The organism is Bdellovibrio sp. ArHS (assembly GCF_000786105.1).
Taxonomy (GTDB): Bacteria; Bdellovibrionota; Bdellovibrionia; order Bdellovibrionales; family Bdellovibrionaceae; genus Bdellovibrio.
The window spans coordinates 57,672-114,383 of record NZ_JTEV01000021.1 but is presented as its reverse complement, the minus strand read 5'-3'; the positions used below and the strand labels follow the sequence as shown (position 1 = coordinate 114,383).

General features: G+C 47.8%; 55 protein-coding genes and 1 tRNA gene (2 of these 56 running past the window's edge). 33 read left to right on the top strand and 23 right to left on the bottom strand.

Features of this window, described 5'->3' with window-relative positions; genetic code table 11:
* The 4 genes in view from lpxB to OM95_RS12485 are tightly spaced (each overlapping or abutting the next) and all read left to right on the top strand, a layout consistent with a single transcriptional unit that may run on beyond the window.
* On the top strand, positions 1-183 hold the end of the coding sequence (gene lpxB / locus OM95_RS12500) for a lipid-A-disaccharide synthase (protein ID WP_291516294.1). It extends 984 nt beyond the left edge of the window; 183 of the gene's 1,167 nt are visible here — the last part of the coding sequence; its start codon lies off the left edge, out of view; it ends in the stop codon at positions 181-183.
* Positions 180-1,199, top strand: a complete 1,020-nt coding sequence (gene lpxK / locus OM95_RS12495; protein ID WP_041874383.1) for a tetraacyldisaccharide 4'-kinase — start codon at positions 180-182, stop codon at positions 1,197-1,199. Before lpxB ends, lpxK begins: the two co-directional genes overlap by 4 nt.
* A complete protein-coding gene (locus tag OM95_RS12490) occupies positions 1,171-2,052 on the top strand; it encodes a lysophospholipid acyltransferase family protein (RefSeq protein WP_041874382.1) in 882 nt (293 codons plus the stop codon). The genes lpxK and OM95_RS12490 overlap by 29 nt, the downstream gene beginning before the upstream one ends.
* Positions 2,052-3,179 carry a DUF3108 domain-containing protein gene (locus OM95_RS12485; RefSeq protein ID WP_291516292.1) on the top strand — a complete coding sequence of 376 codons (1,128 nt, stop codon included), beginning with the start codon at positions 2,052-2,054 and terminating at the stop codon, positions 3,177-3,179. The genes OM95_RS12490 and OM95_RS12485 overlap by 1 nt, the downstream gene beginning before the upstream one ends.
* Positions 3,180-3,190: 11 nt before the next feature.
* Here OM95_RS12485 and OM95_RS12480 read toward each other — a convergent pair whose 3' ends face one another.
* A complete protein-coding gene (locus OM95_RS12480) occupies positions 3,191-4,516 on the bottom strand; it encodes a cyclic nucleotide-binding domain-containing protein (protein ID WP_291516290.1) in 1,326 nt (441 codons plus the stop codon).
* A 67-nt stretch (positions 4,517-4,583) separates the two neighbouring features.
* On the opposite strand from OM95_RS12480, the gene OM95_RS12475 reads away from it, so the two are divergent.
* Both OM95_RS12475 and OM95_RS12470 read left to right on the top strand, forming a co-directional pair.
* Complete coding sequence (locus tag OM95_RS12475) at positions 4,584-5,600, top strand: glycosyltransferase family 9 protein (RefSeq protein ID WP_291516289.1); 1,017 nt, start codon at positions 4,584-4,586, stop codon at positions 5,598-5,600.
* Entirely contained in the window at positions 5,503-6,594 is a 1,092-nt protein-coding gene (locus OM95_RS12470; RefSeq protein ID WP_041874374.1) for a glycosyltransferase family 9 protein, read from the top strand. The genes OM95_RS12475 and OM95_RS12470 overlap by 98 nt, the downstream gene beginning before the upstream one ends.
* On the opposite strand, the gene OM95_RS12465 is transcribed toward OM95_RS12470, so the two are convergent.
* Entirely contained in the window at positions 6,581-7,993 is a 1,413-nt protein-coding gene (locus tag OM95_RS12465) for a sigma-54 dependent transcriptional regulator (RefSeq protein ID WP_041874372.1), read from the bottom strand. The genes OM95_RS12470 and OM95_RS12465 overlap by 14 nt on opposite strands.
* Complete coding sequence (locus OM95_RS12460) at positions 7,990-9,900, bottom strand: CHASE2 and HATPase_c domain-containing protein (RefSeq protein ID WP_291516287.1); 1,911 nt, start codon at positions 9,898-9,900, stop codon at positions 7,990-7,992. The genes OM95_RS12465 and OM95_RS12460 overlap by 4 nt, the downstream gene beginning before the upstream one ends.
* A gap of 72 nt (positions 9,901-9,972) precedes the next feature.
* On the opposite strand from OM95_RS12460, the gene OM95_RS12455 reads away from it, so the two are divergent.
* The 8 genes from OM95_RS12455 to OM95_RS12420 all read left to right on the top strand — a co-directional run bounded on the left by OM95_RS12455 (position 9,973) and on the right by OM95_RS12420 (position 19,378).
* Positions 9,973-10,920 carry a bifunctional riboflavin kinase/FAD synthetase gene (locus OM95_RS12455; protein WP_041874510.1) on the top strand — a complete coding sequence of 316 codons (948 nt, stop codon included), beginning with the start codon at positions 9,973-9,975 and terminating at the stop codon, positions 10,918-10,920.
* The gene (locus tag OM95_RS12450) at positions 10,898-11,731 is read left to right on the top strand and encodes a hypothetical protein (RefSeq protein ID WP_041874369.1); all 834 of its coding nucleotides are present in this window, start codon (positions 10,898-10,900) and stop codon (positions 11,729-11,731) included. Before OM95_RS12455 ends, OM95_RS12450 begins: the two co-directional genes overlap by 23 nt.
* Positions 11,732-11,781: 50 nt before the next feature.
* Positions 11,782-13,485, top strand: coding sequence for a type IV-A pilus assembly ATPase PilB (gene pilB / locus OM95_RS12445; protein ID WP_041874363.1), 1,704 nt, complete (start codon positions 11,782-11,784; stop codon positions 13,483-13,485).
* Complete coding sequence (locus OM95_RS12440) at positions 13,485-14,528, top strand: pilT, twitching motility protein PilT (protein WP_041874361.1); 1,044 nt, start codon at positions 13,485-13,487, stop codon at positions 14,526-14,528. Before pilB ends, OM95_RS12440 begins: the two co-directional genes overlap by 1 nt.
* Before the next feature lies 1 nt (position 14,529).
* The gene (locus tag OM95_RS12435) at positions 14,530-15,747 is read left to right on the top strand and encodes a type II secretion system F family protein (RefSeq protein ID WP_041874358.1); all 1,218 of its coding nucleotides are present in this window, start codon (positions 14,530-14,532) and stop codon (positions 15,745-15,747) included.
* A gap of 1 nt (position 15,748) precedes the next feature.
* On the top strand, positions 15,749-17,326 hold the full coding sequence (locus OM95_RS12430; protein ID WP_041874356.1) for an ATP-binding protein: 1,578 nt from the start codon (positions 15,749-15,751) through the stop codon (positions 17,324-17,326).
* A 35-nt stretch (positions 17,327-17,361) separates the two neighbouring features.
* Positions 17,362-18,768 carry a sigma-54 dependent transcriptional regulator gene (locus tag OM95_RS12425; protein WP_041874354.1) on the top strand — a complete coding sequence of 469 codons (1,407 nt, stop codon included), beginning with the start codon at positions 17,362-17,364 and terminating at the stop codon, positions 18,766-18,768.
* Between the two features lie 181 nt (positions 18,769-18,949).
* The gene (locus OM95_RS12420) at positions 18,950-19,378 is read left to right on the top strand and encodes a ferritin-like domain-containing protein (protein ID WP_041874352.1); all 429 of its coding nucleotides are present in this window, start codon (positions 18,950-18,952) and stop codon (positions 19,376-19,378) included.
* A gap of 62 nt (positions 19,379-19,440) precedes the next feature.
* Here OM95_RS12420 and OM95_RS12415 read toward each other — a convergent pair whose 3' ends face one another.
* Both OM95_RS12415 and OM95_RS12410 read right to left on the bottom strand, forming a co-directional pair.
* The gene (locus tag OM95_RS12415; protein ID WP_291516285.1) at positions 19,441-20,343 is read right to left on the bottom strand and encodes a thiamine pyrophosphate-dependent enzyme; all 903 of its coding nucleotides are present in this window, start codon (positions 20,341-20,343) and stop codon (positions 19,441-19,443) included.
* Positions 20,321-22,114 (bottom strand): 2-oxoacid:acceptor oxidoreductase subunit alpha, encoded by a 1,794-nt coding sequence (locus OM95_RS12410; RefSeq protein WP_041874345.1) that lies wholly within the window; start codon positions 22,112-22,114, stop codon positions 20,321-20,323. Before OM95_RS12410 ends, OM95_RS12415 begins: the two co-directional genes overlap by 23 nt.
* Before the next feature lie 131 nt (positions 22,115-22,245).
* On the opposite strand from OM95_RS12410, the gene OM95_RS12405 reads away from it, so the two are divergent.
* Entirely contained in the window at positions 22,246-23,412 is a 1,167-nt protein-coding gene (locus OM95_RS12405) for an acyl-CoA dehydrogenase family protein (protein WP_041874342.1), read from the top strand.
* Between the two features lie 89 nt (positions 23,413-23,501).
* Here OM95_RS12405 and OM95_RS12400 read toward each other — a convergent pair whose 3' ends face one another.
* From OM95_RS12400 to OM95_RS12380, 5 genes are all read right to left on the bottom strand, one after another.
* Entirely contained in the window at positions 23,502-23,894 is a 393-nt protein-coding gene (locus tag OM95_RS12400; RefSeq protein ID WP_041874340.1) for a hypothetical protein, read from the bottom strand.
* Between the two features lie 161 nt (positions 23,895-24,055).
* Positions 24,056-24,448, bottom strand: coding sequence for a hypothetical protein (locus OM95_RS12395; protein WP_041874338.1), 393 nt, complete (start codon positions 24,446-24,448; stop codon positions 24,056-24,058).
* 403 nt (positions 24,449-24,851) lie between these two features.
* Positions 24,852-26,915: a M1 family aminopeptidase gene (locus tag OM95_RS12390; protein WP_041874335.1), complete on the bottom strand. Its 2,064-nt coding sequence runs from the start codon at positions 26,913-26,915 to the stop codon at positions 24,852-24,854.
* A 48-nt stretch (positions 26,916-26,963) separates the two neighbouring features.
* Entirely contained in the window at positions 26,964-27,686 is a 723-nt protein-coding gene (locus OM95_RS12385; RefSeq protein WP_041874333.1) for a pseudouridine synthase, read from the bottom strand.
* Positions 27,687-27,694: 8 nt separating this feature from the next.
* Positions 27,695-28,306: a murein L,D-transpeptidase catalytic domain family protein gene (locus OM95_RS12380; RefSeq protein ID WP_291516282.1), complete on the bottom strand. Its 612-nt coding sequence runs from the start codon at positions 28,304-28,306 to the stop codon at positions 27,695-27,697.
* A 191-nt stretch (positions 28,307-28,497) separates the two neighbouring features.
* Here OM95_RS12380 and OM95_RS12375 point away from each other — a divergent pair, with 191 nt between their 5' ends.
* A complete protein-coding gene (locus OM95_RS12375; protein WP_041874506.1) occupies positions 28,498-29,229 on the top strand; it encodes a type 1 glutamine amidotransferase domain-containing protein in 732 nt (243 codons plus the stop codon).
* A complete protein-coding gene (locus OM95_RS12370; protein ID WP_291516280.1) occupies positions 29,229-30,194 on the top strand; it encodes a sigma-54 dependent transcriptional regulator in 966 nt (321 codons plus the stop codon). The genes OM95_RS12375 and OM95_RS12370 overlap by 1 nt, the downstream gene beginning before the upstream one ends.
* On the opposite strand, the gene OM95_RS12365 is transcribed toward OM95_RS12370, so the two are convergent.
* Positions 30,191-30,748, bottom strand: coding sequence for a hypothetical protein (locus OM95_RS12365; RefSeq protein WP_041874331.1), 558 nt, complete (start codon positions 30,746-30,748; stop codon positions 30,191-30,193). The genes OM95_RS12370 and OM95_RS12365 overlap by 4 nt on opposite strands.
* A 63-nt stretch (positions 30,749-30,811) precedes the next feature.
* A complete protein-coding gene (locus OM95_RS12360) occupies positions 30,812-31,051 on the bottom strand; it encodes a DUF883 family protein (RefSeq protein ID WP_041874328.1) in 240 nt (79 codons plus the stop codon).
* 174 nt (positions 31,052-31,225) lie between these two features.
* Here OM95_RS12360 and OM95_RS12355 point away from each other — a divergent pair, with 174 nt between their 5' ends.
* Genes OM95_RS12355 through OM95_RS12345 form a run of 3 tightly spaced genes read left to right on the top strand, consistent with a single transcriptional unit; the run spans position 31,226 to position 34,587 of the window.
* Entirely contained in the window at positions 31,226-31,762 is a 537-nt protein-coding gene (locus OM95_RS12355; RefSeq protein WP_041874326.1) for an NAD(P)H-dependent oxidoreductase, read from the top strand.
* Positions 31,763-31,771: 9 nt separating this feature from the next.
* Entirely contained in the window at positions 31,772-33,586 is a 1,815-nt protein-coding gene (gene kefC / locus OM95_RS12350; RefSeq protein WP_041874323.1) for a glutathione-regulated potassium-efflux system protein KefC, read from the top strand.
* On the top strand, positions 33,583-34,587 hold the full coding sequence (locus tag OM95_RS12345) for a hypothetical protein (protein WP_041874321.1): 1,005 nt from the start codon (positions 33,583-33,585) through the stop codon (positions 34,585-34,587). The genes kefC and OM95_RS12345 overlap by 4 nt, the downstream gene beginning before the upstream one ends.
* A gap of 5 nt (positions 34,588-34,592) precedes the next feature.
* Here OM95_RS12345 and OM95_RS12340 read toward each other — a convergent pair whose 3' ends face one another.
* On the bottom strand, positions 34,593-35,726 hold the full coding sequence (locus OM95_RS12340) for a hypothetical protein (protein WP_041874319.1): 1,134 nt from the start codon (positions 35,724-35,726) through the stop codon (positions 34,593-34,595).
* A 136-nt stretch (positions 35,727-35,862) separates the two neighbouring features.
* Here OM95_RS12340 and OM95_RS12335 point away from each other — a divergent pair, with 136 nt between their 5' ends.
* The 3 genes from OM95_RS12335 (at position 35,863) to OM95_RS12325 (ending at position 40,834) form a co-directional block, all read left to right on the top strand.
* On the top strand, positions 35,863-36,324 hold the full coding sequence (locus tag OM95_RS12335; protein WP_041874316.1) for a host attachment family protein: 462 nt from the start codon (positions 35,863-35,865) through the stop codon (positions 36,322-36,324).
* A 118-nt stretch (positions 36,325-36,442) separates the two neighbouring features.
* A complete protein-coding gene (locus OM95_RS12330; protein ID WP_041874314.1) occupies positions 36,443-37,717 on the top strand; it encodes a TolC family protein in 1,275 nt (424 codons plus the stop codon).
* Between the two features lie 3 nt (positions 37,718-37,720).
* Positions 37,721-40,834: an efflux RND transporter permease subunit gene (locus tag OM95_RS12325; RefSeq protein ID WP_041874312.1), complete on the top strand. Its 3,114-nt coding sequence runs from the start codon at positions 37,721-37,723 to the stop codon at positions 40,832-40,834.
* Between the two features lie 99 nt (positions 40,835-40,933).
* Here the strand turns inward: OM95_RS12325 and OM95_RS12320 are convergent, their stop codons facing one another.
* Entirely contained in the window at positions 40,934-41,155 is a 222-nt protein-coding gene (locus tag OM95_RS12320; protein WP_041874310.1) for a hypothetical protein, read from the bottom strand.
* Positions 41,156-41,273: 118 nt separating this feature from the next.
* On the opposite strand from OM95_RS12320, the gene OM95_RS12315 reads away from it, so the two are divergent.
* On the top strand, positions 41,274-41,813 hold the full coding sequence (locus OM95_RS12315) for a DUF4142 domain-containing protein (RefSeq protein WP_041874307.1): 540 nt from the start codon (positions 41,274-41,276) through the stop codon (positions 41,811-41,813).
* Positions 41,814-41,852: 39 nt separating this feature from the next.
* Here the strand turns inward: OM95_RS12315 and OM95_RS17330 are convergent, their stop codons facing one another.
* The 8 genes from OM95_RS17330 to OM95_RS12280 form a co-directional block, all read right to left on the bottom strand.
* Complete coding sequence (locus OM95_RS17330) at positions 41,853-41,987, bottom strand: hypothetical protein (protein WP_291516278.1); 135 nt, start codon at positions 41,985-41,987, stop codon at positions 41,853-41,855.
* 105 nt (positions 41,988-42,092) lie between these two features.
* The gene (locus OM95_RS12310; protein WP_041874305.1) at positions 42,093-42,734 is read right to left on the bottom strand and encodes a carbonic anhydrase; all 642 of its coding nucleotides are present in this window, start codon (positions 42,732-42,734) and stop codon (positions 42,093-42,095) included.
* 165 nt (positions 42,735-42,899) lie between these two features.
* A complete protein-coding gene (locus tag OM95_RS12305; RefSeq protein WP_041874302.1) occupies positions 42,900-43,568 on the bottom strand; it encodes a hypothetical protein in 669 nt (222 codons plus the stop codon).
* Positions 43,569-43,899: 331 nt separating this feature from the next.
* Positions 43,900-44,568 (bottom strand): poly-gamma-glutamate hydrolase family protein, encoded by a 669-nt coding sequence (locus OM95_RS12300; RefSeq protein ID WP_291516326.1) that lies wholly within the window; start codon positions 44,566-44,568, stop codon positions 43,900-43,902.
* A gap of 116 nt (positions 44,569-44,684) precedes the next feature.
* Positions 44,685-44,770, bottom strand: a tRNA-Leu gene (locus tag OM95_RS12295).
* 197 nt (positions 44,771-44,967) lie between these two features.
* Entirely contained in the window at positions 44,968-45,489 is a 522-nt protein-coding gene (locus OM95_RS12290) for a hypothetical protein (RefSeq protein ID WP_041874299.1), read from the bottom strand.
* A gap of 4 nt (positions 45,490-45,493) precedes the next feature.
* Entirely contained in the window at positions 45,494-45,988 is a 495-nt protein-coding gene (locus OM95_RS12285) for a hypothetical protein (protein WP_041874297.1), read from the bottom strand.
* Positions 45,989-46,027: 39 nt separating this feature from the next.
* On the bottom strand, positions 46,028-46,462 hold the full coding sequence (locus OM95_RS12280; protein WP_041874295.1) for a DUF333 domain-containing protein: 435 nt from the start codon (positions 46,460-46,462) through the stop codon (positions 46,028-46,030).
* Positions 46,463-46,572: 110 nt separating this feature from the next.
* Here OM95_RS12280 and OM95_RS12275 point away from each other — a divergent pair, with 110 nt between their 5' ends.
* Positions 46,573-47,385: a TIGR02147 family protein gene (locus OM95_RS12275; protein ID WP_041874292.1), complete on the top strand. Its 813-nt coding sequence runs from the start codon at positions 46,573-46,575 to the stop codon at positions 47,383-47,385.
* Positions 47,386-47,420: 35 nt separating this feature from the next.
* Here the strand turns inward: OM95_RS12275 and OM95_RS12270 are convergent, their stop codons facing one another.
* On the bottom strand, positions 47,421-48,329 hold the full coding sequence (locus tag OM95_RS12270; protein WP_041874290.1) for a trypsin-like serine protease: 909 nt from the start codon (positions 48,327-48,329) through the stop codon (positions 47,421-47,423).
* A gap of 282 nt (positions 48,330-48,611) precedes the next feature.
* Between OM95_RS12270 and OM95_RS12265 the strand changes: the two genes are divergently transcribed.
* The 8 genes from OM95_RS12265 to truB all read left to right on the top strand — a co-directional run.
* Positions 48,612-49,799 (top strand): hypothetical protein, encoded by a 1,188-nt coding sequence (locus OM95_RS12265; protein ID WP_041874287.1) that lies wholly within the window; start codon positions 48,612-48,614, stop codon positions 49,797-49,799.
* 117 nt (positions 49,800-49,916) lie between these two features.
* Positions 49,917-50,543 (top strand): hypothetical protein, encoded by a 627-nt coding sequence (locus tag OM95_RS12260; RefSeq protein ID WP_041874286.1) that lies wholly within the window; start codon positions 49,917-49,919, stop codon positions 50,541-50,543.
* Positions 50,544-50,545: 2 nt separating this feature from the next.
* On the top strand, positions 50,546-50,983 hold the full coding sequence (locus tag OM95_RS12255) for a GNAT family N-acetyltransferase (protein ID WP_041874283.1): 438 nt from the start codon (positions 50,546-50,548) through the stop codon (positions 50,981-50,983).
* 250 nt (positions 50,984-51,233) lie between these two features.
* Positions 51,234-51,755, top strand: a complete 522-nt coding sequence (gene rimP / locus OM95_RS12250) for a ribosome maturation factor RimP (protein ID WP_041874280.1) — start codon at positions 51,234-51,236, stop codon at positions 51,753-51,755.
* A gap of 15 nt (positions 51,756-51,770) precedes the next feature.
* Positions 51,771-53,168: a transcription termination factor NusA gene (gene nusA / locus OM95_RS12245; RefSeq protein WP_041874278.1), complete on the top strand. Its 1,398-nt coding sequence runs from the start codon at positions 51,771-51,773 to the stop codon at positions 53,166-53,168.
* 108 nt (positions 53,169-53,276) lie between these two features.
* Positions 53,277-56,189: a translation initiation factor IF-2 gene (gene infB, locus OM95_RS12240; RefSeq protein WP_041874275.1), complete on the top strand. Its 2,913-nt coding sequence runs from the start codon at positions 53,277-53,279 to the stop codon at positions 56,187-56,189.
* Entirely contained in the window at positions 56,189-56,620 is a 432-nt protein-coding gene (rbfA, locus tag OM95_RS12235; RefSeq protein ID WP_041874273.1) for a 30S ribosome-binding factor RbfA, read from the top strand. Before infB ends, rbfA begins: the two co-directional genes overlap by 1 nt.
* Positions 56,610-56,712, top strand: partial view of a tRNA pseudouridine(55) synthase TruB gene (truB, locus tag OM95_RS12230; RefSeq protein WP_041874271.1) — the 5' portion only. The gene runs 827 nt beyond the window's last position; only the first 103 of its 930 coding nucleotides appear in the window; its start codon is at positions 56,610-56,612; its stop codon lies beyond the right edge, outside the window. Before rbfA ends, truB begins: the two co-directional genes overlap by 11 nt.

The following is a 56,712-nucleotide window of genomic DNA, read 5'->3' as shown; positions in this document are numbered from 1 at the left end:
CCAGAAAGATTTCAGTCGGAGGTGACCCCCGAACATTTGGCTTCTTTACTGGAAAAGTATATCATAGATCCTGCATATAAGGCTCAGGTCGTCCATGATTTGGAAGAACTGCGGAAGTATTTGGGGGATCGTGGCGCCACTCAACGGGTTGTCAAAGCTTTGGATAAATACTTAACAAAATGAAGTACTACTTAAAACCTTTATCTTTTTTGTATACCCAGGTCGTGGGGGTTAAAAACTCTCTCTACAGCCGTGGCATGATACGGGTTTTTAAGGCGCCGGTTCCAGTTGTCAGCATCGGCAATCTGACAGTCGGCGGAACAGGAAAGACGCCCATCACCGACTACTGCTTGAAATCCCTGGTTGCCGAGGGAAAAAAGGTGGCGGTGATCAGTCGCTCTTATCGCGCGGATGTGGCAAGTCCGTCGTTGGTGGATGTCGAACATCCTTTTGCCGCTCGTTACTATGGCGACGAGCCAGTCCTTTTGGCTCAGTCCAATCCTGAAGTGGCTGTTTTTGTCGGACCCAGCAAATGGCAGACGGCGAAATATGCTATCAGCCAAGAGCAATTTGATCTTTTGATTGTCGACGATGGTTTTCAACATCGGAAGTTGCATCGTGATTTGAACATAGTGATCCTGGATGCAACGGAAAGCCTTGAAAATTACGCCGTTTTGCCGGAAGGCCGAGCGCGCGAATCCTGGGATGGCGTGGAAAGAGCCGATGTTCTGGTTCTTTCCAAATGCAATCTGGCGGCAGAGGCTGATATGAAGGCCTTGGAAAGTCGCCTGCCTAAGGATAAAGAAATTCTTTATCTGGGCTATCAAATCAATCACTTGAAAAACAGCGGGACAAAGGCGGTTCTTTCCCGAGAAGAGCTGAAAGAAAAAAATCTATTTCTAGTTTCCGCAATCGCTCGCCCTGATGTCTTTGAAACAATGATGAGAAATATCGGAGAGGTTTCAAAACGAAGCCTGCATTATCGCGATCACCACCAGTACACGGCCGCGGATGTGGCTCATATCGAAGATGAATTCCGCAAATCCAAGGCGGACTATTTAATCACCACCGAAAAAGACGCCGTCAAACTGCGCCAACTTTTCTCAGACTCCTCATTGCTCTGGAGTGCTTCCTTGGAAGTGGTTGAGCAGGGGAAGAAGGGACGTCTTCATGAACTTATTTGTCAGATTCTTCGTTAAAGTGATGAGCTTTTTCAGCTCGCTGTTTCCGCGCTCCTGGCTTCGCAAGTCCGGCTCGTGGGTGGGTTTTCTTTGGTTCGATGTTTTTGGTTTTCGTAAGAAAATTGTTCTTAATAATTTGGATATCGCTTTTCCTGAGTTGAGCGAAGACCAGAAGTATCGCATCGGGCGCGAATCCGTCTATAATCTTGGCTATAACTTCGGAGAATTCTTTTTCATTCCCTCACTCTCCCAGAAATGGATCGCGAAGAATGTCGTTTATGAGGGATGGGAAAACGTAGAAAAAGCCCGGGCGGCGGGAAAGGGCATGTTCTTTCTAACGCTGCACTTGGGTAACGGAGATTTGGCGGCGAACACCTTGGTTATGAAGGGACAGGAAACCTTCATTATTACGAAGAAGTTTAAGACTCAATGGTTCAATGATCTGTGGTTTGCCACACGCGGAGCCAAAGGTGTTCAATACATCGATGCGCACGCTCCCAACAACGCCTTTGAAATTCTCAAAGCCCTAAAAAAGAATGCCGCGATCGTCTTTGTCCTGGATCAATATATGGGAAAACCTTTCGGGGTTGCCACGACCTTCTTTGGTAAAAGAACGGGAACGGCCTATGGTCTAGCTTTATTCGCACAGAAAACCAAAGCTCCCGTCTTACCGATTTACACCTTTGAAGGGTCTGATAAAAAACTGCATGTCGTTGTTGAACCAGCTATAGACACATCCCAAAGTGTGTCCGAAGATAAGGATCAGACTATTTTGAATCTGACACAGTCCTTCAATAACAAGTTGGAAGAGATTGTGCGTAAGCACCCTGAACAATGGATGTGGGTGCATCGTCGATGGAAGGATTTTTAGTGAAATTGCCAAAGCTTCTGGGCTCCATTGTTGCGACTGCTTTTTTGGCGTCATGCTCTTCATCCGTTTTGAAGTATGAGAAATCTGAAAATCTCAAAAAGAACGAAGAGTTCGAAAGTGTCGTAACTATCGTGAAACCCGAAGCGCCCATCGCAACACCGGCGGACGTCACGCAACAGACGAACACCGCAGCGACGCCTGGGAGCAAAACTCCTTCGGTAAAAGCACCCGCAAAGCCCGGCAAAACTCCGAAGAAACCCGTGAAGAAGGCGGAAAGCAAAACTTCTGCAGAAGTGAAAACAGCAGCCCCAAAGCCCACGAAGGGAGCCAAAGTGGAAGAGGTGAAGGCGCCCACAGTGCTTACTCGTCAGCCTGATATTGAAGATACGGCGGGATTTGAGGGGGCTAGTCGTCGCCCGGTGAAAGATCCCTTTCGTGTCGGCGAAGAAGTCATTCATAACGTTCATTACTTCAAAGTGTCTGCCGGCGAACTGCGTTTGAAAGTCGAACCCTTTTCGATGGTGAATAACCGCAAGTCCTATACCTTCGCCATTGAAATCAAAACCAGCAGGCTCTTTAACAGTTTCTATAGTGTCGATGACCGTGTCGAAACCTTCGTGGATTTTGAAGATCTGGTGCCTCGCGTATTTCAATTACATGTGAAGGAATCCAATCAGCTGCGCGAAGCCAAGATGCTCTTTGATACCGAAAAAAATACCGCCACTTTCTGGGAAAAGAAGGTGACCAAAGAAGACGGCGAAGAGGAAAAGCGTCAACAGTGGGAACTTCTCCCATTTTCTCAAAACGTCTACAGCGCGGTTTATTACATGAGAAACTTCCAGTGGGAGCCGGGTAAAGAGTATTCCTTCAGGGTCGCCAATGATAACGAAAACCTGGTTTTTTCCGGCAAAGCCCTACGCCGAGAGGTGTTGGACACCGAGCTAGGACCGATGAAGGCCATTGTGATTCAGCCGAATATTGTTCTGAAGGGGAAATTCAAACCTATCGGTGACAATTTCATCTGGCTTTCTGATGACGATAGAAAGTATGTGTTGCGTATTGAATCCAAGATCAAGATCGGCACCCTGGTTTCTGAAGTCGTTGCAATCAATCCCGGAAAGCCTTAACGCTTTTAAAGCTACTTCCGTTGCGCATCGTTTTGCAAACGCTGGTGTGCCAGCGTTTCGATTTCTTTGGCCAGGAAAAGATTCTGCGAAAGAACCCGATAGAAATTCTGCTGATGGATTTCAAGAAAAACGGAATCCTGCTGCGTGGTGACCGTGGCCGTTCTTAGGCCGCCACTCATCAGTAACGAAATTTCGCCAAAACACGAACCTTGTCCCAGGACATTGATATTTTTTCCGCGTTGGCTGATCACGACATTACCCTGAACCAAGATGTAGCAGGTGTTTCCCGGCTGGCCTTCTTGAAAAATAATCTGATGGGCCGGGGCCTGTTTTAACTGACCTGAAAAGATCAAACTATCCAAACTTTCATTCGGAAGGTCTTTAAAAAAGGGCGAGGACGACAGGGCTTGTAAGACCCAAAAACGATGTTGCAGACTTTGCGCTTTGTCTGTTTTGATCAACTGATCAAATTCGGGCAAATGACGAACCCGCAGAAGTTCGCACTCTTTTGTCGTTATCGCATCCGCCGTGCGGGGCTGATTTAGTAAAAAACTTCGTTCACCAAACAGCGAGCCTTCGCTCAACGAGGCGACCAGTTGCCGACGTTTTTCATCTAACACTCGGTAAATGGCCGCTTGGCCCTTTAAAAGAATGTAGAGGTCACGATCAGTGTTGCCAGCTTGGGTGATGCGAGTATTGGCGGGCACGCGAAAACGCTCGGCCTTTTGCAGCAGAAATTGGGCGAGCTGTGTATCCAAAGAACGAAAGAAAGGCAGTTCGGAGGCCTGCAAAGACACCGGGGAGCCAGGGCTCACTGCACTCGTTTGAAAGCGCACTTCTTTAGGATTCAGCTCTGCAAAATAGGTCTTAAAGGATTCATTCAGCAAGATATTCTCTTGAATCAAAAATTGCAGAAGGGTGTACAATTCTCTAAAGCTGACGAGCCACCCTTGGCCCAGGAAAAACTGAATCAAACCTTCTATCGAACCAGCGTTACGCAAGACGTCTACATACGAATAGTGCAGGGAATGAAGTTGAAAACTTCGTCGTGTTTCTAAGACGGTCAGCGTGCCTCCGTCCTTGGTGGGCGAAAGCTGTAGAGGTTTTAACTGGACCAGTTCTTTTTCAAGTTTCATGCAGGATTCGTATCGGATAAAAACAGCTTTTAACTTACCGAACTTAGGTCTTGAAAGAGGATTCAGACTCGAGTCGATGTGAAACTTCATCGTACAATAAAGCATGGCCATGACTGACTGCCGACATTTTTCGGGATACAAGCCTTGCGCAAAGAATTCTTCCTGCGATCGCACTTGTCCCGCTTTTGAGATCCCTCGCATTTCGCTTCTTATTGTCCATCTGGGGGCCTTGGGCGCGGTTGTGCGCAGTACGTCTTTATTGAGGGCAATGAAACGCAAGTATCCCGCGGCCATGATTACCTGGGTGACAGATGCCCCGGCTCATCATTTATTGAAGAATCACCCGGCGATTGACCGGGTGTTGACTACTAATGAAGCGGATCTTCTTCAGTTGAGCGCGTTGGAGTTTGATGTCGCTTTTGTGATCGACAAATCCTTGAAAGCCACGGGAGTCCTTAACAGAACTCACGCAGATCAAGTCTTTGGCTTCACCGTGCAGGGCAGAAATGGCGCTATTGTTCCCGCAACACCAGCGGCGCAAGAGCTTTGGGAATTAGGTCTGAATAATCATAAAAAATTTTTTGTGAATAAAAAGCCTGAAACACAGTTGATGATCGAAGCACTGGAATTGGGTGCTTACCAAAGAGACGACTACTGGTTGCCCTTGACCGCCGCGGAAGAACGTCTTTGTCTGCAAAGAAAAGAAGAGTTTCTGTCTAGGAAACAAAAGAAATATGTGATCGGATTGAACACCGGGTGCAGCGACGTGATTGCTTACAAAAAGCTCAGCGTCGAATATCATCGCGATTTGATAAAGCGTATCTTCCTGGATTTTCCAGAAGCAGAAGTCGTTCTTTTAGGCGGGCCTGAAGACACGCAAAGAAATAAGCTGATCTCGGAAGGTTTGGACGTAATTTCGACGGCAACGGAATCAGGTCTGCGCGATGGACTTATCAGTGTTGCGGCCTGCGACATCGTCGTCACCGGCGACAGCTTGGGAATGCACATGGCCATTGCTCAGAAAAAGCAGGTGATCGCATGGTTTGGTCCGACTTGTGCTCACGAAATAGACCTCTACGATCGGGGAGTTCACGTTCTGACGAAGAGTCCCTGTAGCCCCTGTTGGAAGAGGACTTGTGAAAAAAGCATTATGTGCTACGATCAGGTGTCTTTAGAGGAAATAGTGAATGCCCTTGAATCTTGTCGTGCAAACAGCCTTTTTGGGAGATCTTCTGCTCTCCATCCCGCTCCTGAAAAAGTGCCGGGACCAATGGCCCCAGCATAAGCTGGCTCTAGTTTGTCGCAAAGGCTTCGGAGACTTCTTTCTTAAAACTCATCTTGTTGACCAGGTTTTTGAAATTGAAAAAGGCAATGCGGACTCTTACGCAAAGATCGTCGAGCATCTTCGCTACGTGGAAGTGGATAATCTGATTTCACCCCACGAATCTTTAAGAACGGCTTTCTTTAACGCCAAAATCAAAGCAAAACACAAAATCAGTTTTCAAAAATCTTGGAATTTTTTGGTCTATTCCAAGCGCACACAAAAAAATCTGCAACTTCCCGATGCTCTAAGGCAATTAAGTTTGTTGGCACCCGAAGATGCTCAGCTTGCCAAAGACCTGACGGCTTATTCCGCACAGGCTCAGCCATACGCTCCCGGTGAACATGGCAAACTTTCAGCTCCGCCGAAGTGGGCATCGATGAGTTTGCGTCACCAGATTCTCGAGCTCTCGCAGATCTATCAGTCTTTGCAAGAGCGCTTTGATCTTCGCGGATTTGACGAAGGCAAAGCGGTTCTGCTTTTCCCGGGCAGTGTGTGGGCGACCAAGCGTTGGACCGAGGAAGGTTTTATCAACGCGGGGAAAGCGCTTCAACAAAAAGGCTACAAAGTGTTTGTTATGGGCGGCCCCGGTGAAGAAGAACTGGCTGAAAAAGTCGCTAAGGCGATTCCGGAGTCACAATCATTGGCAGGAAAAACCAAGATTATTGAGTCTGCGCAATTAATTGCACGGGCGGCCTTGGTCATTGGTAACGACAGTGCTTCGACTCATTTGGCGGCGGTGTGTGAAACACCATTGATCGCAGTTTTTGGGCCGACCATTCTCGAATTTGGTTTCCGTCCCTGGTCTGCGGATAGCTATGTTGTGCAAACGGAAGGGCTTAAGTGCCGACCTTGTGGAAAACATGGCCACAAGGTCTGTCCGATCGGCACTCATGTCTGCATGAAGAATATTTCCGCTGAAGAAGTCCTGCGCACGGCAGGCTTTATTCTTCGTTAGTGTAATCCTTCACATTGATACCGTACTTACGAATCTTGCGCAGCAAAGTGTTCTTAGGAATATTAGCCTGGGCCACGGTCTGATTGATGCGACCGTTGTTGGCTTTCAAAGCACTGACGATAAACTCTTTTTCCATCTCTTCTTTGAAGGCATCAAAATCCAGCGGACCGGAATAACCCACGCTCGCCGTTTTGTCCGAACTCTCTTTAGGAGCCAGCTTCAACGACTCCGGTAAAGAGTCCACAGTGATCTCGTTGGAATTCTCAACGATAAAGGCGCGCTCAATCACGTTTTCCAACTCGCGGATATTGCCGGGCCAGCGATACGCTTTTAACAGAGACAAAACGTCGTCAGTCACGCCGTGAATGGTGCGACCGTGCTGTTTTGAAAACTTCTTAATAAAGTTTTGGGTTAAGGCTTCGATGTCGTCAATACGTTCACGCAAAGGCGGCAGAAAGATCGGCATCACGTTCAGGCGATAGAACAAATCTTCCCGGAACGTGCCTTCTTCCATCATCTTTTCCAAGTTGCGATTGGTGGCAGCGATAATGCGAGTGGTGGTCTTCACTTCGCGGGTTCCGCCCACGGGGGTAAACTTACGTTCCTGAAGAACCCGCAAAAGTTTAACCTGCATATCGGGACGCAACTCGCCAATTTCATCCAGGAACAGGGTGCCGTTGTTGGCCATTTGGAATTTGCCGATTTTTCTTTCCACCGCGCCTGTGAAAGCACCTTTTTCATGACCGAAAAGTTCGCTTTCCATCAGGCTTTCGGGAATAGCGCCGCAGTTGATCGCGACAAAACTTCCCGATTTACGAGGGGAGTTGAAGTGAATGGCCTTGGCCACCAGTTCCTTCCCCGTACCATTTTCGCCACGCACGAGCACCGTCGTGTCCACTTTGCAAAGACGATAGATTAAATTAAAGACCTCTTTCATCTTGGAAGAGCCACCGACAAATTCACTTTCGATATCGTCATCAAAGACCGGATTGGACAGGGCAAGGCTTGAAACCAGGTCGCGCGCTTCCTGACTTTTGCGGACGATTTCAGTCAGCAATTGCGGATTGACGGGCTTTTCCACGTAGTCGTAGGCGCCCTCTTTGATGGCCAAGACCGCATCATGAAGATTCGAATGCGCCGTCATCAGAACGACGAACGTGCGCGGGTCATGTTCTTTGATGGCCGTGAGCGCTTCGATGCCGTTCATCTCTGGCATCTTGACGTCCATGAGCACCAGGTCCCACTGCTGTTGTTTCACTTTATCCAAGGCTTCTTTTCCGGTGGATGCTTCGTCAATAGTGAAGTCAATTTCCGGCATCGTCGATTTCAGAATTGAAATGACAGAGCGGCGCAACTCAGCTTCATCGTCTACAATCAGGGTGTGGAGTTTATTTGTCATGCGATCACCTCAGTTTCATTTTCTACTACGATTTCAGAATCCAGCGGTAAAGTGAAAGAGACCGTCGTGCCTTGGCCCACGGTGCTTTCCATTTTTACTTTCCCGCCATGCAGTTCAATAAAGTATTTTACTAAGTAAAGTCCTAAACCTGTTCCTTTGGTGCGAAGATCCTGGTCGCTACCGCGAGTGAACTTACGCCATACTTTGTCCATGTCTTCGGGTTTGATACCTTCCCCGGTGTCTTTGACAATGACGTGAACCATGTCATCGGCCTCCAGAGAGATCACTTCGATTTGGCCATCACGAGGTGTGTATTTGATGGCATTTTCCACCAGGTTGATGATCACCTCTTTGATCAACGTCAAGTCAAACTCCAAAGAGAACATAGGTTCCAGGGCCGTGTGGATTTGAATGTTCTTTTCCCGCGCCAAAGGACGCAAGGTTTGCAGCGCTTCCTCAATCACTTCGTTGATATCACCGACTTCGGTGTGAATTTTAAAGTCGCGGGATTCGACACGCAAAACCTTCAGAATGGATTGAATATAGCGGTTTAGTTCGTCTCCATAAACGCGCAAAGAGCGCAGGTCTTGGCCCAATTCCGTGTCCGCATTTTGAGTCAGCAAACGATCCACGATGGCCTGAATTTTTGCGATCGGTGTTTTGAGATCGTGGGAGATCAAACTGACGAAGTTGTTTTTAAGCTGTTCTAATTCCTGCATGTACTGCTGTTCTTGTTGCAACCGGAAGTTCTTCTTTTCGATTTTTGTCGCCTGATAGCCGATAAAAATGATCCAGCAGGCGCCTAAAAGTACAAACGGCGAAAAGGCAGGGGACCAGAAATAGAAACTATCGAAAACCCAAGCCGACAAGGCGGCCAGCAAAGTGCCGATCCAAAGAATGCAAAACAGCGCGACTGATTGCGGATACGTCGTGATAAGGAAGACCGCCATCATCATCAGAATGAAAAATCCGGCAGCATACCACCAGAACGAAAGACGCTGGATCCACTTGTTTCCCAAAACTGTGTCCGTCACGTGCGCCAGAATCTCTGAGCGTGACAAGGTCCCCACAGGTGTCATGTAAACCGGGGCCGCCGACGTTTCGGCCCCGATCAGGACGATCTTATCGGAAAAGGCGTTCGCAGGAATTTCGTCGTACATGATTTCGCTCAAGGTGTACTGAGTGAAAACGCGGCTGGAACCAGCGTAGTTGATGGGAAGACCTGCCAAAGTTGTAGGAAATTTCTTGCCTGTCAGGCGTTCCACCAGGTGGGGCAGTTCTGCTCTTTGCGGAAACACGCGGCGGACCACACCGTCTTCGTCACGGCGAACTTCGTTATTACCAAGGTTGTCATGGTCGCGGTTGGCAAAGGCCGGTGTCAGGACTCGCTCTAAGCTGTTTGTGGTCGAAGCCCACACCACGCGTTTATCCAGAAATAAACGTTGTTCTTCCTGAGACAAACGGACCGTCCCGATATTGTCGCCGAAATACAAAGTGACCCCGACGGAACGAGGATTCTGGCGCAGAATTTTTAAAAGCAATTCATTCCACACCGGTTTGTTCCAGAAAAAGCTGTCCGTGATGTCGGTGACTTCAGACATGTTGTCCAGGAAGTTGGTCCTGCTGTCGTAAATCGTCGCGAAGTCAGATTGGCGAATGGTGATCAGAACGATCTGTTGGGAGGCTCGTTGATCGCCGCGCAGTTGAAAGCGCTGATCGTAAGAAGTGATTTCATCATTGGAAAGGGCTAGGCACCCGATGCTCCAACACAAAATACAACGGAGCCAAAATCCGCGGCGACGGGAAAAGAATCGAAGCAGGACTTCGAGACGGACTTTGATTTCTCTCAACCCCAGCTTCGCCGGAGTTGGATCTTGATTAGAGGGGTTTTGCACGCGTCGCAACATAGCAAATTTATTAGAAAATTCAACTATTAAAAGCACTTACCGCCGAGCACAGAAAGAGGTATATTGAAAAATATGCATATCCTTCAAGGCGTTAAACAGTTGAACTCCCCCCTAGAGGCCTCCGTAATCACTATAGGGAACTTTGATGGGGTTCATTTAGGTCACCAACAGCTGATAGAAAATGTGGTTCGCGAAGCTCAATATTTTGGCGTGCCATCGGTGGTGTACACCTTCCACCCACACCCTGTAAAAGTTCTGCGTCCCGAGCGGGCGACGTACCGCCTTTTTGATTTGCAGGATCAGCAGGAGCAGTTTCAAAAACGCAGTGTTGAATACGTGATTATTGAAGAGTTTACGAAGGACTTTGCGAAGGTTTCTCCGCAAGAGTTTTTGGAAAAATACATCGTGGCCAATCTTCACCCTAAAACTTTGGTGGTCGGCCATGATTTTTCATTCGGTGCCGATCGTGCCGGAAATATTCCCTTCCTGGAAAAATTCTGCGCGGAAAAGGGCATTCGACTGATAATCATTCCGCCATTTCAATATCAGGGCGCCGTGGTCTCTTCGACCCGCATCCGGGAAAAACTGAAGAGCGGCGAAGTCGAAAAAGCCAACGAACTTTTGGGCCGAACTTACTATGTTCGCGGGCATGTGGAAAAAGGATTTCAGCGTGGACGCACTATTGGCGTTCCTACAGCCAATATTCATCCCGATGTCGAGTTCATTCCACGGCAAGGCGTGTATTGCACGCTCACAAAGATCGGCAATCATCTTCATCCCTCCGTCACTAATATCGGTGTCAATCCCACATTTCACGAAAGTGGCAAAGGACCCATAAAAATTGAAACTCATCTTTTTGATTTCGATGCCCATCTTTACGGGACAGAGGTCGAGGTTTATCTTCTGCATTTCATTCGCGATGAGATGAAGTTCTCAGGAATTGAAGAATTAAAGGCCCAGATTCAAAAAGACATGGCCGAAACGCGCAGGTATTTCGATGAGCACCCTGAAGTTCGTTGATGTGCGTCCCGAGGGGCTCAGTTCTATGGCGAAGTATCTGGAGTTTTTCTCCAGGAAGAAATCCTTGAGCTGGATCGTTGAACATCATGCAGTCTTTTCTTTCGAGATCATGCAAGGAGCCTCTGCCGTTAAAATCGCCCCGGCACTCTCTGAAGAGATTTTGTCCCAATTGCGGGTTTTACCAACTCAGGTCAGAACCTCACAGGTTTTGGATTCTTTTTTTCCTGAGGAAGGCGGTTGGTATCCACGACTTCTTTTGCACGAGTCGATCCGTACGGTTCTAGTTCAGGAAGCGCGGGATTTGGATATTCGGGCGCCGGCCTTTGTTGTTGGCGAGGGCAAAGAGTCTCGTGTTGCCGCGGGTGTTCTGGCTGAAATGGGGATTTCGGAAATCTATCTGGTGGGAGATCCTGGCGTCTTAGAACCGCAAAGACAGATTTTATCCCGACAGCAATTGGGCATTCGATTTCATATTCTGAATCCCGAAGATCTGACATTGCAGGCGGTCAGCGCGGGGATCGTGATCAACACCATGGATCTTCGCGATAACAAAAGTCTGCTCACGGATCTTTCCTATTTCAATTTTATGAAGCGCGCCGGTTATGCTTTGGATTTAAATCTTTTTCCCGTTGAGAATCTTTTATTGGAAGAGGCGGAAAGAGCGGACTTAAAAGTCCTTCATCCAGTTTTGGTGGCCGAGGCTTACACGCGTTTGTGGTTTCAACGAATTGGTTTCGGCGATGATATTTCAAATGAGGAAATTCGTGGGATCTGGAATGAGTTTTTGAAAGAAAACTCTTCCTCGGTCTAGTTACAAAAAATGGCACCCTGTATTAAAGTAAGTCTAGTGACAGGAGCCATATGTCTTCACTCAAAATCGGTGAAATCTTAGTTAAGCAGGGTCTGCTGCGTGCGGACCAGTTATCTCTTGCGATCGAAGAGCAAAAAAAATCAGGACATAAGCTGACGGCGGCCATCATTCAGTTGGGATTCCTTAAGGAAAATCAAATCCTTCGTGCTTTGGAAAAACATTTTGCCGTTCCCGGTGTTGAAGTAAATACCTTTGAAATCGACCAGTCCGTCATTGGTCTTATTCCGAAAGATGTGTGCGAAAAGAACACGCTGATTCCCTTGCAGAAAGCGGGAACAACGCTGGTTGTGGCGTTTGCGGACCCTAGCAATATCATTGTTAAAGAAGATTTGCGTTTTATCACGCGTTGTCGCATCCAGGCGGTTGTCGGAACTGAAAGTGCGATCGCTTCCGGCATTGAAAAATACTATGGCGGCAGTATTAGTACGAAATCTTTGAACGTCATCGGATCTGAATCTTTCGATGAAGAGTTCAGCATCAATAATCCCACCGCCGAAGTCATTGATCAGGATGGGGTCATGGATGATGCCCCCATTGTTAAATTCGTAAACTCTATTTTGACAGATGCCATTCGTAAAAGGGTGTCGGATATTCACTTTGAGCCTTACGAAAAAAAATACCGTGTGCGTTTCCGCATCGACGGAACCTTGCAGGAAGCAACGGCTCCTCCCGCCGGAACCGGCGCCGCTATCGCATCTCGTATTAAGATCATGTCTAAGTTGGATATTGCAGAAAAGCGCCGTCCTCAGGATGGTCGTCTGAAAGTGCGCACCTCCAAGGGGAAAGAGATGGACTTCCGTGTGAGCGTCCTGCCAACTCTTTGGGGTGAAAAAGTTGTTTTGCGTCTTTTGGATAAATCCAATTTGCAGTTGGATATGACAAAGCTTGGTTTTGAAGAGGACGATTTAAAACTGTTTAAGTCGCAGATCAATCTTCCTCAAGGCATGGTGTTGATCACGGGTCCGACGGGCTCTGGTAAAACAAATACGATTTATTCAGCTCTGTCTGAATTGAATCAGCCTGATGTGAATATTTCCACGGCCGAAGATCCGGTCGAATTCAACTTGGAAGGGATCAATCAGGTTCAGATGAATCCGGATATTGATCTGACTTTTGCCAGTGCTCTGAAATCTTTTTTGCGTCAGGACCCCGATATCGTTCTGGTGGGGGAGATTCGTGATCTTGAAACCGCCGAGATCGCTTTCAAAGCGGCCTCGACCGGTCACTTGGTCGTCAGCACTCTGCATACGAACGACGCCCCTTCGACGGTGATTCGTCTGACGGAAATGGGTGTTGCACCTTACATCATCACTTCGACGGTGAACTTGATTGTAGCGCAACGTCTTGTTGGTAAAATTTGTGAATCTTGTAAGGCGCCAGTTGAAGTTCCGGCGCAGACACTTTTGAATCTCGGCGTGCCGCAAGCCGAAGTCGGGGATTACAAAATCTTCCGCGGAAAAGGTTGTGCAAACTGTAATAACACAGGGATCAAAGGTCGTACGGCGATCTTTGAACTTATGCACATGACGGAAAAGATGAAAGAGGCGATCTTAAAAGGCGCCTCAACAGGACAGCTTCGTTACCTGGCGCGCGAGCAGGGAATGAGAACCTTAAGACGAAGTGCCTTGTTAAAGCTCAAGCGCGGGTTCACAACAATTGAAGAAGTACTCAATGCATCAGTGAAGGACACATAATGAGTTTCACGGAACTTCTTTTGCAGGCAAAAGCGAAAAAGGCTGAAGAGTTTTTATTTGTCGTCGGCAGCGAGCCGCGGGTTCGACTGTCTTCCGGCTGGACGAGCTTGCGATCTTCGCCGGCCCTGATCACTGAATGGAATCTTTTGCAGCAAAGTCTGCTTTCCAGTCAGCAAAAAGCCATTCTTGAAACCACGGGAGTGGTGCAAGGGGAAGCTTCTTTCGAAAGCGTGCGCATCGGTTTTTCTTTCTTTCAGCAAGACACGACCATGAAGGCCGTTTTAGATATGGACCTTGATGGTGGACGTCAAGAGATCGCTTTGCCGCCGTCTTTGCTGGAAAGCTGCGCCCGCATGAAAGGCTTGGTTCTTCTTTCAGGTCCTGGAGAGTCGGGGCAAGTCTGGGCTCTACATAAAATTTTACAAAAACTCAGCGAAGAAAAGTCTTTCGTGGGCGTGGTCTTTTCGCGCAAAGCCTTCCCGCAAGTCAAAGAGGCCAAAGCCTGTTATCTCTATCACAGCGGTGAATTTAGAAAGCCGGAAGAGCGCGAAAGCCTTATGGCGGGTGTGGACATGGTGGTCTTTGAAGGATTCGCCGATGATGAATCATTGCTTGAGGCTCTCGCTTTGGCAGAACGCGGAATGTTCGTGATCTACTCGATGAAAGCGCCCTCATTGACCAATGCTCTTCGTCGTTCTTTGGCCGTATTAGGAGAAAAATACGGCGAACACGGTGCCCCTCGTTTATCTGAAATCTTAAGTCTTGCCGCCGGACAATATGCGGTCAGCGGTCTTGCCGGTGACAAAGTTTTTGCACATGAAGTTCTGCTTTTAAAACCGCAGGTTCGTCATCTTCTTGAGACCGAGGACATCAAGGGCCTGGAGTCTTTGCTGAACCATGCACAGGAAAACTCCGGCATTCTCACACTCAATCAGTCTTTGCTTCAGCATCTCATCCGCCGACGTGTGGACCTTAAAACAGCATTTGAAGTTTCTCGAGACCCTGACAATCTCGATCAGCTTTTGAAGAAGGTAGGTATCTAAGATGGCGAAATTCCAATATCAGGCAAAAAACACCTCGGGACAGGTTGTTCAAGGTGAAATTGAAGCGGCCAATCAACAGGAAGCTATCATTCGCTTGCGCGCGCAGCAGTTATTACCCGTAAGAGTTGTGCAGTTTGGCGGCGCTCGTCCTGCTGCCGGAAAAAATTCCAGCATTTTCGCCGCGCGTGTGAAGGGCAAGGATCTTCAGATCTTTACTCGTCAGTTTGCCACTTTGATCAATGCGGGTATCCCCGTTGTAGACTCTTTGAAGATTCTTTCAGAGGGCTTGCGCCCGGGACTTTTGAAGGAAGCCTCGGCCCAAGTAAAGACCTCCATCGAAGGCGGTCGTCGTTTGGCGGACTCGATGGCTCAGGTGCCTAATGTCTTTGATAAACTTTATGTGAACATGATTCAGGCCGGAGAAGAGGCGGGTATTCTTGATAGCATTCTTCAGCGTTTGGCCAGTTACATGGAAAAATCAGAAAAGCTGAAAGCCCAGGTCAAAGGGGCCTTGGTGTATCCGATGGTTATCATTGTCGTTGCGATGATCGTGATCGCGGGTATCTTGGTCTTCATCATTCCAAAGTTTATGGAATTCTTTGCCTCTTCAGGAAAAGAACCGCCTGCCTTGACGCAAATGGTGGTCAGCCTAAGTAACTCGATGATCAATAACTGGTACGTGTATCTTGTCTTCCTTGTTGTGGGGCCCTTTGTGTTTATGCAGTGGATTCGTACCGACGCAGGAAAGGACACCTTTGATCGTTTTGTGATGAAAGCCCCTGTCTTCGGCGAAGTTGTGCAAAAATCGGCAATCGCTCGTTTGACCAGAACACTTTCGACGCTTCTTTCTTCTGGTGTGGGTTTGATTGAGGCGATCGATATTTCATCAAAAACAGCAGGCAACATCGTCATTGAACAGTCATTGTTGCGCTGTAAAGAGTCCGTCACTCAAGGTCGCACCTTTGCCGCTCCTCTGGGGAAAGAAAAAGCTTTTCCGGAAATGGTCGTACAGATGATTTCCATTGGTGAACAATCCGGAACTTTGGACATTATGTTGGGTAAGATCGCTGACTTCTACGAAGATGAAGTCGAAACTGCAGTGAAGGCCATGACTTCTTTGTTAGAGCCACTTTTGATGGTGGTTCTGGGCGGTATCATTGCTGTTCTTGTCGTGGCGATGTATCTTCCGATCTTCAATATGGCGGACGTGGTTCAGTAGAATGCGCTTAAGTTTTGCTTTGCAGAACAATAAGGAACAGGGACTGTGGGTGGAATTTGGCCGCCTCAGTCTTTTTGTTCTTATACTTCTGATCAGTGTGATCTCCAGTATCGTGCAGGAAGGATTTGTGAACTGGTCCATTCTGGGGCCGTTCTATTCCATTCTGACTGTCGCGCTGGGTCTGCATATAATTTGGTTTTCATTCTGGGATCGCTTGCTGCAACGACCCCTCTTGCTATTTTTAGGCTTTGTTTGCGACTCGTTACTTATTTCTTTGCTGATCTATCACTCGGGAATTAGTCAGTCTCTTTTCATGTTCTTACACCTGGTAAATATTCTTTTGGCCGGAATTGCTTGTCGGGGAGTTGGCGCTGTGACGCTCGCTCTTTTTACCAGCATCTTTTTTTCGGGAGCGGCGTTGTTCTCTCCGGAAATGAAAGCTTTGAACTTCTTTTTCCTTCTGGCTCTGAATAACATCGCGTTCTTTTCGGTGGCGGGACTTTCCGGCTATTTGAGCGAGCAATTGCAAAGTGTCGGTAGTGAGCTCACGAAGACCGGGCAAAGTTTACGATCCGCGCAAGAGCTGAACGAAGTTCTGATTGAAAACATCCCGACCGGAATGGTTTCATTCACGGAAAATGGCGACATTGTAAAGGCGAATTCTTCCGCTGCTCAGATTCTGGGACTTGCCGACGTGGCGACGACAAACTTCTATCAGCTTTTTCCAGAGTTGGATAAGGCGCAGGCGCAAATCAAAAAAGACGTGAAGTACGCCGCTGGCTTGGACTTGCCGCCTAAAATACTTGGGTTGACGGTGTCGCGGATTTACAGCCCTGAGCTGCAAGCGCATCTGTCCATCGCTCTTTTTGATGACTTAACAAAAATTCGCCAACTGGAATACAATGCCCGCCAAAATGAAAAACTGGCGGCCGTGGGCGGATTGGCGGCAGGGATCGCGCACGAGATTCGCAATCCTTTGGCGGGAATCAGTGGAAGTATCGAAATGCTGACACAGACGGTGACAAATGACGATGATCGCAAGCTGATGAAAATCGTCTTGCGTGAAATTGATCGTCTCAACAACCTCATCACCGAATTTTTGGACTACGCCAGACCCGAAACTCCGCCAACAGATCCTGTGGATCTGTCTTTCTTGTTAACCGAGGTTTTGGATTCGATGCGCACCAACAATCAAGTGCGGGCGGATGTTGAACAAATCCGTGAATATGATGGCGGCCTCACGATTCTGGGACGTCGAGATAAATTGAAACAGGCTTTTCTGAATATCATTATTAATTCTTACCAAGCGATGAATGAAAGTTCTCAGCCCAAAATTTCAGTTCGGGCCCTGGCAAAAGGCAATGAAGTGGAAGTGCGGATTCGCGATGCCGGCTGCGGGATGAGTGAAGCGACGAAGAAGAAAATGTTTGAACCTTTCCATACGACGAAGCCGAAGGGCACAGGCCTAGGTCTAGCTGTGACTCATAAGATTTTGGAAGGGCATGGAGCACAAGTCTTTGTCGAGAGTGAAGTGGGCGTAGGTACTGAGTTTATTTTGACTTTTCCCAAAGCAAACTGAGAGAATAACTAGAACACAGGACGTGGGAGCGTATAATGAAGTCGAGAATTCTTGTTGTCGATGACGAAGAATCCATTCGCGAGTTTTTAGAGATCATGCTGAAGAAAGAAGGCTATGAAGTGACTTTGGCTGAGGATGGCCAAAAAGCGAAAGACCTTCTGACCAAAAAAACTTTCGATATGATCATTTCGGATTTACAGATGCCGCATGTGACGGGCATCGAGCTTTTGAAGCACGTCAAAGAATCCTATCCTGATACGGTTTTCATGTTGATCACAGCTTTCGGCACGACAGAAACCGCTGTGGAAGCGATGAAAATGGGTGCTTACGATTATCTGACGAAGCCGTTTAAGATTGATGAAGTTCGTTTGAACATTCAGAACGCCTTGCGCTCTCGCAACTTAGAAGTTGAAAACAGATCACTAAAAAAAGAATTGGTTAAAGAGTATTCTTTCCAAAACATGGTTGGTAATTCACAGGCCATGCACGCGATTTTTGATATGGTGAAGCGTGTATCGCAAACACCAACAAACGTTTTGATCACCGGGGAATCGGGAACCGGTAAAGAGGTGGTGGCTAAGGCCATTCACTACAACGGTCCATTGAAAGATCGTCCCTTCGTGACCGTCAACTGCGGTGCGATTCCTGAAAATCTGATGGAATCCGAGATGTTTGGTCATAAAAAAGGTTCGTTCACAGGGGCGGTGTCTGACAAAGCCGGTCTTTTTGAAGTCGCGGACTCAGGAACTTTGTTTCTAGACGAAGTCGGGGAATTGCCTTTGACGATTCAGGTAAAACTTCTTCGTGCGATCCAGGAGCGTGTCATCCGCCGCGTGGGCGCGACCGACGATATGAAAGTCGACGTGCGTATTATCGCTGCGACCAACAGAAACCTTGAAGAGATGGTGCAAAAGGGAACTTTCCGTCAAGATTTGTTCTATCGTTTGAACGTGATCAATATTAAGACTCCGGGTCTTCGTGATCGTCGTGATGATATTCCCTTGCTCGCAAATCACTTCCTTAAAAAGTACAACGAGCGTTTGGGAAAAAACATTGGCGCGATCAGCTCGGAAGCCATGGAAATTCTCAAAAAGTACGACTATCCAGGAAACGTGCGAGAACTTGAGAATTTGATCGAACGCACCGTCGCTTTGGAAGGCGGCGCCACGATTCTTCCTGAATCTTTACCACCAATGGTAAACACCTCTTCAGGACGCAAGATGGCTTCTTCCAACGAAATCGAAATCGGTGATGATGGTGTCGATCTTGATAAGGTGATGGGGCAAATTGAAAAAGAGCTTTTGGTTAAAGCCATTCATGCCGCAGGCGGCGTGAAGAAAAGAGCTGCCAAGCTTCTTCATATTTCCTTCCGATCCATGCGATATCGCATAGAAAAGTATAATCTGGGCGTTGTCGGTGATGACGAACTGGATGATGAATAGAAGTTAAAGTGAATATTAAAAAAGGGGAGCGAAACAGCTCCCCTTTTTTTTAAGATAGCTGAGCGCGAATAAAAGAATTTGATTGTCTGTGCAGCGAGTTCTGACCTAGGGCGAGGCGCGGTCCTTTTCTCTTGAGGCTGTTAGTCTGCGATGTTCTTCTTAGAGCTGTTTGGAGGTCTCAATGTCTAATGAAAATAAAAAAGTCGTCAATTTGCTCAATGAAATTATCGAAATGGAAATTTCCGGCGTTGTTCGCTATCTTCACTATGCCTTGATGATTAAAGGCCCGAATCGCATTCCTATCGTGAAGTGGTTTCATGAACAGGCTAATGAAGGCTATCAACATGCTTCGACTATCGGTGAAAAGATCACCGCTTTGGGCGGCCATCCGTCATTGAAAGTCAGCCCTGTGCCGGAAACGAAAACGCACAAAGTTTTGGACATTCTCAAAGAGAGTTTGGATTTCGAACAAAAAGCCTTGGCCAAGTATAAAGAAGTCTTAAAACATTGTGCCGATGATGTGGCTTTAGAGGAACTGATTCGCAGCATGATTCGCCTTGAAACAGAACACATCGAAGAAGTCGTCAAAATGTTGGATACCAACATCTAAAAACACAAAAGCTTTTTTGAAAAGAAGATGGAGGAGGCCACTCGCTCCATCTTTTTTTGCTCTTAGGCTAGATACTCTTCCATCATCATTTCAAACTTCTGTTGATTCGGTCTGAGGTTATCAACCCCCATTTCGCTTAAAGGTCGGGCGGGGCTGTGCAGCTTTTCTGGTAAAGTGGGGCCTTCCGGTTGGCTATAGAAAAGGCCCGTCAGGATTTCGCCTTTTCTATAAGATTCGCGAATCGCGGCGATCGCCTGCAAGGGGTCGGCAAAGGGCGCGGTTTCTGCCATCGGCACTTCGTGAGCCTTCAGGTAAGGATAACTTTTGGTCGACTCATTGTGATTGTTGAAGGTGATGCAAGGAGAGAGTACATCAATCAGGGCTGTCCCCGGATGTTCAAAAGCTTTTTGCAAGACCTTCGCAAACTGTGCGGGATTACCCACGAAACTTCGCGCGACAAAGCCACATCCTAATTCCAGACTGAGCGTGCAAAGATCCAAGGTGTCGTGAAGAAAGATCTCACCAGTTTTTCGAGGGGAATGGGGATCGGCCGTGGGTGAAAATTGTCCCTTGGTTAATCCATAAACACCATTGTTCGCCACGATATAAACCATGGGGACGTTTCTCTTGATCAGGTGAATGAAGCCCCCGATTCCGATGCTGGCGGTGTCGCCATCGCCACTGATACCCAGAATTTTTAGCTGAGGATTGGCGAGCTTCGCTCCCGTGGCCACAGGCGCCATACGACCGTGCATTGAGTTGAAGGCGAAAGACTGAGACATAAAATAGGCCGGCAGTTTCGATGAACAGCCGATGCCCGAGATTTTTGCAACGTCAAACGGGTGAATACCCAGTTGAAAACAGGCATTAGATATTTGCGTCGAAATCAGATCATGCCCACAACCAGTGCAAAGAGTGGAAGGACTGCCTTTGTAGTCATTTTTAGTGAGCGGCGTGGTTTGCATGATTAAAATCCTTTAGTAGTTTTTCAGCAGTAACAGGGAGTCCGTCGTGATATCGCAGAGACACAAGCTTCGTAGCCAGGTGAGGAAACTCCGAGGCCAAAAGCTGATACATTTGCCCATCACGATTTTGATCAAGGACATAGACTTTTTTATTCTCTTCAAGAAATTTCTGAACTTCTGCGGTGAAGGGAAGAGCACGCAGTCGACAAGAGTTTAACGAAGTCGCTGGGGTCAGTAACGCCTTCATTTCTGCAACAACGGCATCCAAGGCGCCGTAGTATAAAATCCCCTCTTGCGCAGAGTCTGGGGCTTTCTCGATAAGAGGCGCAGGTACTAAAGACTTTGCCGTCTCCCATTTTTTCAACAGCCGTTCTGTCACTTGTGTGTAGGCGATGGGGTTTTCAGTATATTGAGCGGATTCATTGTGGCCTGAGCCTCGAGTGAAGTAGGCTGCTTTGGCATGTTTTGCTCCAGGCAATGTACGATAGGGGATGCCATCTCCTTCGCAATCTTTGTAGCGATCGAAAGAAGCTCCTTTTTCTAATTCTGCCACCGTCAAAATCTTGCCGCGATCAAAAGGCTTTTCCGGGTAAGACCATTTGTTTTCAACCCACAGATTCATTCCTAAATCCAAATCGCTAAGAACAATGACCAAAGTTTGCAGGCGCTCTGCCAAATCAAAACAGGCTTGGCCGAACTCAAAACAATCTGACAAAGTTCCCGGCAAAAGACAGACATGCTTGGTATCGCCGTGGGAAAGGAAGTGGGCGAAAGTGATATCCCCTTGCGCTGTTCGGGTCGGAAGACCCGTTGACGGTCCTGCTCGTTGCACATCCCAAATCACCGAAGGAATTTCGGCGTAATAAGCGTAGCCCGCAGCTTCGGCCATAAGGCTCAGCCCCGGTCCTGACGTCGCGGTTAAAGCTCGTGCGCCGGCCCACCCCGCGCCCAACACCATACAGATGGCAGAAAGTTCGTCTTCACTTTGTACAATGACGTGGGCTGAAGAACCCTCACTGCTCTGCGGACGATATTTTTTGGCCAGGCTTTGATAGGTTTCAACCACCGAGGTTGAAGGAGTAATGGGATACCAGCTTAAAAAAGAACACCCCCCATACAGCAACCCCATGGCCGAAGCGGTGTTGCCATCCATCAGGACCTGAGTTTGCAGCGCAGGACCGGCTGCGACTTTAAACTGGCGAGGCGAGTCCGAGTAGGTATTATTAAAATATTCGCGACCCTTCAGCGCCGCGGTTGTATTCAGGCGCAAAGCATTTTCATTCTTGCTGAAATGCTTTTCTAAAGTCTGAAGTAAAATCTGTTCGGGAATATCCAGATAGGCTGAAACAGCTCCGACATAAAGCATATTACTGACGGGTTTGCGATACTTGATCGCGACATCCATCTCATCCAGAATTTTTTTATACGGAATTGCGAACGCTGATGAGGGGAGCGTGACATTATCTAAAGGCGTTTCCTGATCATAAAATAAAATACCATGGTCTGACATTTCTCGCAGATCCTGCGCCAAGGTCTTCGCATTGTAATTGATCAGGATATCGCAATTTTCTTTCGCTCCGGTGAAGCCATGTTGATTCACGCGAATGGCAAACCAGGTGGGCATCCCCTGAATGTTTGAGGGAAAGAAATTCTTCGATCCCACGGGAATATTCATTTTGAAAAAACACCTCATCAAAACTTGATTCGCAGTTTGACTTCCGGTTCCGTTGATCGTGGCAATTTTTATTGTGAAATCATTGACGAGACTCATAAGCACCTCGTGGCCAGATTAAAAGAGATTGATCTTTTCGCACAACTATTTCTGTCTCCACCCTGGGAATATTAAATGTTTCTTGAGCAGAAAGAAAACGGTGATATAAGAAATGAAACGAGGTTATCAAGATGAAGAAATTTGAGTCTCCCAATTTTTTAAACACAGATTCTCTTTTTACTGAAGATGAGTTGATGGTCCGAAACCTTATACGGGACTTCGTGACTCGCGAAATTCTGCCATCTATCGGCGAACAATATGACAAAGGTCATTTCCCCACTGAAATTATTCCACGTTTAGGAGAGTTGGGGACTTTGGGAGCGACAATTCAAGGTCATGGCTGTGCGGGCATTAACTACACTTCTTATGGCCTGATCATGCAGGAATTAGAGCGAGGAGACAGTGGGCTACGCAGCTTCGTCAGCGTTCAAGGCGCACTGTGCATGCATCCAATTGATGCGTTTGGAACGGAAGAGCATAAAAAGAAATACCTGCCGAAGATGGCCAAGGGTGAATTGGTGGGCTGCTTCGGTTTGACTGAACCTGATTTCGGTTCCAATCCTGGGGGAATGATTACACGGGCCCGCAAAGACGGTAATAGCTACATCTTGAACGGGTCAAAAATGTGGATCACCAACGGTGGTTTCGCAGGAGTTGCGATTGTTTGGGCGAAGGACGATGAAGGCGAAATTCGCGGCTTTATCGTTGATCGCGACTTACCGGGGTTTACGGTCAGGAATATTGAAAAGAAGTTTTCTCTGAAAGCTTCTGTTACTTCCGAATTGATTTTTGAAGATTGTCGGGTTCCAGCGTCGCAGATGCTCAACGTGAAGGGACTTAAAGGACCGTTCTCATGTTTGAATCATGCCCGCTTCGGAATTTCCTGGGGCGTTTTGGGTGCGGCCATGGCTTGTTACGACGAAGCTTTGAATTACGCGCAGACCCGTATTCAGTTTGATAAGCCTATCGCCAGCTTCCAGTTGATTCAGGCAAAATTGGTTCACATGCTGACCGAGATCACCAAAGGACAACTATTAGCTTTGCAGGTGGGACGTTTGAAAGATAAGGGCGAGGCGCAACCGGTTCATATTTCCATGGCAAAAATGAACAATGTCTCTAAAGCATTAGAGATCGCTCGTATGGCGCGAGATATTTTAGGCGCCAGCGGTATCACTTACGAATATCAGACGGGTCGTCATATGTTGAACTTGGAAAGTGTTAATACGTACGAAGGAACAGAAGACATCCATCGTTTGATTATTGGTCAGCATATCACAGGCATTCCCGCATTCCGCTAAAGCCGGGCTTCGCAAGTCCATGCTTTCTTAATAAGTGTCTGGAGGTCTTTTAGAAAGCCCCAGACACTCTGTGTTTCATACGTGCCTTCTTACTTGCAGCTCAAAGCGGTGATGAATGAATCCGCGTAAGAGTAAAGCAGGTCCTCTTCCCCAATATACTCAGGTCGCCCCATCATCATTCCCACGGCCAGTTCCCGGGGCAGATAGCGCAGACTGATAAAGTCTGGAAGGTTTTTTCCTTCAATCAAAACGATGTTCTTTTGTTTTCCGAAAATTTTCAATTTTCCTTCTTTTGGATTACTGAGGTCCGAATAGCGCTGTAGCGCCTTATCCTCAAGAGTCACTTGGATATCTTTGCCGACTTGTTCAAACTTCAGAATGTGCGTGCTGGTAACCGCTTGGCAGCTTTTGACGGGAAGAGCTGTAGCCTTCGCGGTGACGGACGCCAAAACAATCGCGCTGACGGCGATAACATATTTCATAAAACCTCCGGTGTGCCAGAAGTTCTAACAGAGAAGTGCCGAGCGTTTTTAATTAACATCTTGTCATGACGACCTAGTAACTGACAGAAATGTTTCCTCAGTGCCCGCAAATGAAAAAGACGCCGCAGTCGCGACGTCCTCTCAAGATAATTTCAAGCTTCTTAAAGGGTTGTGAAAACAGCATCAAAATTCGTAAAGACCGCAACAGTACCGTCTTCATAGGTGACGGTCGCACTGCTGCTGTAGGGACGATTTTTTTTCCCACGCACGACGGCGGTTAGACGGCCCTCTTCATTTTCCAAAGTCAATTGTTCCGCCGTGTAAAGAGGATTGATGCCTCCGTTGATGCGTTCCCGCTGAATAATTTCATAGACCTGGACACCATGCGAGGAAGCAAGCGAGACATAAGCCGTCGCGAAGCCCACTCTTTTTCCGAAACAGAAAGTTTGAATTTCGTTGTATCCGCAGACAGAAGGAACGAAAGTCCCCACAGGTTTTAACTCTGCCATCGCCGTAGAACAGAACAACGCGCCCCAAAGGATCAGTGCTTTCATGTGTATCTCCTAAGAATGATTTTCTATATTTATATGTTGATGTGTCTGAGCTAAAACCATGCCGCCTCATAAGCGACTTATGAGTGGAGAGTCTCATCCACAGGAAAAAACTATCTTAGGCAGTTCCAAAAAGGATACAACGTCTTCTTGGAGGATTGCAGGAGTTTAACCGACTAGGTGCAACCTCGAATGAGAAAAAGCACAATAAGAACGGGAATAGGAATGCCAATTGCCCAAAGAAGAATCCAACCAATTTTTCCTGACTGATTCTTAAGATCCATAATCGCCCCTTCCATATGGCAGTCGGCGGCAATTATCCTCGGAAATGCGCAAAGAATGCCGCCACTTCTTTACAGAGCAATTTACAAGCCATGTAGACCAGTAGGACGGCAAAAATGATGAATTACAGATTTCGCTGTAAGGGGGACTGCAGAACAGGCCAGGTGCTTTTGAAAACCGCCGGGCGCCCTTTGAAAACTAGGACGCCGAAAGTTCCATAGTGAGTCAGGCGCGAAGCCCACTCTTCAGGATTATTCTCTTTGCTCCAGCGCACCCATACCACTGGTTGTTGCGGATTTGATTTCAGGCGCATGACTAAAACGGTGCTGGTTTCCTGAAGATTGAATTCCTGTGTGTCGATACGAAGTGTTGTGTCTGTCAGTTCGAATTTTTGCTCACTCAACTGCGTCTTCACAAATTGCGCAAACAAATCCTTATCACCGATCAGAACTAAAGCACCTTGCGGGGCCAGACTCAAGGTCTCTGTGACTTTGTTGAAGCTGTCTTGTCCGTCTGTGGCTGCGGCCCAAACACGCGCAAACTTTTCTGCTTGCGGTTGAGCTGGATCGAAATAGAAGTGCACTTCCGGGCTTCCTAGAATCGAAGAAAGTGTGGCGGGACGTTCCTCAATAAAAAGCTTTCTGAAAACATGGTAGTCAGGATCGACAGCCACTTTGACCGGACGCGAATGGCTGACCAATGAAAACACCTGGGACTTGTCAAAAAGACGTGCCAACTGACGAACTTCTTGGCCGTTTTCAAGAGTCCAGATAACCGGAATGTTCAACTCGTAAGACGGGGCATTTTGTGTCTGTGCTAGAACGTAAGTCGTGCTGTAAGAACCGTCCAGCCAGCGCATCACCTTAACGTCGGGAAGCTCGATTTGCGGGGCCCCTTCACGGTCTAACCATTGCGTGAAAAAAGTGTTCAGGTTTTGATTCGTCACCTTCTCAAAACTTTTTTGAATTTCAAAAAATGAAACGCGTTGAAAAAGATTTTCGGAATAAAAGTCCTGCAAGGCTTTTTTGAATAGGTCTTTACCGAAACGGAATTCCAGCATGTGGAAAATCATCATGGTTTTGCCATACCCCACGGCTTGCGAGCTGGAATTATGGCGACCGCGGAACTGACGGACCGGGAAGTCATTCTTAGGATTGGCGGCGACGAAGTCCGCGTAGTTGATCAGAGTGTTTAAGCGGTAGCCACGATCATTGCCGGCCAACTCTTGTTGCCAATGATCGGCCATGTAAGTAGTAAGTCCTTCGCACCAATTTCCCTTATCGTAATCCACGTAGACACTGTTGCCCCACCAGTTGTGCAGCACTTCATGGGGCAGCGACGAATTCAGCAGAAAAGGAAGACGAATCACTGTAGGACCTAACAAAGTGAAGCTGGGCATGCCGTAGCCTGTCTCCCAGAAATTCTCAACCACCGTGAAAGAAGAATATGGATAAGGAGAAATAGCTGAAGAATAGTGTTCAAGGAAACCCGGGATCAAAGAAATAAAATTTTGCGCCAAAGAGGAATCATCTTTGCGCAAGAGAACTTGGACTTTTTTTCCGTCTTTCAGTTCTTTTTCATAAAAAGAAAACGGACCGGCAACCAGATAGATTTCTTCTTGCGGATAAATTTCGACGAAGCGGGACGTGCGCGAGGAGGCATCGACTTCCATACTTGTGATCTGGCCCTGAACCAATGAGCGCCACGCCACGGGAGTTTTCACGGAAATGTCGAAACTTTTTTGTGTATCTAAAAAAGAAGGATACCAGTAAGTGCTGCCAAAAAGGGTGGCGCCTTCAGGAGCGATTAAACCGTCAGAGTTGTCGTTGACGACGGGGTCATAAATCACTCCTTGGTAGTATAAGGAAACCTTGTTGTCCTGGTTACTCAGTTGCAGACCGTACTCGGCATAAGGTTCTTCTTTAGTCGCAGGGTGAAGAAGAATCAGGCTGTCATCGGAACTCGTGACAGAAACTTGCAGATCTTTGTGTAGAACGAAACTCAGTTTGCGGGGCGTGTCTTTGGCGAAAGTCAAAGTGTCCTGGGCCTTGAGCATCTTTAGGCCCGGAATAATTTCTACCTGCATTTTATGATGAACAGGGGCCGCGTGCGATTGCAGCGTTACGAGAAGAATTAAAAGAAGACCGATCACAATCATCAGTTTGTGAAGTGCTTGCGCCTTGGACATTTTTTACCTCTGAAGCGGCGGTCTTTTTACGCCTGTCCTTCAGGCAGGTCAAAGGGATTTCAGAGGCGAGGCTCCGAGGACAGAAGGGGTGAATAAATTTTGAATTTTATTCCACTTTTCACAGGTCGGCGCCTCGATAGTGACTCTTTCACCACTCCACGGATGGGTGAATTCCAGGCGCAAAGCTCGAAGGCACAGACCCTCGATCCCCACGTCATTACGAAAGAAACGGTTGTGATGCGAATCCCCGTGAACGGCATCCCCTAAAAGAGGGTGAGATATACGGTTGAAATGACGGCGAATCTGGTGATAGCGGCCTGTGTGCGGGACCACCTCCACCCAGGAATAGCGGGCCGTGGGAAATTTTTTACCCACAGCCACCGGGAACTCGATGGTGCCTAATCGTTTATAAGTGGTTTTGGCGTCGACCAGGTCCCCGGTCGAATCTAGTTCCAAAGGGAGATCGATTTGCCCCTCGTCTTTAACGTACCCGCGCACCACCGCCTGATAGGTTTTGTGGGTGGCGCGCTCAGTAAAAAGTTTGCAAATCTGGCTTGCCGCTTGGGAAGAGAGCGCAAACAGCAAAACGCCACTGGTTGCGGCATCAAGGCGATGAACCGGGTAGACGTGTTGTTTCATCATGCGGCGAGCGTGATACAGACAGATTTTATCCCGAGAAACACGATGCTGAACGTTTTCGTGAGGATGAACATGAAATCCCGACGGTTTATTAACCGCGATAAAGTAGTCATCCTTGTAAAGCAATTCCACGAAAATCCTTAAGGTTGTCCCGCCCAAATATAATAAACGCTGCCGCCTTTAAGCTGGCTGACTACGGTGTCGATGTGTTTTTGTTCCACCGCAGGACAGCCTTCGCTGCGACCCAGGGGCTTATACTGAGGGTCGACATACCAGGCTCCATGGACGACGATGGCGCGATTCATCGCCTGATCATTGGATTTTTCTAATCCGACCAGTCGCATAGAGCGGCCATGTTTACCACTGTATTCCGCCCCGGTCACGTACATACCGAGAGACGACATCTTGGAGCCCTCAATATTGGAAAATTTTTTGGCCATGCCCGTGTGATTCGGATCGGAACCGCGGCCGTGTGAAACCAGATACCGTGTGACAAGCCCGGTTTTCATATCAATGACATACATGCGCTTTTGGCTCGAATTCTGAGTGAAATCAATCACTGTCACGTAGTTTTTATTGGCGATCTTATTATAGTAAACATCGTAATAGGTAAGGGCTTTTTCTAGCGCCACCGTCGGGATCTCTTTTTTGGGGTCGACGTAATCGTATTTGGCAAGATTGACTGTCGGTGTCTGTGCAAAGGCAGAAGAGAGAAAGAAAAAGCCCAGAAGAGTCATCCAACGTAAATTCATAGCTGCTCCATTTTCCAGAAATTCATGTGTTGAAGATCAATCGGAGTTCGCGCTGGGGACTTGACGCTGGCGTAAAGGAATTTGGACCTTCGTAGAGCCTTTGGTTTTTTCACACAAGGGGTGTCTAGAAATTGAGTTCTTCTTTTGGATCGCTCATTCTGGTTTAAAAAGAGATGCCGGGAGAGCTTTTTATGATCAGTAAGAAGGTCCTTTTTGTTTTAACCAACACCGAGCGGCTGGGCGATTCGGGGCATCACACGGGCGCCTATCTTTCGGAAATCACCCATCCATATGACGAGTTATGCCGTGCGGGGTTCGAGATTGATATGGCTAGTCCCAAGGGCGGTAAAGTGCCGCTAGATGGTGTGAAGATGGATGACCCTTTAAATGCCACGTGGATGAACGATGAAGATTTTCTGGAAAAGATAGAACACACGTTGCTGCCTGCTAATGTGAGCGCCCAAGACTATGCGGCGATTCTTTTTGTGGGTGGCCACGGAGCCATGTTCGATTTGCCGGAATGTGTTCCTTTGCAACAAATCACGGCACAGATTTTTGAAAATGAGGGCGTCGTAGCTTCTGTTTGTCATGGTGCTGCGGGGCTGGTGAATGTGCGTCTTTCTACTGGCGACTATTTGTTGAAAGGCCACGAGATGTCTGCGTTTACCAATGAAGAAGAAGAGGCCGTCGGTATGGAAAAAGTTGTCCCTTTTTTACTTGAAACAAAGTTGCAAGAACGGGGCGCGCAATTTTCTTCAGCCCCCAAGTTCACCGCACACGTGGTGAAAAGTGGACGATTGGTGAGTGGGCAAAATCCTGCTTCGGCAGCGGAAGTAGGTCAGGCTCTTGTGGAAGTGCTCGACTTTATTTCAGAGGGACGAACAGTTCCGGAAAAAAACTGGTGCGAATGGGGGCATCCATAATGACAATGACAGCGGAATCACAGGTTATCGCGCACAGTCCGCGCTTTTTGAAAGTTCTGGACATGGCTAAAAGAGTCTCGGCCAGTTCGGCCAATGTTCTTATCACCGGAGAAAGCGGTACGGGAAAAGAAATCATCGCTCGAATGATTCATGATCTCAGTCCACGGCGCAAAGAACCCTTTGTGCCGATCAACTGCTCGGCCATTCCTGAGCAGTTATTGGAAAGCGAGCTTTTCGGTTATGCCAAGGGGGCATTCACCGGAGCGGGAGGACACAAAGCCGGCCTGTTTGAAGAAGCGAATGGGGGGACATTGTTTTTGGATGAAATCGGTGATCTGGATTTGCATCTGCAAGCGAAACTCTTGCGTGTTTTGCAGGAAAAGAAAGTCAAGCGAGTGGGGGAAAACCACTACCGCCCTCTGAATATTCGAATATTGGCGGCAACTCACAACGATCTCAGCGAAGATGTGCAGCAGAAAAAATTTCGCGAAGATCTCTATTTTCGATTGAACGTCGTGCCGATCGAAGTTCCGCCTTTGCGCGAAAGAATGGATGATATTCTTCCTTTGGCGGAATACTTTTTAAAGAAATATTCTTTGCGGCACCACGCTGTCGAAAAGCACTTCGCGGCCGAGGTGCGCAGTTATCTGTTGTCTCACTCGTGGTGGGGAAATGTCCGTGAATTGGAAAACACCATAGAACGCGCGGTGGTTTTAAGCGCGGGTGCCGAAATCACCGTGAATGATTTAGATGGAAATCAGAAAAGGGCGCTCAGTCTGGAGTCTGTGTTTGAGCGCCTTTGTCAGAAAGAGGGACGACTTCTTTCTCTTGAGGAAATGGCTCGACAGTATATTGAGTACGCACTACAAGTGAATAAGGGCGCCCGGGAAAAAACCGCGAAGGATTTGGGAATAGATCGAAAAACCCTTTATCGCAAGACGCACCACCAGCAGCAACGTGCCTAATGCACGTGCGAGCGGGGTTTCTCGTGACTGGAGGTTGGTCCCTCGTTCATGCCTTCTCCGGCGTAAGCCGAGGTTTCGGAACTGCGAGCAGCTCGACGAATTTCGCGTTCTTTGACAAAATCCATGACCAAGGCGGATAAAGCTTGCTCTAGGGAACTCGGGTGACGTTGCAGTTCAGCCTCTTCTTCTTCCTGTTCATGTTTGAGTTTGCGCTTAATTTGTTGTTTGGCTTTCACCGCTCCCGGCCAGGCGCGCAGAAAGACCACGGCAAAAGCCGCAGAGGCTAAAACAATCAGGCCGACGCCCGTACTCAGCGTGGCCGACCATAGGATACTTCCGGTGCGATCCCACTGCATCGAGAGATCCAGTAAAGAGATAAACAATCCACCGGTGAAAAAGATGACGGCCGCCACACCCACTAAAATAAGAGTCACCATGCGGCGACTGCGAAAGGACACCTCATCAAAAATTTCGATGGCGGCATCCTTAAAGCCGCGGGGTCTCATGTTCAAACGACCAAAAACGAACGACAGAACTAATGCTAACCACTTCATTGCGACTCCCTGGATGATAGAGGAGGTCACAAAAACGGACCTCCTAACGGAAACTGAATTGAATTATTTGCGACGAATCAAGAGACCGGCCACCAGACCCACTGCGGCGGCACCTAGGATTGTATAGAAGGGATGAGCCTTCACAAAATCTTCGGAAGCGTCCATGGCTTCGCGGGCTTTGTCTTGAGCCATGTGATATGTATCCGTCCAGCCACTTCTTTCAAGTTCCTGCTTCACACCTTGTTTTACATTTTCTTTGATGTTGCCAAGGTTGCTTCTGAAATCGTTTGGGGTCGTTTCCATGAATCCACTCCTTTTTGTGTTGTTGGTAATCACTATTGTGAGCAAAGCACGATCAGTGCCAACTCAAAGCGATGCAGAGGGGATTTTGGATCATCCTGAGAGGTAATAATCCCTTTCCTCGCAGGGATTCTTGCCCCATTTGACTTTTAATATTCTCCGGTTGAGGATGTGGTGATGAGAAAAACCCTTGTCTTATTCGCCCATCCCTTCTCAAAGCAATCCCGTGTCAACCGCGCTATCATGGAGCAGCTTCGCGATCTAAAGAATGTTTACGTGCACGATCTTTATGAAACTTATCCTTATTTTCACATTCAGGTGCAAAAAGAGCAGGAGCTTTTGATGGCTCATGATCTTGTAGTTTGGCAACATCCTTTTTATTGGTTTTCGATGCCCCCCTTGATGAAGCTTTGGTGCGATGAAGTTTTGCGCCGGGGGTTTGCATACGGTCCAGGCGGAGACAAGCTTCATGGCAAAGATTTTTTCTTATCAATTACAACGGGGGGATGGACGGACCCCAATGCGCCCGGAAATGTCGACGAATTTTTTCCTCCTTATCGCAAGACCATCGAGTTGTGCGGAATGAAATGGCACAAACCCCTGGTTATGACCGGAACGGGAAAAGCCACCGAAGAACAAATTCTTTTGCACGCAGAAAATGTCCGCCAACGAATGGTGGACTACTGCGCGACGGGTGTCTGTAAAGACGTTTAGGAATAGGTGATGGAATCAGGCGGTCTTTTTTATATTTTGGTTTTTCTAGTAGCGGCATTGGTCTGCGTGCCAATTTGCAAGCGGTTGGGATTGGGGTCGGTCTTGGGTTACCTTCTGGCGGGAATGATCATCGGCCCTCACGGACTGAAAGTGATTGTCGGTGTCCAGGATATCATGCACCTTTCCGAATTTGGCGTTGTGCTGTTGATGTTTCTTATTGGCCTTGAACTTGCGCCAAAGAAACTTTGGGATATGCGTGTTTCCATTTTTGGTCTGGGTGGTTTGCAAGTAACCTTGGTGGGTGTCACGATCGCCTTGCTCACAAAAGTGTTTTTCGCGCAAAGTATTGCGGTTTCAGGATTGGTGGGAATGGCCTTTGCGTTGTCGTCAACGGCCCTCGGTCTGCAACTTCTTTCCGAAAGAAAGCTGTTAACGACCACGGCGGGTTCGTCGGCATTTTCGATTCTGCTTTTTCAGGACATCGCTGTGATTCCCATGATCGCGATCTTGCCTTTAATGACATTGAGTGCGGGGGAGTCATCCAGCCACGAGAATCCTTGGGGTCATGTTTTGCAGGTGGGGATGATTTTGACGGCCGTCATTGTTTTCGGTCGTTTGCTGCTGCGTCATCTTCTGCGTTGGATTGGCTCTTTGCATTTGCGCGAAATATTCACCGCCTTTGCGCTATTCTTAGTGATTGGGATGTCCTTTCTGATGCAAAAGTTAGGACTTTCGATGGCCTTGGGGGCCTTTTTGGCCGGAGTGCTTTTGGCGGATAGTGAGTATCGCCACGCTCTGGAGACTGACATTGAACCTTTTAAAGGGTTGCTGATGGGGCTGTTCTTCATGTCCGTCGGTATGAGTGTGGATCTGATGAAGGTTTTTGCCAGTCCCGGTCCGTTTTTGCTTTTAGTCTTGCTGGTCTTTATCATAAAAACCGCCTTGCATGCGGGATTGGCTTTTTTGTTTCAGTTGCCGCGAACCCAGGTTCCCTTCTTTGCAATCCTCCTGTCGCAGATCGGAGAATTCGCTTTTGTTTTGATCGGGACGGCACAAGGATTGCGGGTTCTTGATCAGGCAACCACGGGAACTTTAACGGCCATTGTGGCTTTATCCATGTTGTTCACTCCTTTGGCTGTTCTTATTTACGATAAAATTTATCTTCGCTATTTTTCGCGAAAATCCCCCATGGAAGAGGAAAAAATCGAAGATGAACACAGTCCTGTCATTATTGCCGGCTTCGGTCGTTTCGGGCAGATCATCGGTCGTTTGCTTTATGCCAACAGAGTGAAAGCCACGGTTTTAGATCACGAGCCCAGTCAGATCGAAATGCTGCGGCGTTTTGGTTTTAAAGTCTACTATGGCGATGCGACCCGCATGGATCTTTTGGAGGCGGCGGGGGCTCGTCATGCTCAGATTCTGGTTGTTGCGATCGACGATATGGACGACGGTCTAAAACTGATTGATGCGGTTCGCGAGACCTTTCCGCATTTAAAGATTTTTGCCCGGGCACGGAATGTAGCTCACGTTTATGCTTTGATGGATCGGAATGTTTTTAATTTCGAACGAGAAGTTTTTGAATCGTCGCTAAGAATGGGATCGTCCATTTTACGGTCTTTGGGATGGCCGGCTTATCAAAGTGTGATTGCCGCCAATATTTTCCGGGATCATAATAATCAGATGCTAGAGGATTTGCATCATCGGCAAGGGGATCCTGACGACATGGTTTCGCGCTCGAAACAGGCGCGGGATGATCTGGAAAAAATGTTCCAACAGGAAAATCAGTATCTTGAACGTACGGAATCTTGGAGTAATGAGCAGTGAAGCAGTTGTTTTTCGTTTTTGTATTAGGGGTGGCTTCGGCCTCGGCGGCCTATGCGAATCCCTGCCAGGAAAAAAAAGGGGCCCTGGATTTTGGTTCTGGAACCACCAAGGCCTTTGCGGCGATTGTGGATACCTGTCAGAAAAAAATCGTTTCGGTTCTTTATGAAGAGCGTTTACCTCTGGCGTTGAATGAAGCGTTAGAAAAATCACCGAAAAAAGAAATTCCGGTCGAAACCGTGCAAGAGGCCCTTCCTCAGATTAAAAGAATTGTGAATCAGATGACGCAGCTTGAAGTCAAAAATATTCAAGCGGTGGCTACGTCGGTATTTCGCGTGGCCAAAAATGGGGCGGCCATTGCCCAGATGATTTTCCATGAAACCAAGGTCCCCATTCAGGTGATATCACAAGAACGCGAGGCCGAACTTGGATACTGGTCTGCTTTGGCCCAAAAAGCGGTGCGACCTTCTGAGACAGTCATTGTCTGGGATATTGGCGGCGGTTCGATGCAGATGTACTCGCGTCAAAAAAACAAAGCCCACATCTATCAGGGCAATTTGGCTTCGGTGACTTTTAAAAATCAGATCCTGCAGATTCTCCAATTTAAAGATCCGGCGCAGGTGTCTTCTCCCAACCCTTTGGGCCGGCAGCGCGAAGCGGCCGTTCAGCTCGCGAAAAATCACGCCTATTTAAATGTTCCTACTTACTTCAAAGAAAAGGCCGTGGTCGCTCGCTGGATTGGTGTCGGCGGTGTTCTTTCCGCTTCAGTGCAAAGACAAGTCAAGGCCGGAGCCACAGACTTCACTGTATCCGAATTGGACGAGACTTTAAAAAGACAGGCCGTTTTGCGTGATGATCAACTGTCGGGAAGTTACAAAATTTCTGACGTTTCGAACCTTGCTCTGGTGTTGGGCTACATGCAAGCACTGAAAATTGGCAAAGTCGAAACGGCCCAGGCTTCGTTAGGACAGGGGCTGCTCTTCTATAATCTGAATAAAAAATAGACGGCCTATTGAATGTTGAGGATGGCCGCCGCCGCCGCTGGCGTTGGCATGTCCTTATCGTTCAGTACAATGACTTCGCCGCCATGACGAATCACCTCACAGGCGATATCATCCAGAATATCATCATCCTTGGCGTCTTGCTGCTTTTCATGAAAGGTGATCTCGGCGCTGCCCCGGTGCAGGTGTCCCCAGATTTCGCTATTGTCGCGCAGGAAAAGAGTTTTCACTTTGCCACCCAGCGCCGCTCTGGAAATTTTAATCAAGTCATCAATCAACCGTTTTTGGCGAGCCATTTCGTCAATCTCTAAAGTGGAAAGATTGCGCTGTTGATTTTGATTTTTTTGAATGTGCAGATTCGCCTGATGCAGAATGGCCTCGACGCGAGGAATGCCTTTAGCCGAATCTATTTTGCACAAAACAGGTTCTGAATGTGACGAGATTTCCTTATAGGCATGAAAAATGGTTTCGCTGGTGAAAATAAACAGAGGCAGGGTTTTGTAGCCCGTCTCTTTGGCCACTTTCGACTCGATCCATTTCAAAAACAATTTACCGCTGGATTTTTTCTTCAGATGACTGTCCTGGGTGCCGCGGCCTCGAGATTGTGACTTCAAATGAGGAATTTGGAAGGTTTCTGTTTCGTCCTGATGTTTCCAGTGCATGCTGTTGCTGTGTTGTCCCTGGTGATAAAGGAACGTGTGGATCTCGCTGCCGCGATGGCCGTCGCAGTTAAAAAGCACAGCTTCTGTGGGGGTTAAAACCAGGGCATGATAAGTGTTATAACCTTGCAGATCCTCAAGCAAAGGCTTCAGATGAAAAGATTCGGCGACAACGACCTTTGAAGGCAACTCGTGACCGGCGACATAATAACCCGTCCAGTGCTTATTGACGAAAATAGCTAAGCCTTCTTTTTCGTTTGCCAAAAACTCTGAAGGATTAAAGTTATAAAGAGCGTCCAAGAGTTCCTGGTGGCGTTCTTTGTGCTCGTCATAAGAAAGCAGATGCACAGCTCGTCGTACCAAGGCCTCGTATTCCATCTGCAGAGTTTTTAGCGGCATGGCAGGAATATAGATGGAGATGCAGGGGCCATCCTGGACTGAGGTAAGACGTAAAAGATCATCGTGAGTCATCTTTTCAATCATGCTTTTATTATCCTCTTAGAAGTTGGGGAACTCAAAAAGTCATTTGACAGTCCAGTGTGAGGAGTCATGTGGGGAAAACATCTTGAATTCGCTAAGATGAAAGAAGCCCCTCAACCTTACAGCAGAGAGGATGAACATGAAAACTTGGATTGTCGTCGTCAACCGTTGTGAAGCGAAGATATTTGAACATGGCAACAACCGCTCCGCAGATGTGCAATTTGTCACAAAACTGGCGAATCCCCGAGGGCGTTTGAAAGCTCAGGATATCAATGCCGATAAACCGGGAAGTTTTGTCTCAGGTTTCACGAATCATGGCACGGGCCGAGAGAAAATTGATTCACCGACTGAACATGTCGCCCAAGAGTTTGCCAAACAGGTCAGCGACTTTCTTTATGATTCTTCCCAACAACATCTTTTCGAAGAACTGATTTTAATTGCCGAGCCGCAGTTTCTGGGACGCTTGCGCGGCCTTTTAAATAAAGAAGTTCGACAATGTATTGTGCAAGAGATTGCGAAGGATCTTGTGAGTGCCGCGACCGTCACTGATTTGAAGGACCGCCTTTGGCCGTCTTCGGATTTACGCTCTGCAACTATCTAATTAGCCAGCTAAGTGGGCGAGAGAATTTACTGCGGGCGCTCTTCGGAGCGCGTGCCGCAGTGAGGTCATAAAAAATCTTTGTTTTGCAAATTGGTGGACACAAGTAAGAATCAGGTCCATGTCAAAACACGTCTTATTCTTCTTGTTACTCCCTCTTTTAACAACATGCCCTTCTGCCGCAGCCACTCTTCAGGAAGCCTATCAAGCGGCTCTGCAAAAGAACGAAACTGTGGGATTGGAAAATTCGAAAGTCACCCAGGCCAAAGAACGCGTCTCTCAGCTTCGGGGCGGTTTGCTGCCGCAGATCTCTGCCAAGGCCACCTACTTTATGCAGCCCGAGGCAAAAGATCCTTTGGCACGCGAGATTTTTCCAGACAAACAAACCACGGTGGCACTTTCCGCCAATCAGGTTCTGTTTCGCGGTCTTCGAGAGTTCGCGGGTCTGCGCCAGCAAAAAGATTTATTAGGTTCCCAAGAAGAAGCCCGCAATCAGGCGTTGTTGCAGCTCTATCAAGACGTGGCGAATTCTTATTTGAATATTCTGGCATTGGAACAAGATGCGAAGAATCTGGAAATGCAAATTACACTCTATGACGAGCGTGTCGCAGAACTCAGTGGCCGAGTTCGTCGCGGCGAATCCAATTCGACAGAGGTTCTGACCGCGCAATCGACCCAGGCCAGTCTAAAAGCCGAAGCCCAGATTGTCAGTGGCAATTTAAAAATGGCCCGCGAGGTATTTTCGTTCGTGACTGGTTTGCCGGCGACGGAAGTTTTGACTGATCCGGCGTTGACGAAGGATAAAAACATACAGGATTTGAGCTACTATTTGAAGCGAGTTGAAGAGCGCTACGACGTAAAGTCGGCACGGTTGCTTTTGCAGGCGGCAGAAGAAGACGTGCGTATTGCCAAGGGCGCTCATTGGCCTTCTTTGGATGTTGCCGGGAATTACTATCTAAAGCGTCCCGAAGGGTTCAGCGAGGATTTGAAATGGGATGTGCAGTTCACTTTGACTTTGCCTCTTTTTGAAGGCGGAACGACGCAGGCGCGCGTGCGGGAGTCCGCTTCCAAAAGAATCGAGGCGGATCTGACCTTGGCGCGTTTGCGCCGTCAAGCCGAACAAGAAATTCGCTCTTACTATGAAAACTATCAATCCCGTCTAAAGCAAGTAGAGGCTTTGGCAAAGGCCACCAGTTTGTCCCAGAAAAACTATCAGGTTCTACAGCGTGACTATCGTCGCGGCTTGGCGCGCAACGTGGATGTGCAAATCGCCTTGACGGACTTCCGGGTGGCCTCTCGAGCCCTGGATCAGGCACGTTTTGCGTCTCAATCGGAATTAGTGCGTTTGCAAATAGCCGCGGCTGAAATGTTGGCTCCCTCTGTGAAGGAAAATTAAAAAATGACTTTATCTGATTTATCAATCCGTAGGCCCGTCTTTGCGTGGATGTTGATGTTTGGTTTGATTGTCTTCGGGGCGATCAGCTTTATGCGCATGGGGGTGAGTGAATTGCCCGATGTCGATTTCCCCGTGATTTCGCTTTCGGTAAGATACGAGGGCGCGGCCCCGGAAGTGATGGAAGCGGATGTGATTGACCCCATCGAGGATGCCTTGATCAGTATCCAAGGGGTTAAGAACATCACTTCGATCGCTCGCAATAGCACGGCCGATGTGACTATTGAGTTTGATCTTGAGGTCAATATCGATGTGGCTTTTCAGGACGTTCAAGCGAAGATGGCACAAATTCAAGGAGCGTTGCCACAAGCCATGGATCCTCCGACCGTGATGAAGATCAATCCGGAAGATTTTCCTATCATGTGGTTGTCCGTTTCCAGCAATGACATGCCTTTGCAGGACATGATGGTCTATGTGAACGACCAGATCCGAGACCGGCTTACCACGGTCCCGGGTGTAGGAAATCTGTGGATGCCGGGATATCTGGAGCCCAATCTGCGGGTCTGGATTCGCAATGAGGATTTGCACAAGTACGCGCTGTCAGTCTCTGACGTGGTGTCCACTTTGCGCAATGAACATGCGGAACCTCCGGCCGGTCGCGCCGAATACAATAAAACGGAATACAGCCTGCGTACTTTGGGCGAGGCTAAAAAGATCGATCAGTTTAATAAAATTCTGATCAATTCGCGTGGGGGAGGTCCCAACTACAGTCCGATTCCTTTAGAGCGTGTTGCCGACTTTAAGGAAGGCACGGTCGATGTTGTCCAGTTCGCGCGGGCCAACGGAAAATTCGCGGTCGGCCTGGGAGTCGTAAAACAGCGCGGTTCCAACGCCGTTTCCGTTGCGCATGCGGTGAAAGATCGTATTGATGAAATTCAAAAGACCTTGCCTGAAGGTATGCAGATTGTCGTCAACTATGACGGGACCAAATTCGTTGAAGAATCAGTCCATGAATTAGTGCTGACGTTGATTCTTGCGGCGATCCTAACTTCGTTGGTCTGCTGGCTTTTCTTGGGTTCGTGGTCTTCGACTTTCAACGTTTTGTTGGCCATTCCGACCTCTGTATTGGGAAGTTTCATTATCCTGTACTTTGCCGGTTTCACGTTGAATATCTTCACCCTGATGGGGCTGAGTCTGGCGATCGGGATTGTCGTCGATGATGCGATCATGGTTCTTGAAAATATCATTCGGCATTTAGAAATGGGCAAAAAGAAAAAAAAAGCCGCTCTGGTCGGCGCGCGCGAAATCACTTTTGCGGCCATGGCTGCGTCCGTCTCTTTGGTTGCGATCTTTTTACCGATTGCTTTTATGGAAGGTTTGATTGGCCGCTTTCTTTTTCAATTCGGTGTGACCATGAGTGCGGCGGTGATGATCTCGCTTTTGGAAGCGTTGACCTTGACACCGATGCGGGCCTCTCAGTTTGTGGAATCAGGAGAAAGAACCACGCGGATCGGTCGCGGGTTTGAATCTGGATTCCAGCGTCTGCATGATCTTTATACGCGCTCTTTAAAGGTTTCGTTAAATCATCGTTGGAAAGTTATCGGGGCTTCGTTGGTGTTTTTTGTTGTCAGTTTCGGATCCGTCGCCTTTTTAAAAGGGGAGTTCCAACCAGCTCAAGATCAAAGCTCACTGATGATTCAAATTAGCAACCCGCCGAAGTCCGCGATTTCTTTTACCGACGAAAAGGTGAAGATCATCGAAGACTTTTTGCACAAGCGCTCTGAGGTCAAGTCGACCTTCGTGGCGGCCGGCGGTTTCACGGGCGGAGAAGCGAACAATGCCATCATTTTCGTGGATCTTAAGCCCAAAGGTGACCGCGGCAAAGATGCGGAAAAAGGTAAAGAACTGTCCCAACAGCAATTCATTGAAGTGGTTCGTGACTATTTAAATAAAACCATTCCCGACGCGAAACCTCAGGTGCAGGATCCTTCCACACAGGGCTTTGGCGGCGGAGGCGGCAAGGGGTTCCCGGTCGAGTTCAGCATTCAAGGCCCGAACTGGAACGAACTGGGAAAATATTCCGAAACTATTGTGGAAGAGTTGAAAAATAAAAAGATCATGACCGATGTCAGCTCAGACTATCAGGCGGGGGCTCCTGAAATTCAGGTGATTCCCAATCGTCAAAAAGCGTCTGATCGCGGTGTCAGTGTCATTGCCATCGGCGAGGTGTTAAATGCCATGATGGGCGGGGTGGTTGCCGGGAGTTACGAAAAAGGTGGCCATCGTTACGACATCCGCGTAAAAATGGCTGACAATGGACAGGCTCCTCACGAGCGCATTCGCCAGTTAAAGGTGCGCAACAATCGCGGTGAACTTGTGCCTATCGCTGACGTGGTGGACATTAAAGAAGCCTCGGTCGCATCCACGATCTCGCGCAAGAATCGTCAGCGCTCAATTATTATCTACGGAAATATGGGGCCGGGGCTCAGTCAGCAGCAGGCGTCGGATCAAGCCATGGAAGCTGCTCGAAAGATTCTTCCGGCCGATTACAAAGTTATCATCAGCGGTTCTGCCGAAGAGTTTCAGCAAAGTTTTATCAGTTTGATTTTTGCTTTGGTGCTGGGCTTCGTCGTTGCCTACATGGTCTTGGCCTCGCAGTTTAATAGCTTTATTGATCCGATCACGGTTTTTATGGCATTGCCTTTCAGTTTTTCGGGGGCGTTTCTGGCTTTGTTGGTTGGGGGACAGTCTTTAAATATCTTCAGTATGATCGGTTTGATCTTGCTTATGGGGATTGTGAAAAAGAACTCCATCCTGTTGGTGGATTTTACGAATCAGCGTCGAGATATCGAAAAGGTGCCTGTGACTCAGGCCCTGATTGAAGCTTGCCCCACGCGTCTTCGACCGATTTTGATGACGTCCTTTGCGACCATAGCCGGAGCCGTTCCCGCGGCCTTAAGTCTGGGGCCCGGAGCAGAAGCTCGACAACCTATGGCCATTGCGGTTATCGGGGGCGTCTTGGTTTCAACCTTCCTGACCTTGTATGTCGTGCCTTGCGTGTACAGTTTGTTTGCTCGTTGGGATCGTCGCGAAAGACACTCCGACGAGATCGAAGCTTGATGTAACATCATAAATGACAAACTGGCTCTTGCGAAATCAAGAGCCTTTTTTATTTGCCCCAAAGCGAGTGGTCAAATTGCCCCGTCGAACGCTGACGCCTTAATGGTATTCGTCAGGATTTTTCGGGGTTTTGCTCCATGCCGGTGGATCACTGGCCGGGAATGACTCCATCGAACTTTCGTTGACTTCATCATATTCGTCCTCGTCGCGATAGGTCTGTCTTCGTTTGCCAGCTGACGCTTTTTTTGCAACTGTCATTGAAGCCGCAGCTCCCAGGCAAACACCCAATGATAATAAGAAGAGTCCTTTTAGTGTGCTCATGCTCTTCGTTGATGCAAGATCGGGCCCACCGTCAATTAACACGTTACTTTTTTGTCAATTGAGCTTCCCAGGAAGGCCCAGCAGCATAAGAGCACTAACAAAACAACAAGGAGAATTCATGAATACAAAACAATGTGCATCCGCTTTATTACTGGCGGCGTCCTTCACCTTCGCAACGGCTCACGCGGCCACTTACACCGATGGTGAGATCATGGAAATTGTGAAAGTCGCCAACGAGGCGGAAATCGATGCTGGTGATGTGGCTGAAGATAAAGCTAAAAATTCAGAGGTGAAAGACTTTGCCAAGCACATGATGGAAGAGCATAAGAAGAATAAAAAGGAAGGGAAGTCCGTTTCCAAGGATAATAAGATCAAAATGAAATCCAGCGCGAAAAGCAAGGAAATGGAAAAAGACGCCAAGAATAAGTTAAGCGGTCTTAAAAAAATGAAGGACGAGAATTTTGATAAGACCTATATTACTCAACAAATCGAAATGCATCAGACCCTGCTGTCAGAGCTTGATTCCAGTCTGATTCCTTCAGCCCAGGATCCAAAACTAAAAACCTTCTTGGAAGAGACTAAAACTCATGTCCAGGATCACTTGACCAAAGCGCAAGAGATTCAACAAAAGATGGCGCCGACAAATCAAAGCATGTAGTTTTTTTCAAGCCGCCTTTGTTAGGGCGGCTTGAAAAGTTTAGTTTTTAAAGAACGAAAAATAGGCGATCACCGCCACCACCACTCCCGCAATAAACATCCAGACAGAATGGGCGAGGAAAAACTTGAAAGGCGTGGGAATGTCTTTTTGATTCTTGTCTTTTTCTTCAGGCATATTTCCTCCGATACCGGCAGTATCTCGCAAGGAAAAGTGCTTTGTAAATTTGTAGCTTCGCAAAAGAAAAGGCTCTTTGCAGAGCCTTTGGCATTCAATCGAAATCTAAAGTGAAATCGGCGTGAAGGATTCCGTTTTATCGTTGAACTCCAGAAGTTCCCCTTTTTCAATGTCAAAATAGATCCCGAGAAGTGTCAATCCGCGGGTTTCAATGGCTTCGGCAACGAAAGGGAAAGAACGAAGATTTTCTAAGGAAGTGCGAATGCTTTCGTGTTCGCACAGTCGCCACAAGGGAACAGAGTCGTCCGATGAAGCTAAAGCAATGGCTCGCGTCTTGGCGGGCTCGGCAATTTTCACCCATTGCTGAAGGAAGCCTCCGGCCATCGTGTTTTCGGGATTTAAGAGTGCACGGATGCCGCCGCATTGGCTGTGACCTAAAACAATGACGTTCTCCACTTTCAAGTTCACAACGGCAAATTCGATCGCGGCGCTGACCCCATGACGACCGCCATCAGGATCAAAGGGAGGAACCAGATTCGCCACGTTGCGGACGACAAAAAGCTCTCCAGGCCCCGAAGAGGAAAGAATCGCCGGATCGACCCGAGAGTCTGAGCAACCGATGATCAAGGTTTTAGGAGCCTGAACACCATTTTGAAGTTTGCTGTAGACAGAGTCATCCCCTGCGTAAAATTTTTCTTTGAATTGTCGAAAACCGGTTAGAAGGCGAACTATTTCTTTCTTCAACATGTCTCGTTTTATACGCCAGATAGAGGAGCGTCACAAGTTCCACCCTCGGTTCATTGCGTCACGCCTAAACTCCTGTTTTATTGACTGAAAGCCACCTCAACCAAGCTGATGAAGGCTCTTCGATCTGAGGTCATTCGTTCGGTCGAAAAAAAACAAACATGTAATTTAGTTGGCGTTCAAGATATCCCGAACTTCCTTGGGGCTTAAATAGTAGGTATTACGAAAATGCTGAGCGATGCGCCCGCTCAGTTTTAGCATGCTAAGATCAACGCCCATTTTTTGCAGCTCTTTTATTGCGATCAGAGTTTGTTGAGGACTGGGCTTGTAGTGTCCACTTTGATCGCTGAGTTCACGTAGAACTCCTGCATTGAAAGCGGCCGTTCCAGCAAATAGGACATCTTCGCCGGCGGAAAGACTTGAATGATGAAATCGACCCCGTTCCTCAAAAGGCAGAATGAAGATGCGAAGATCTTTGTCGATCACCAAAAGGGCGCTTTCAAAACTTAAGGACTCGGCATCAAAAGGGGAGTCCGCTTTTTTTCCGTTGCGGTGAACCAGCAGCCCATTTTGAGGGATAAGCTCAAAAGCGTTTTTTTCCGCCATCGAATAGTAGTGCACTTGCCAGGGTTTTTGGGTGACGGGGTCTATATACAGTCCTCGGTCTTCGCCCCTGTAGCGTGAATCCATGGAAATCAGGGGGACAGCGGGGGACGACAGAGTCTCAGAGAAAAGATTTTGGCAGAGGGGCGGTGCTGCGTGGCCCGCGGGGAGGTTGCTCAGTCCCGTTGCCAAAAAAAGAACCCAAAAAAGCAGCTTTGATAAAAAGTTCGACATGAATATGCACTCTATATTCGCTTATTGCGTTTTAAATAGTCCACTGGCGGAGAATGCAGGACTGATGCCGAAGACGAGTCCCCTGGGGCGGTTCGCAGCCATTGCGACACGACTCTCTACTCCTCCTCCTGGTTCTGGTCTGCCCTTCATGGGATGGTCTCGATCCTGAATATCCATCGCCCAAGAAAATCGCTGATTCAAAGGAAGCAGAGATCATCTGTTTTCTGTGCGACATTTTTCCGGTGTAGGTTGAATAAGACCAATTGAAAACTTCGATATTCGTGGCAGGCTTCGTATCGAAAGCAAGGGGCCTGTTGCAGCAAATTGGTTGCTAAGTTGCGCCGATAGCGGATCTTATTCCTTTAGCGAAGGCATTCATTTTTGCAGAGTCGTTCAGCAGTTCAGCCCGTAGTTTCGAAGATATCTCCAGCTGTACTCCATTGGTTATGGCTCTATTGACTATATTCTCGAGATTTTCGCCTTTAAAACGACGGCTCGGGAACTCAACGTCGAATCCGAGCTTTTGAAGTACAACTGCTAGCCGCTCGGCAACGATTTTATTAGCACCACCTATAGCGATGGAGCTCGCATTATCATCTTTAAACCCATGTATTGAAATGCCCAACGTACTGACTCTCATTAAAGCCAAAGCTTGCGGTTCATCAAAATGATCACTCGTGATATGTAATTCGAAATTTCCGGATTTTTTAATTCCCTCAAATAAATAGAGATTGAGTGAGTTTCTGGCCACAGCACGTGTGATTTCGCTTGTTCCAAGTTCAATTCGACCCGCATGAGGCGCAATAATCGTAACCGAGCTACCGACATATTCCTTTACTGTTTGAAAATCGACACCCTCTACTTCCGATTTTTTAAGCGCTAAAAAATTTTCGTATTTATCGCCGGAGGGCGTGGTGAATAACGAAGTCCAAGAGCTCTGTCCCGCAAAACTCATTGATGAAATTAAGAAATAAAATATTGTGAAAGCTTTGGCTGGCATCAAACTATTTCCGACACGTTGGCGGCAGATTCCGCGCATAAAAAAAGCCGACTCGAAAGTCAGCTTCTTTACCTCAACAGCTCAAGTTAGTATGTGGGTTCGAGTACTGTTGGAATTGGTGCGGGTGGAGGGACTTGAACCCCCACGGACGTGAATCCAAGAGATTTTGAGTCTCTCGTGGCTACCATTACACCACACCCGCGTGAGGGATAATTTTTAAAGAAAATGACCCAAATAGACAAGTTCTTTTTTAAAAAAGAGTATTCGAAAGCAAAAAAAATGCGCTGTTTAATTTTAAAATGCCTAAAAAGATGGCTAAAATCGAATTTAAGTGAGCTCGTCCTGTCCTGAGAGAGTCTCACTCCCAGGACAGACCTTAACGTCTAATTTATTAGAAGATTATTTTTGGCAGGTGAATTGGCTGGAAGCCAAAGTGGCCACCCAAAGGGCCTTAATTTTGTTTTGCGCTTTCACTCGAACAAGTTCGTCGCCGTCATAGTCAAGACCCAGTTGCACCACCATGTTGACACCCTTCAAGGCATCTTCGCCCGTTGTTGAGGCGGGCATGTCTTTGCTGTTGAATTTAAAAACTTCGCCATTTGAAAAAAGATTTTCGGAGTGGCTGAAGAAGGCATAGGTGTTTTTATTCTCTTCGTTCACGCGAAAAATTTCCGCGCCACCATAAGCCTGGATGTCTGAGTCCGGCCCGATGGAAGAACCATTTTCCGCTAGAATTTCAAAGACCTTCGCAGAACCTTGCAGTTGAACACTCTTTAGAGTGTCGCCGTCACGAACGATGGTCACAGAGCACGGAGTCCCATCAATACCACGCCCTTTGAGAGTTTGAACCTGAGGCGCGGCGATGGATTCAAGAGAAGCCAAAACAGTGAGGGTTGTAATTGCGGTTTTCAAGAGTTTCATAAAACTACCTGTTTTCCATTTGCAATGCAGTGACATCGGCAAGAACGCAAGAGTAGTTCTTTTTGCCCATGCTGACTAGGGCTGCAGCACATTTAATATTTCCTACTTGTTTCAAAGCTCCGCCTGTTCTTTGCGAAGGGTCGATTTGAAGGCTGTCGTAAAGGAACTGGGCAACTTCACCTTTAAGGGCTACGTCAGCAGCTTTGTTCTTCTTCACAATTTTGATGTCAGCGGTGTTGTCGCCAATCATCATCGCAAAGTTATCACGTTGTGCTTCGATAGAGACCGTAGTCTTATCTGAACTTAACTCAACTGTTGAGCCTGTGCCGCCAAGAGCTTGGTAGACTGCCGCTGCCATTTTATCGGAATTTTTTGCTGGCATAGACTGACCGGAAGCTCCGTCGACGCCGAATCCGATAACGGTGAACGTTGCTGACTCCGCCGCGTGCGCTTGCAGACCGCCAAGAAGAGCGATGAGTGCGAGAGTATTTTTTAACATAAAAACCTCCTTAAGGTTTTGTTGGGGGGGGGCTGTTAATTATAAATTTAAAGCTTCAATAAGACGTTGATTCGCGGGAGCTTGAGGGCCGGACTGCAACGTCTTTAAACCAATGTGAGAGCCATCGGGAAACTGACAAAGAGAAACCTCGGTGTTTGTGCCCGTAAGAATGCCAATTTCGATGTTTCCGCCGAAGTGCTCACAGTCAGGTGCCGAATTCCCAAGCAGTGTGCTGACGGCTTGCATGTTTTTGCCATTCTTGACGGCGTGAAATAGTGTCCATGCGGAGATCTGAGCTTCACCGAAAGAGCAAAGACCCAACTGGCCATTAGAAACCTGAACGGTTTTATTGAGACCGCCCAGTTTTTTACAAAGAATCGCTGCGGGGTTTCCGCCACCAGAGATCACAATCGGTCCGGCGAATGCTGAAAAATTCAAAGAGAAGAAACTAAGCAGAATGATAAAATGTTTCATGTGTGTACCTCGTGTGAGTGGGTTTATAGCAGCTCATAACGCGCTATGATATATTTATTTTATAAAATTTCATCGTTGTTTATTAATGATTGATAAAATAATTTACGGTCATGAAAACCCTGTTTGATTTCGACAACTATCAAGACTTTCTCAGTTTTTACGTTTCCAATCCCGAGGCACCACGAGGACTGCGTACAGAGCTCGCCAAAGCCATGCAGTGCCAGGCGGCTTATCTCTCTCAGGTTCTTAATGGCAAGGCGGAACTGACGGAAGATCATGCGTTTAAGCTCGTGAATCACTTGGGTTTTTCAAATATCGAAAAAGAGTACTTTACGTTGTTAGTTCGTATCAGTCGGGCGTCAGGTCACGATTTGCAAGAGTACTTGAAAAAGCAAGCCGCCGCTTTAAGCAAGGTGGCTACTAAAGTGGATTATAAAGTGATTGCCAAAAATTTGCGTGAAGATGAAGACTTTACGAAGTACTACTTTAGCTCTTGGATTCCCTCCACGGTTCATATCGCAACCAGTTCGCCCCACTACCAAACCACTGCGGCAATTTCCCAACGCTTGGGCCTTCCAGAAAAGAAAGTTCTCGATTGTCTGCAGCTATTGGCGGAAAAGCAGCTGGTAGGCCGAAAGGGCCCCGGGGAGTGGGTGTACCAGGGGGGAAATATTCATTTACCCAAAAGTTCACCTTTGGGAGTCAATCATCAGATTCACAACAGACTGCAGGCGATTAAATCTCTTCAGACGGGCGACGACAAAGATCTTCACGTGTCAGCCGTATTCACCATGGATAAAGAAGGTTTTGAAGCGCTGAAGAAATTATTTTTAGATTCCATCGAGAAAGCGAACAAGAGAATCGCGGCCAGTGGAACAGAAGAGATTTACGGAATGTGCTGGGATCTTTTTGAAGTGTCTTGATTAAGGACCTTCGCCAACAGCGAAGATCCTTGGTGTTACAACTTCAGAGCTTCCAGTTGTTCGCGAATCCAGGGCAGATTGTCGCGAAGATCTGTGAAGATACCCACGCCATGGCAGACCCGCGAGTTCTTTTCGTCTTTCGTGCGGTGATCTACTCCCATCGAAGTAATACCGACAAGAACCAACCCCTGCGGGGTTTTGGCATAAAGAGGACCGCCAGAGTCTCCTTTGCAGACACCGTTGTCCTGTTGTTCCAGGACAAGGGTTTGCGGAATTTTAATGACGTGATTCGCTAACGCCAGGTGAAAGCGGTCGGAAATTCGTTCGCCCGACGCCGTGGTGAAACGAAGAAGGCCAGAGTCTTTAGTGTTTTCATTGGTGACGCCGTAACCCGCCATGACCAGGGTGTCTGCTGCATTGATTTGAAAACCTGCCGAGGGCAGTTCGCGAACCTTATAGCCCGGTGCTAAGCCCCCGCGAAATTTCAGAATAGCTAAATCATAGGACGAGTTCGTCCAGCTTGTGTTTTTGCTGTAGATATAGTCGTCGGGAATCGCTCTTTGCACAACCATTCGCAGGGTTCGCTTGGGTGCATTCAGCACGCAATCTACGTTATTGGAAAACGCGATCACGGTGGTCCCAGCGAAGCGCTGGGTGCAGTGGGCGGCCGTCAACACTTTGTCGTCGTCAATCAAAGTTCCGGTGCAGACACTTTCTTTTTTATCGTCGTCTATATGTACGACCATCACAGTGCTAGAACTCAATTCATTGCCAGAGCCCAGAGTTTTGCCGCCCACGATTCCGAAAGAATGACCAGAGACTTCACAAGAGGTGGGCTCTGTATTGGCCGTGAGGTTTTCACCAGTTCCGCCACCGCCTGCACAAGCAGCAAGAGTCGATAGCGATAAAGCCAGAGAGCATAGACGCAAGAAGGGCTTGAGCATTCAGGGGGCTCCTTAATCCTTATATAGAGAAGATGTTTTAGCAGAATCCTTGATCGCTCAGGGGCCAAATGGCTCCATTTGCAAGATTTTCAGAAACCGTCTTGTAAGTTGTCACATTTGTGGTCAGGGCCGGGAAGGGGGTTGTGGCAGGTAGGGTCCCACTGTCTTTAGATATCAATAACTTAGACGTTGGGGACGATTTTCGGCCCCGTTGGCATCAGGCTTGCTCTACGCCTGAATGACTAAAAAAGGTTTTTTAAACCAGTACCACGAGGAGACCTTATGAAAAAGTATTTCTATATCCTTGCGGCCTTGAGCATAGCGCCGACTTATTCGCTAGCTCAAAGCTTAGAAAGTGATGTTGATGCGGAGCTTGATCAAATGTATTCAAGCCAGCAGGCCGCACCAGCAGCCGCTTCTGCTCCCCAAGCAGGAATTGGCAATGCAGCCCCTGTCAGCGGACAGCCTATCTATATATTGAATCAGGCGACTCCGACTTCCAATGCTCAGTTGCAACAATCACAAATTCAAAAACAACCCACAACTGTGATTGAAGCCTCTCCATTGACAGAGTCCCGCGCGGAACAAATCCGTCGTGCTCGTCAAGATGCTGAGCTGCAAACAGAACAAAGAATCGTTGAAAAGCTTGAGCAGTCTCGTATGGAAGACGAGAAGAAACGTGCCGGCGTTCTTTTTGGTGATAAATTCAATCAGTTGGATCAGACCCAACAACAACCTCAACAGCCACAGCCCGTCGCTGTTCAGCCTGTTCAGGTTCAACAAGTTCAGGAGCCCAAAGAAAACACTCGCGACATCGTTCGTGAAGAAATCGCGGCGGCGATGAAAGTGGAAGAAGAAGCTCCTTTGGCGCCTCTTGAGACTAAATACGTAGCAGGTATCTTGGGTATCGGTGACTATCCAGACACTCGCCAAGTAAAAGGAAACTACGCTCTCGGTGTGGCATTCGGTACTAAGTACGATAACTTCATCGTTGAAGGTTCGTTCCTTTACTCTAACTACACAGTAGAAGGCCAAGGTTATTACACAGGCAACTACGGTTATGGTTATGGCTACTCTGGTGGCACTTACATCCCAGACTCTATCGACGTGCAACAGTACACAGGTTCTTTGGCGGCCAAAGTTCAATTGTTCTCTGGTATCATCAAGCCCGTATTCGGTGGTGTGGTTGCTTACTCGTACCGCGGTTACTCTTGGGATAACAAAAATCCTTATGGGTACGTGAACGATACTAAAGCCAACTCACATGCTATCGATATCGGTACTGTGGTGGGTGCAGACTTGGAATTCTCTCCGAAGTATTCTTTGGGTGTGGATTTCCGCTACATGTGGAATCTTTCCAGCCGTGTAAACGCGGATAGCAACACATGGATTTCTAGACCTGAGTACAGCAATTCGCTCGAAAAATTGCAGTACTATGTGATGTCTCTTGTCGGACGCGTAAATTTCTAATCTAATAGAAGAAGTTAATTATTAATTCCTCAGTGGTTTACAAGCCCCGCCCTTAAAAGCGGGGTTTGTTTTTTTGCTCCGCTGGACTTTAAGTCCGTCTTGCCTCATAGTGGGCCTATGAGATTTCTTCTTGGCCTTTTATTTTCCATCCAAGTTTCTGCTGCCACCGTCGTTACGGAAACTGTCGGGCAGGCCGCAGATCATGTAGTGACATCGCGGGAAGTGCAAATCTCGATGGTCATCGAAAATATTCTTTATCCTCCCAAAACACCTTTAAAGGGTCTGTATGAAGTGCGTCCGGGGCAGGCGGAATTTCGCAATGCCGTGACGTCGGTTTTGCTGGAATCGGTTTTGGCCTTGGAGGCAGAAAACTTCAATGTCGCATCGATTTCGGAAAGTGAAATTTCCGCAGCGATAAGCAAGGTTGAAAAGGCGGTGGCCGGTAAGACCTACTGGAGTCAACTGGAAGTGTCCTCGGTCCTTTTAAAGAAACTGGTGACACGAAAGCTAACGGCGAAAAGTTTTTTGGCGTTTAAGACGAGCTCGATGTCAGGCATCATCACCGATCAAGAGGCGCAGGCCTATTACGAAAAGAATCGGGTGAAATTTGGCAGTCATCCTTTTTCATCATTTAAAGACAACATCAAATCGTTCCTGGCACAACAACAGTTGGAAGAGCGCATTCGCTCGTGGTTTGAAGTGATTAAACGCAAATACAAAGTGCGAACCTTTCATTCGGAATAATTATGAACATTCGTTCTCTTCACAGTTCTGATAAGCCCGCAATGCGCGCGTTGGTCGAGGCTGTTCACACTCAGCAAGGGTTGCTGGCGCAGTTTTATTGGCCGCCAGATCTTTTGGGGGCAGAACTGGCGACGGCGGAAGCCGTGGGCGTTTTCGAAGGTGAGGCTTTGGCGGGTTTTATTTTGTATCGGGAACTGCCAGACGCCTGGGAGATTTCCTTGGTCGCCAGTCACCCTCGCTTTCGACGACAGGGCTATATGGAAAGACTGTTTACGTATGTCATTGCTGCAAAGGGTCAGGAAAGGCAGCTATGGCTAGAGGTTCATGAGGAAAACCTGTCGGCACAAAAACTCTATGAAAAACTAGGGTTTAAGGAGGTTCGTCGGCGCCCAAGGTATTATGCTGACAGTGGCACAGCCATTTTGTACACGCTTGAGTGAGTTCCTTCATCTCGGCCCGGGGAAGGTCAGATAAACCCTTGCATTATCTGGATTTTCTTGCTAGTTTCAGAGTCGTTCTCATGGGCCCAGCAGGCCCATTTTTTTTTGCCGCGGCGGCGGCGGGTTGAAACATCGACGGATGATCGACCAAAGCAATTCCCTCTGACAGTTGGATTTTTTGCTCGCGTGCGCTGCCGTGAACTGGACTCGTGCGCGCTGAAGTAAGTGTGCTATAGAAGGATTGCTGTAAATGTCACAAACCCCCTCGTGGATGGACAGAGTAGAAAAGATTGCCAACGATGTGGCAAACCGTGAAGGTTGCCTGCTTTATGATATCGAATTCGTTGGCGTGGGTAAGGGCAGAACATTGCGCGTTTTCATCGATAAAGAAGATGGAAGCGTTTCGCTGGATGATTGTTCCAATGTTTCTAAAGGTCTGAACGTCGTTTTAGATGCTGATGAAGATATTATTCCTGGTGAAGCCTATCACTTAGAGGTTTCCACTCCAGGCTTGGATCGTCATTTGAACAAACCTTGGCATTTCCAAAAAGTCGTAGGTAAAAAAGTGTACATCAAAACCTCCAAAGCTTTGGAGAGTGTTGGTGTCACAGATAAGAAGTGGAAGGCGACTAAAACTGTCGAACAGGTTTTAGAGTCTGCGGATAACGAAGGTGTTCGATTTGTCGTGGATAGCGTCGAGATTAAAATTCCTTACGCTCTGATCGACAAAGCAAAATTGGTATTTGAATTTACTAAAGGTCAAAAAAAGTAACGAGAGAGGAAAGTCATGGCTGAAAATATGTTTTCAGATCTTTCTAAAGTGATTGATCAAGTCGGAAAAGACAAAGGTATCGACAAGCAAGTTGTTATCGATGCAATCACTCAAGGTATGTTGGTAGCTGCTCGTAAGAAGTACGGTACTTACCGTGAAATTGAAGCCGCTTATAATGAAGACACTGGTGAAGTTGAGCTTTTTGAGTTCAAAGAAGTTGTTCCTCGCGAAAAATTCATCGATGAAGAAGTGGAAATTCCTTACGACGAAGCGCAAAAGTTGGATCCGAATGTTCAGCTAGACGACTCTATCGGTATTAAGTTGGAAGCTTCTGATTTGGGCCGTATCGCTGCACAAACCGCGAAGCAAATCATCATGCAGAAAGTGCGTGATGCGGAACGCTCTATCATCTTCAATGAGTTTGAAGAGCGTAAAGGTGAAATCGCTTCTGGTATTGCTCGTCGTGTGGAAAAAGGCGCCATCGTTGTCGACTTGGGTCGTACGGAAGCGTACATCCCACCACGTGAACAAATCCCTGGCGAACAATACAAGCCTGGCGACCGTATTCAAGGTTACTTGTCAGAGGTCCGTCAAACAACACGCGGTCCCCAAATCATCATGTCGCGCGCAGATGAGCGCTATTTGATGAAACTTTTTGAAATGGAAGTTCCAGAAATCTACGATGGCGTGGTTGAGATCATGGCGGCGGCTCGTGAGCCGGGTCAGCGTGCAAAAATCGCGGTTCGCTCTAAAGACAACTCTGTAGATCCAGTGGGCGCTTGCGTGGGTATGAAGGGTTCTCGTGTACAAAATATCGTCCAAGAACTTCGCGGCGAAAAGATCGATATCGTTCCTTGGGACGAAGATATCACTCGTTTTGCGTGCAATGCCTTGGCTCCGGCGGAAATCTCTCGCGTGTTCCTAGATGATGCCAATAAAGAGATGGAAATCGTTGTTCCAGATTCTCAATTGTCTTTGGCTATCGGTAAACGTGGTCAAAACGTGCGCTTGGCAGCGAAGTTGACGGGTTGGAAATTGGATATCATTTCTGAATCTTCAGCCGCTTCTCGTACTGCAGAATCGATCTTCAACTTGATGTTGATTCCAGGTATGAGTGAAACCATGGCGCAAAACATCTTCCAATCTGGCTTCGGGTCATTCCAAGCTGTCGCTGCGGCGGGGGTTGAAGAGTTGATGACGATTCCTGGTTATGACGATCCAGATAAAGCTGAAAAATTGTCGAAAGAAGCAAAAACATTGGTTGCGAAATACGAAGCTGACGGTGTTCCAGTTCCAACAGCTCCAACAGCAGCCAAGGACAACAAATCAAACGTTTCTGCCAAAGCCCAAGCGGACGCACTTCTTAAGCAAGAATTGCAAAAACTTGACGCTCAAGAAGCGGATGAGGAATAGGCCGGAAGGCCTGACGCCGGTGAACATCGGCAGGGTGAAGGCGGCTTGGTCGTCGGCACCAAAGCAGTAGCAACATTGAATTGGATTAAAAGAAAACAGGGAGACTGAGTGAGTAATCCAAAGGTTTTTGAGTTTGCCAAAGAGATCGGGATGACCCCGCTAGCCCTCATGGATAAAATCCGCGAGTGGAATTTGCCTGTGAAAAGTCACATGGCAGAGCTGGATCCGAAAGTTCTAGAGCAAATTAAAATTAAACTCTCAGGTGGGGATAAACCTGCTGAAGAGACTAAACCGAAAAAAGCAGCAACTCGTAAAGCGGCACCGAAAAAGGCCGCAGCTGCTTCAGAAGGGGAAACGTCGGCCACAGCAGCGCCTGCAAAAACCCCTGTTATTCGTCGTAAAAAAGAAGACGAGGCTCCGAAAGCGAAAATCGTCGCAAAAGCTGACGAGGCTGAAGCTGAAGAATCAGCATCGGCGAAGACAACTCGTGTGGTGGTGAAGAAAACAGCAGCGCCAAAAGCGGAAGCTGAAGAGGCTCCTGTTGAGGAAGTCGCGCCCGTCCCAACTCCGGTTGTGGAAAAGCCTGCGCCGGCAGCAAAAGTCGTCGCAAAAGAGGAAGCTCCAACTCCTGAGGTGAAGGTGAAACCTGAACCTGTGGTGGCAAAAGAAACTCCGGCAGCTCCTCCAGTGCCAGAACCGGCGGCGCCTGCTCCAGCGGCCCGAAAAAAAGAGGTGGTTGTGGGCACAAGTGGTGTCTCCAGTTCTTCAACTCCAGCAACAACTGTGAAAAGAAATATCATCGGTCGCATGGACCTTTCCCGTGTGCAACCGCAGACTCCGCATCGTCAAGGTGACCGACCACAAGGTGGTTATCAGCCTCGTGCTCCGGGGGATCGTCCGCAAGGTACGGGCGGCTATCAACCTCGTCCGGGCGGTTTCAATCGCCCTTCAGGTGGAGCGCCGACACGCAATATCCGTACAGGCTTTGTCGCGGCTAATCAGACGCCCGAGCCAATGCCGGACGCAAATGACTTTAAGAAAAATGATTTCGATCGCCGTAAAAAAGTAGGCGGAGTCGGTACCGGTTCCGCAACAGCGCGCGAGAAAGAAAAAGAGAAGGAAGAAGAAGTAGCGGTCTTCAACGCGGTTGAATTCCGTAAGCGTGAGATGGTTTTCCAGCCGAAGAAGAAAAAAGGTCTTTTGGACCGCGAGGCTCAGAAAACTCAGATCACAACACCTTCCGCGCATAAACGTGTTGTTAAAGTTAACAACACAATGAAACTGAGCGACCTTGCCATGGAGATGGGTTTGAAAGCCCCTCAATTGGTGAAGGTTCTTATGCAAAATGGTGTGATGGCGAACATGAACACCGACCTTGATTTCGATACGATCGCTTTGATTGTTCCGGAGTTTGGTTGGGAAGCACAAAACGTATTTAAGACTGCTGATGCGGTGGCGGAAGAAACGGCCTTCGGTGACTTAAGTGCGGAAGCAGTGATTCGTCCTCCGGTTGTGACCGTTATGGGTCACGTCGACCACGGTAAAACATCTTTGCTGGATGCTATTCGCAATGCGGATGTGGCAGCAGGTGAGGCCGGCGGTATCACTCAGCACATCGGTGCTTACAGTGTTAAAATCGAAGACGGTTCTTTGATAACATTCCTGGATACTCCGGGCCACGAAGCCTTCACGGCCATGCGTGCGCGCGGTGCGAATGCGACAGACATCGCGATCATCGTGGTGGCGGCAGACGACGGTATGATGCCGCAAACGCAAGAGGCGATTAACCACGCCAAAGCGGCGGGTGTGCCGATGATCGTAGCAGTGAACAAAATGGATAAGCCCGGTGCAAATCCAGACCGTATTAAACAACAATTAACAGAGCTTCAGATTGTTCCGGAAGAATGGGGTGGAAACACGATCTTCTGTGAAGTTTCCGCTTTGAAGAAAACAGGTATTAAAGAGCTTCTGGAGCAAGTAAAACTTCTTGCCGAAGTTGCCGAACTTAAAGCCAATCCAAAACGTTCGGGCACGGGTATCGTGATCGAAGCGAAAATGGAAAAAGGCAAAGGACCGGTTGCGACTCTTCTTGTGAAAGACGGAACTGTGTCTGTAGGTCAATACATCGTTGCGGGTACAATGAAAGGCCGTGTTCGTTCTTTGGTGAACGATCGTGGTGAAAGAATTGAATCCGTAGGACCTGGTTTGCCAGCGGAAGTTTTGGGTCTTGAAGCGGTTCCCGCTGCGGGCGACAAATTTGACGTCGTCAAAGATGAAGCGACAGCGAACGAAGTTTCAACTCTAAGAAAAGAACAGGCTGAAAAAGCCGCGGCGACTCCAGCGTCGAAAATGTCTTTGGAAGATATCTTCGCGAAAGTGAAGTCCGGAGATGTGAAGGAACTGGCGATCGTTCTAAAAGCGGACGTTCACGGTTCTTTGGAAGCTATCAACGGCATGCTTTCGAAATTGTCGACTCCAGAGGTGAAGGCGAAAGTCATCCACTCTGCAGTGGGTGGTATCAATGAAGGTGACGTTGTTCTAGCTCACACCGCAAAAGGTATCGTTCTTGGTTTCAACGTACGTCCTGACTTAGGCGCGCAATCCAAGGCGAAACAAATGGGTGTGGATATCAGAACTTACTCGATCGTGTACGAATTGATCGACCAAATGAAAGCAGCTATGGCGGGTCTATTGACTCCGGATGTGGTTGAAGAAGTTATGGGTCGTGTGGAAGTTCGTAATACCTTCAACGTTCCTAAAGTGGGCACGATTGCAGGTTGCTTCGTGATCGACGGTAAGATCCAACGTAACAATATGATCCGTCTTCTTCGTGAAAATAAAATCGTTTACGAAGGTAAGATCGCTTCCCTTAAGCGTTTCAAAGACGACGCCAAAGAAGTGGCTCAAGGCTACGAGTGCGGTATCGGCATTGAAAACTACAACGACGTTAAAGTCGGCGATATGATGGAAGCCTACGTGAAAAAAGAAGTCGCTCGTGAATTGGACGGGAGATTGCAGTAATGAAAAACATGGGTGATGGGCGCCGGGTCGCTCGCGTAGAACGAGAAATTCAAGCTACTATCGCTCAGTTTTTGCTTCGCGGTTTTAAATCACCGTTGCCAGGTTTGGTGACGGTGGCCTCCGTGAAGATGCCGGCCGACCTTCGCGCAGCGAAAGTCTATATCAGCGTGCTGGGTTCCGACGCTCAGAAGAATGAAGCATTGGAAATTCTTCAAGACCGAGCCTTTGAAATTCAGAACTTTATCGGCAAAGAACTTAAAATGCGCTATTGCCCGAAGCTGACTTTCTACGCGGATCACGCGACAGACCAGGTTCTGAAGGTTGAAAAAATCCTTCACGAACTAGAGCTAGAAAGAAAAGCGGCCGGGGCCGACAGTGCAGAGCGATCCGAGGATCGCGGAGCTGAAACAGAAGAGTCTGATGACGAATAATCAAATATTTAATGGTCTTCTGTTGGTGGATAAACCTTCAGGGATTTCCAGTCATGATGTCGTGGCGAGGCTTCGACGTATCCTAAAAACCA

Coding starts and splice junctions, on each gene's coding strand:
- OM95_RS17330 (WP_291516278.1), bottom strand. CDS start 41,987: ATGCCTGAAGAAAAAGACAAGAATCAAAAAGACATTCCCACGCCTTTC.
- OM95_RS12300 (WP_291516326.1), bottom strand. CDS start 44,568: ATGCCAGCCAAAGCTTTCACAATATTTTATTTCTTAATTTCATCAATG.
- kefC (WP_041874323.1), top strand. CDS start 31,772: ATGGAATCAGGCGGTCTTTTTTATATTTTGGTTTTTCTAGTAGCGGCA.
- OM95_RS12355 (WP_041874326.1), top strand. CDS start 31,226: ATGAGAAAAACCCTTGTCTTATTCGCCCATCCCTTCTCAAAGCAATCC.
- OM95_RS12375 (WP_041874506.1), top strand. CDS start 28,498: ATGATCAGTAAGAAGGTCCTTTTTGTTTTAACCAACACCGAGCGGCTG.
- OM95_RS12420 (WP_041874352.1), top strand. CDS start 18,950: ATGTCTAATGAAAATAAAAAAGTCGTCAATTTGCTCAATGAAATTATC.
- pilB (WP_041874363.1), top strand. CDS start 11,782: ATGTCTTCACTCAAAATCGGTGAAATCTTAGTTAAGCAGGGTCTGCTG.
- OM95_RS12450 (WP_041874369.1), top strand. CDS start 10,898: ATGAGCACCCTGAAGTTCGTTGATGTGCGTCCCGAGGGGCTCAGTTCT.
- OM95_RS12425 (WP_041874354.1), top strand. CDS start 17,362: ATGAAGTCGAGAATTCTTGTTGTCGATGACGAAGAATCCATTCGCGAG.
- OM95_RS12465 (WP_041874372.1), bottom strand. CDS start 7,993: ATGACAAATAAACTCCACACCCTGATTGTAGACGATGAAGCTGAGTTG.
- OM95_RS12365 (WP_041874331.1), bottom strand. CDS start 30,748: ATGAAGTGGTTAGCATTAGTTCTGTCGTTCGTTTTTGGTCGTTTGAAC.
- OM95_RS12395 (WP_041874338.1), bottom strand. CDS start 24,448: ATGAAAGCACTGATCCTTTGGGGCGCGTTGTTCTGTTCTACGGCGATG.
- OM95_RS12260 (WP_041874286.1), top strand. CDS start 49,917: ATGAGATTTCTTCTTGGCCTTTTATTTTCCATCCAAGTTTCTGCTGCC.
- OM95_RS12335 (WP_041874316.1), top strand. CDS start 35,863: ATGAAAACTTGGATTGTCGTCGTCAACCGTTGTGAAGCGAAGATATTT.
- OM95_RS12330 (WP_041874314.1), top strand. CDS start 36,443: ATGTCAAAACACGTCTTATTCTTCTTGTTACTCCCTCTTTTAACAACA.
- OM95_RS12280 (WP_041874295.1), bottom strand. CDS start 46,462: ATGAAACATTTTATCATTCTGCTTAGTTTCTTCTCTTTGAATTTTTCA.
- OM95_RS12400 (WP_041874340.1), bottom strand. CDS start 23,894: ATGAAATATGTTATCGCCGTCAGCGCGATTGTTTTGGCGTCCGTCACC.
- OM95_RS12315 (WP_041874307.1), top strand. CDS start 41,274: ATGAATACAAAACAATGTGCATCCGCTTTATTACTGGCGGCGTCCTTC.
- OM95_RS12475 (WP_291516289.1), top strand. CDS start 4,584: ATGAAACGCAAGTATCCCGCGGCCATGATTACCTGGGTGACAGATGCC.
- lpxK (WP_041874383.1), top strand. CDS start 180: ATGAAGTACTACTTAAAACCTTTATCTTTTTTGTATACCCAGGTCGTG.
- OM95_RS12270 (WP_041874290.1), bottom strand. CDS start 48,329: ATGCTCAAGCCCTTCTTGCGTCTATGCTCTCTGGCTTTATCGCTATCG.
- OM95_RS12480 (WP_291516290.1), bottom strand. CDS start 4,516: ATGCGAGGGATCTCAAAAGCGGGACAAGTGCGATCGCAGGAAGAATTC.
- OM95_RS12360 (WP_041874328.1), bottom strand. CDS start 31,051: ATGGAAACGACCCCAAACGATTTCAGAAGCAACCTTGGCAACATCAAA.
- OM95_RS12305 (WP_041874302.1), bottom strand. CDS start 43,568: ATGTCGAACTTTTTATCAAAGCTGCTTTTTTGGGTTCTTTTTTTGGCA.
- OM95_RS12320 (WP_041874310.1), bottom strand. CDS start 41,155: ATGAGCACACTAAAAGGACTCTTCTTATTATCATTGGGTGTTTGCCTG.
- OM95_RS12310 (WP_041874305.1), bottom strand. CDS start 42,734: ATGTTGAAGAAAGAAATAGTTCGCCTTCTAACCGGTTTTCGACAATTC.
- rimP (WP_041874280.1), top strand. CDS start 51,234: ATGTCACAAACCCCCTCGTGGATGGACAGAGTAGAAAAGATTGCCAAC.
- OM95_RS12460 (WP_291516287.1), bottom strand. CDS start 9,900: ATGTTGCGACGCGTGCAAAACCCCTCTAATCAAGATCCAACTCCGGCG.
- OM95_RS12325 (WP_041874312.1), top strand. CDS start 37,721: ATGACTTTATCTGATTTATCAATCCGTAGGCCCGTCTTTGCGTGGATG.
- OM95_RS12490 (WP_041874382.1), top strand. CDS start 1,171: ATGAACTTATTTGTCAGATTCTTCGTTAAAGTGATGAGCTTTTTCAGC.
- OM95_RS12415 (WP_291516285.1), bottom strand. CDS start 20,343: ATGCAAACCACGCCGCTCACTAAAAATGACTACAAAGGCAGTCCTTCC.
- OM95_RS12255 (WP_041874283.1), top strand. CDS start 50,546: ATGAACATTCGTTCTCTTCACAGTTCTGATAAGCCCGCAATGCGCGCG.
- OM95_RS12380 (WP_291516282.1), bottom strand. CDS start 28,306: ATGAATTTACGTTGGATGACTCTTCTGGGCTTTTTCTTTCTCTCTTCT.
- OM95_RS12290 (WP_041874299.1), bottom strand. CDS start 45,489: ATGAAACTCTTGAAAACCGCAATTACAACCCTCACTGTTTTGGCTTCT.
- OM95_RS12275 (WP_041874292.1), top strand. CDS start 46,573: ATGAAAACCCTGTTTGATTTCGACAACTATCAAGACTTTCTCAGTTTT.
- rbfA (WP_041874273.1), top strand. CDS start 56,189: ATGAAAAACATGGGTGATGGGCGCCGGGTCGCTCGCGTAGAACGAGAA.
- OM95_RS12470 (WP_041874374.1), top strand. CDS start 5,503: ATGCCCTTGAATCTTGTCGTGCAAACAGCCTTTTTGGGAGATCTTCTG.
- OM95_RS12390 (WP_041874335.1), bottom strand. CDS start 26,915: ATGTCCAAGGCGCAAGCACTTCACAAACTGATGATTGTGATCGGTCTT.
- nusA (WP_041874278.1), top strand. CDS start 51,771: ATGGCTGAAAATATGTTTTCAGATCTTTCTAAAGTGATTGATCAAGTC.
- OM95_RS12455 (WP_041874510.1), top strand. CDS start 9,973: ATGCATATCCTTCAAGGCGTTAAACAGTTGAACTCCCCCCTAGAGGCC.
- OM95_RS12285 (WP_041874297.1), bottom strand. CDS start 45,988: ATGTTAAAAAATACTCTCGCACTCATCGCTCTTCTTGGCGGTCTGCAA.
- OM95_RS12370 (WP_291516280.1), top strand. CDS start 29,229: ATGACAATGACAGCGGAATCACAGGTTATCGCGCACAGTCCGCGCTTT.
- OM95_RS12435 (WP_041874358.1), top strand. CDS start 14,530: ATGGCGAAATTCCAATATCAGGCAAAAAACACCTCGGGACAGGTTGTT.
- OM95_RS12340 (WP_041874319.1), bottom strand. CDS start 35,726: ATGATTGAAAAGATGACTCACGATGATCTTTTACGTCTTACCTCAGTC.
- OM95_RS12430 (WP_041874356.1), top strand. CDS start 15,749: ATGCGCTTAAGTTTTGCTTTGCAGAACAATAAGGAACAGGGACTGTGG.
- OM95_RS12265 (WP_041874287.1), top strand. CDS start 48,612: ATGAAAAAGTATTTCTATATCCTTGCGGCCTTGAGCATAGCGCCGACT.
- OM95_RS12440 (WP_041874361.1), top strand. CDS start 13,485: ATGAGTTTCACGGAACTTCTTTTGCAGGCAAAAGCGAAAAAGGCTGAA.
- OM95_RS12410 (WP_041874345.1), bottom strand. CDS start 22,114: ATGAGTCTCGTCAATGATTTCACAATAAAAATTGCCACGATCAACGGA.
- OM95_RS12405 (WP_041874342.1), top strand. CDS start 22,246: ATGAAGAAATTTGAGTCTCCCAATTTTTTAAACACAGATTCTCTTTTT.